The organism is Enterococcus cecorum DSM 20682 = ATCC 43198 (assembly GCF_000407565.1).
Lineage (GTDB): Bacteria > Bacillota > Bacilli > Lactobacillales > Enterococcaceae > Enterococcus_E > Enterococcus_E cecorum.
This window is the reverse complement of the sequence record NZ_ASWI01000003.1, coordinates 408,014-465,684: the sequence shown is the minus strand read 5'-3', so window position 1 is coordinate 465,684 and position 57,671 is coordinate 408,014. Positions and strand designations below refer to the sequence as shown.

57 protein-coding genes and 3 pseudogenes (2 of these 60 running past the window's edge) are annotated in these 57,671 nt (G+C 37.0%); 23 read left to right on the top strand and 37 right to left on the bottom strand.

Translation table 11 applies throughout. The annotated features are described in order from the left end of the window. Positions 1 to 476, bottom strand: the 5' portion of a protein-coding gene (locus tag I567_RS03025; RefSeq protein WP_016250772.1) for a metallophosphoesterase. Its footprint begins 307 nt before the window's first position; only the first 476 of its 783 coding nucleotides appear in the window; its start codon is at positions 474 to 476; the stop codon falls past the left edge of the window. 64 nt (positions 477 to 540) lie between these two features. Here I567_RS03025 and I567_RS12340 point away from each other — a divergent pair. The 5 genes from I567_RS12340 to I567_RS02995 all read left to right on the top strand — a co-directional run bounded on the left by I567_RS12340 (position 541) and on the right by I567_RS02995 (position 6,455). Beyond that, positions 541 to 1,961, top strand: a protein-coding gene (locus tag I567_RS12340; RefSeq protein WP_111736150.1) for an IS3 family transposase whose coding sequence is annotated in 2 segments (ribosomal slippage) — positions 541 to 1,108 and positions 1,108 to 1,961 — 1,422 coding nt in all. Because the reading frame shifts where the segments join, the coding sequence is not laid out codon by codon here. A gap of 499 nt (positions 1,962 to 2,460) precedes the next feature. Next, entirely contained in the window at positions 2,461 to 3,474 is a 1,014-nt protein-coding gene (locus tag I567_RS03010; RefSeq protein ID WP_016250770.1) for an NAD(P)/FAD-dependent oxidoreductase, read from the top strand. Beyond that, on the top strand, positions 3,475 to 4,536 hold the full coding sequence (locus I567_RS03005; RefSeq protein WP_016250769.1) for a FecCD family ABC transporter permease: 1,062 nt from the start codon (positions 3,475 to 3,477) through the stop codon (positions 4,534 to 4,536). It abuts the gene before it with no gap. 3 nt (positions 4,537 to 4,539) lie between these two features. Continuing rightward, positions 4,540 to 5,301, top strand: a complete 762-nt coding sequence (locus I567_RS03000; protein ID WP_016250768.1) for an ABC transporter ATP-binding protein — start codon at positions 4,540 to 4,542, stop codon at positions 5,299 to 5,301. A gap of 155 nt (positions 5,302 to 5,456) precedes the next feature. Beyond that, positions 5,457 to 6,455 (top strand): ABC transporter substrate-binding protein, encoded by a 999-nt coding sequence (locus I567_RS02995; protein WP_016250767.1) that lies wholly within the window; start codon positions 5,457 to 5,459, stop codon positions 6,453 to 6,455. A gap of 47 nt (positions 6,456 to 6,502) precedes the next feature. Here I567_RS02995 and I567_RS02990 read toward each other — a convergent pair whose 3' ends face one another. Further along, complete coding sequence (locus I567_RS02990) at positions 6,503 to 7,363, bottom strand: DMT family transporter (protein ID WP_016250766.1); 861 nt, start codon at positions 7,361 to 7,363, stop codon at positions 6,503 to 6,505. A 149-nt stretch (positions 7,364 to 7,512) separates the two neighbouring features. Between I567_RS02990 and I567_RS02985 the strand changes: the two genes are divergently transcribed. The 4 genes and pseudogenes from I567_RS02985 to I567_RS02975 all read left to right on the top strand — a co-directional run bounded on the left by I567_RS02985 (position 7,513) and on the right by I567_RS02975 (position 8,966). Then, positions 7,513 to 8,028, top strand: a complete 516-nt coding sequence (locus I567_RS02985) for a hypothetical protein (protein WP_016250765.1) — start codon at positions 7,513 to 7,515, stop codon at positions 8,026 to 8,028. A 44-nt stretch (positions 8,029 to 8,072) separates the two neighbouring features. Further along, entirely contained in the window at positions 8,073 to 8,243 is a 171-nt protein-coding gene (locus tag I567_RS13105) for a hypothetical protein (RefSeq protein ID WP_154647258.1), read from the top strand. 12 nt (positions 8,244 to 8,255) lie between these two features. Continuing rightward, positions 8,256 to 8,615 (top strand): DUF2200 domain-containing protein, encoded by a 360-nt coding sequence (locus tag I567_RS02980; RefSeq protein ID WP_016250764.1) that lies wholly within the window; start codon positions 8,256 to 8,258, stop codon positions 8,613 to 8,615. Between the two features lie 17 nt (positions 8,616 to 8,632). Beyond that, positions 8,633 to 8,966 (top strand): annotated as a pseudogene (locus tag I567_RS02975) (DUF1905 domain-containing protein). A 64-nt stretch (positions 8,967 to 9,030) separates the two neighbouring features. Here I567_RS02975 and I567_RS02970 read toward each other — a convergent pair. The 10 genes from I567_RS02970 to I567_RS02925 all read right to left on the bottom strand — a co-directional run bounded on the left by I567_RS02970 (position 9,031) and on the right by I567_RS02925 (position 18,879). Continuing rightward, a complete protein-coding gene (locus I567_RS02970) occupies positions 9,031 to 10,560 on the bottom strand; it encodes an ATP-binding cassette domain-containing protein (protein WP_016250762.1) in 1,530 nt (509 codons plus the stop codon). A 161-nt stretch (positions 10,561 to 10,721) separates the two neighbouring features. Continuing rightward, the gene (locus I567_RS02965; protein WP_248636717.1) at positions 10,722 to 12,296 is read right to left on the bottom strand and encodes an ATP-binding cassette domain-containing protein; all 1,575 of its coding nucleotides are present in this window, start codon (positions 12,294 to 12,296) and stop codon (positions 10,722 to 10,724) included. Positions 12,297 to 12,334: 38 nt separating this feature from the next. Beyond that, positions 12,335 to 13,537 (bottom strand): MFS transporter, encoded by a 1,203-nt coding sequence (locus I567_RS02960; protein ID WP_016250760.1) that lies wholly within the window; start codon positions 13,535 to 13,537, stop codon positions 12,335 to 12,337. A 209-nt stretch (positions 13,538 to 13,746) separates the two neighbouring features. Next, positions 13,747 to 13,998, bottom strand: a complete 252-nt coding sequence (locus tag I567_RS02955) for an IS1096 element passenger TnpR family protein (protein WP_018345298.1) — start codon at positions 13,996 to 13,998, stop codon at positions 13,747 to 13,749. A 12-nt stretch (positions 13,999 to 14,010) separates the two neighbouring features. Next, positions 14,011 to 14,508, bottom strand: a complete 498-nt coding sequence (locus tag I567_RS02950; RefSeq protein ID WP_016250758.1) for a hypothetical protein — start codon at positions 14,506 to 14,508, stop codon at positions 14,011 to 14,013. Continuing rightward, on the bottom strand, positions 14,477 to 14,911 hold the full coding sequence (locus I567_RS02945) for a hypothetical protein (RefSeq protein WP_016250757.1): 435 nt from the start codon (positions 14,909 to 14,911) through the stop codon (positions 14,477 to 14,479). Before I567_RS02945 ends, I567_RS02950 begins: the two co-directional genes overlap by 32 nt. A gap of 30 nt (positions 14,912 to 14,941) precedes the next feature. Further along, complete coding sequence (locus I567_RS02940; RefSeq protein WP_016250756.1) at positions 14,942 to 15,754, bottom strand: tRNA 2-thiocytidine biosynthesis TtcA family protein; 813 nt, start codon at positions 15,752 to 15,754, stop codon at positions 14,942 to 14,944. Positions 15,755 to 15,819: 65 nt separating this feature from the next. Continuing rightward, positions 15,820 to 16,137 (bottom strand): DeoR/GlpR family DNA-binding transcription regulator, encoded by a 318-nt coding sequence (locus I567_RS02935; protein WP_016250755.1) that lies wholly within the window; start codon positions 16,135 to 16,137, stop codon positions 15,820 to 15,822. A 231-nt stretch (positions 16,138 to 16,368) separates the two neighbouring features. Next, the gene (locus tag I567_RS02930) at positions 16,369 to 17,976 is read right to left on the bottom strand and encodes an ABC transporter permease (RefSeq protein ID WP_016250753.1); all 1,608 of its coding nucleotides are present in this window, start codon (positions 17,974 to 17,976) and stop codon (positions 16,369 to 16,371) included. Positions 17,977 to 17,988: 12 nt separating this feature from the next. Next, on the bottom strand, positions 17,989 to 18,879 hold the full coding sequence (locus I567_RS02925; protein WP_016250752.1) for an ABC transporter ATP-binding protein: 891 nt from the start codon (positions 18,877 to 18,879) through the stop codon (positions 17,989 to 17,991). A gap of 164 nt (positions 18,880 to 19,043) precedes the next feature. On the opposite strand from I567_RS02925, the gene I567_RS02920 reads away from it, so the two are divergent. Continuing rightward, positions 19,044 to 19,649 carry a TetR/AcrR family transcriptional regulator gene (locus I567_RS02920; RefSeq protein WP_016250751.1) on the top strand — a complete coding sequence of 202 codons (606 nt, stop codon included), beginning with the start codon at positions 19,044 to 19,046 and terminating at the stop codon, positions 19,647 to 19,649. A gap of 402 nt (positions 19,650 to 20,051) precedes the next feature. Further along, positions 20,052 to 20,639, top strand: coding sequence for a TetR/AcrR family transcriptional regulator (locus I567_RS02915; protein WP_016250750.1), 588 nt, complete (start codon positions 20,052 to 20,054; stop codon positions 20,637 to 20,639). Positions 20,640 to 20,760: 121 nt separating this feature from the next. Here the strand turns inward: I567_RS02915 and I567_RS02910 are convergent, their stop codons facing one another. The 9 genes and pseudogenes from I567_RS02910 to I567_RS02870 form a co-directional block, all read right to left on the bottom strand. Further along, complete coding sequence (locus I567_RS02910) at positions 20,761 to 21,396, bottom strand: YczE/YyaS/YitT family protein (RefSeq protein WP_016250749.1); 636 nt, start codon at positions 21,394 to 21,396, stop codon at positions 20,761 to 20,763. Between the two features lie 102 nt (positions 21,397 to 21,498). Then, positions 21,499 to 22,512: an adenosine deaminase gene (gene add, locus I567_RS02905; RefSeq protein WP_016250748.1), complete on the bottom strand. Its 1,014-nt coding sequence runs from the start codon at positions 22,510 to 22,512 to the stop codon at positions 21,499 to 21,501. A 116-nt stretch (positions 22,513 to 22,628) separates the two neighbouring features. Beyond that, positions 22,629 to 23,324 carry a Crp/Fnr family transcriptional regulator gene (locus tag I567_RS02900; protein WP_016250747.1) on the bottom strand — a complete coding sequence of 232 codons (696 nt, stop codon included), beginning with the start codon at positions 23,322 to 23,324 and terminating at the stop codon, positions 22,629 to 22,631. A gap of 13 nt (positions 23,325 to 23,337) precedes the next feature. Next, on the bottom strand, positions 23,338 to 24,795 hold the full coding sequence (locus tag I567_RS02895) for a PH domain-containing protein (RefSeq protein WP_016250746.1): 1,458 nt from the start codon (positions 24,793 to 24,795) through the stop codon (positions 23,338 to 23,340). Next, on the bottom strand, positions 24,788 to 25,276 hold the full coding sequence (locus tag I567_RS02890) for a PH domain-containing protein (protein WP_016250745.1): 489 nt from the start codon (positions 25,274 to 25,276) through the stop codon (positions 24,788 to 24,790). The genes I567_RS02895 and I567_RS02890 overlap by 8 nt, the downstream gene beginning before the upstream one ends. 177 nt (positions 25,277 to 25,453) lie before the next feature. Next, complete coding sequence (nagB, locus tag I567_RS02885) at positions 25,454 to 26,158, bottom strand: glucosamine-6-phosphate deaminase (protein ID WP_018345299.1); 705 nt, start codon at positions 26,156 to 26,158, stop codon at positions 25,454 to 25,456. A gap of 364 nt (positions 26,159 to 26,522) precedes the next feature. After that, positions 26,523 to 27,506: pseudogene (mtlA, locus tag I567_RS02880) on the bottom strand (mannitol-specific PTS transporter subunit IIC); the annotation flags it as partial. A 275-nt stretch (positions 27,507 to 27,781) separates the two neighbouring features. Beyond that, a complete protein-coding gene (locus I567_RS02875; protein ID WP_016250742.1) occupies positions 27,782 to 28,339 on the bottom strand; it encodes a chromate transporter in 558 nt (185 codons plus the stop codon). Next, positions 28,336 to 28,890, bottom strand: coding sequence for a chromate transporter (locus I567_RS02870; protein WP_016250741.1), 555 nt, complete (start codon positions 28,888 to 28,890; stop codon positions 28,336 to 28,338). Before I567_RS02870 ends, I567_RS02875 begins: the two co-directional genes overlap by 4 nt. Positions 28,891 to 29,713: 823 nt before the next feature. Here I567_RS02870 and I567_RS02865 point away from each other — a divergent pair. Continuing rightward, a complete protein-coding gene (locus I567_RS02865) occupies positions 29,714 to 30,436 on the top strand; it encodes a GntR family transcriptional regulator (protein WP_016250740.1) in 723 nt (240 codons plus the stop codon). Positions 30,437 to 30,836: 400 nt separating this feature from the next. Continuing rightward, the gene (locus I567_RS02860; RefSeq protein WP_016250739.1) at positions 30,837 to 31,664 is read left to right on the top strand and encodes a hypothetical protein; all 828 of its coding nucleotides are present in this window, start codon (positions 30,837 to 30,839) and stop codon (positions 31,662 to 31,664) included. Between the two features lie 69 nt (positions 31,665 to 31,733). Here I567_RS02860 and I567_RS02855 read toward each other — a convergent pair whose 3' ends face one another. Next, positions 31,734 to 32,639, bottom strand: coding sequence for a prenyltransferase (locus I567_RS02855; protein WP_016250738.1), 906 nt, complete (start codon positions 32,637 to 32,639; stop codon positions 31,734 to 31,736). Positions 32,640 to 32,734: 95 nt separating this feature from the next. On the opposite strand from I567_RS02855, the gene I567_RS02850 reads away from it, so the two are divergent. Continuing rightward, positions 32,735 to 33,709, top strand: a complete 975-nt coding sequence (locus I567_RS02850; protein ID WP_016250737.1) for a polyprenyl synthetase family protein — start codon at positions 32,735 to 32,737, stop codon at positions 33,707 to 33,709. Positions 33,710 to 33,729: 20 nt separating this feature from the next. Beyond that, entirely contained in the window at positions 33,730 to 34,698 is a 969-nt protein-coding gene (gene bsh, locus I567_RS02845) for a choloylglycine hydrolase (RefSeq protein WP_016250736.1), read from the top strand. A gap of 330 nt (positions 34,699 to 35,028) precedes the next feature. Here the strand turns inward: bsh and I567_RS02840 are convergent, their stop codons facing one another. From I567_RS02840 to I567_RS02825, 4 genes are read right to left on the bottom strand one after another with little or no spacing between them, the layout of a single operon-like run. Beyond that, the gene (locus tag I567_RS02840) at positions 35,029 to 36,255 is read right to left on the bottom strand and encodes an ABC transporter permease (protein ID WP_016250735.1); all 1,227 of its coding nucleotides are present in this window, start codon (positions 36,253 to 36,255) and stop codon (positions 35,029 to 35,031) included. After that, positions 36,252 to 36,935 carry an ABC transporter ATP-binding protein gene (locus I567_RS02835; protein WP_016250734.1) on the bottom strand — a complete coding sequence of 228 codons (684 nt, stop codon included), beginning with the start codon at positions 36,933 to 36,935 and terminating at the stop codon, positions 36,252 to 36,254. The genes I567_RS02840 and I567_RS02835 overlap by 4 nt, the downstream gene beginning before the upstream one ends. Then, a complete protein-coding gene (locus I567_RS02830) occupies positions 36,932 to 38,149 on the bottom strand; it encodes an efflux RND transporter periplasmic adaptor subunit (RefSeq protein ID WP_016250733.1) in 1,218 nt (405 codons plus the stop codon). Before I567_RS02830 ends, I567_RS02835 begins: the two co-directional genes overlap by 4 nt. A 15-nt stretch (positions 38,150 to 38,164) precedes the next feature. Continuing rightward, entirely contained in the window at positions 38,165 to 38,671 is a 507-nt protein-coding gene (locus I567_RS02825) for a hypothetical protein (protein ID WP_026209934.1), read from the bottom strand. A gap of 274 nt (positions 38,672 to 38,945) precedes the next feature. Between I567_RS02825 and I567_RS02820 the strand changes: the two genes are divergently transcribed. The 3 genes from I567_RS02820 to pgmB all read left to right on the top strand — a co-directional run bounded on the left by I567_RS02820 (position 38,946) and on the right by pgmB (position 44,057). After that, the gene (locus I567_RS02820; protein WP_016250731.1) at positions 38,946 to 40,178 is read left to right on the top strand and encodes a murein hydrolase activator EnvC family protein; all 1,233 of its coding nucleotides are present in this window, start codon (positions 38,946 to 38,948) and stop codon (positions 40,176 to 40,178) included. 531 nt (positions 40,179 to 40,709) lie between these two features. After that, positions 40,710 to 43,340, top strand: a complete 2,631-nt coding sequence (locus I567_RS02815; RefSeq protein WP_016250730.1) for a glycoside hydrolase family 65 protein — start codon at positions 40,710 to 40,712, stop codon at positions 43,338 to 43,340. A 66-nt stretch (positions 43,341 to 43,406) separates the two neighbouring features. Next, positions 43,407 to 44,057 carry a beta-phosphoglucomutase gene (pgmB, locus tag I567_RS02810; protein ID WP_026209935.1) on the top strand — a complete coding sequence of 217 codons (651 nt, stop codon included), beginning with the start codon at positions 43,407 to 43,409 and terminating at the stop codon, positions 44,055 to 44,057. A 291-nt stretch (positions 44,058 to 44,348) separates the two neighbouring features. Here pgmB and apf read toward each other — a convergent pair whose 3' ends face one another. From apf to treR, 4 genes are all read right to left on the bottom strand, one after another. Next, positions 44,349 to 44,951, bottom strand: coding sequence for an aggregation-promoting factor (gene apf, locus I567_RS02805; RefSeq protein WP_016250728.1), 603 nt, complete (start codon positions 44,949 to 44,951; stop codon positions 44,349 to 44,351). A gap of 310 nt (positions 44,952 to 45,261) precedes the next feature. Continuing rightward, a complete protein-coding gene (locus I567_RS02800) occupies positions 45,262 to 45,840 on the bottom strand; it encodes a hypothetical protein (protein ID WP_016250727.1) in 579 nt (192 codons plus the stop codon). A gap of 270 nt (positions 45,841 to 46,110) precedes the next feature. After that, positions 46,111 to 46,482, bottom strand: coding sequence for a hypothetical protein (locus I567_RS02795; protein ID WP_016250726.1), 372 nt, complete (start codon positions 46,480 to 46,482; stop codon positions 46,111 to 46,113). A 40-nt stretch (positions 46,483 to 46,522) separates the two neighbouring features. Continuing rightward, positions 46,523 to 47,245, bottom strand: coding sequence for a trehalose operon repressor (gene treR, locus I567_RS02790; RefSeq protein ID WP_016250725.1), 723 nt, complete (start codon positions 47,243 to 47,245; stop codon positions 46,523 to 46,525). A gap of 200 nt (positions 47,246 to 47,445) precedes the next feature. Between treR and I567_RS02785 the strand changes: the two genes are divergently transcribed. Next, a complete protein-coding gene (locus I567_RS02785; RefSeq protein WP_231491115.1) occupies positions 47,446 to 47,694 on the top strand; it encodes a hypothetical protein in 249 nt (82 codons plus the stop codon). Between the two features lie 50 nt (positions 47,695 to 47,744). On the opposite strand, the gene I567_RS02780 is transcribed toward I567_RS02785, so the two are convergent. Continuing rightward, positions 47,745 to 48,458, bottom strand: coding sequence for an HAD family hydrolase (locus I567_RS02780; protein ID WP_248636713.1), 714 nt, complete (start codon positions 48,456 to 48,458; stop codon positions 47,745 to 47,747). Positions 48,459 to 48,591: 133 nt separating this feature from the next. Between I567_RS02780 and I567_RS02775 the strand changes: the two genes are divergently transcribed. Then, positions 48,592 to 49,161 carry a GNAT family N-acetyltransferase gene (locus tag I567_RS02775; protein ID WP_016250722.1) on the top strand — a complete coding sequence of 190 codons (570 nt, stop codon included), beginning with the start codon at positions 48,592 to 48,594 and terminating at the stop codon, positions 49,159 to 49,161. Between the two features lie 44 nt (positions 49,162 to 49,205). Here the strand turns inward: I567_RS02775 and I567_RS02770 are convergent, their stop codons facing one another. Continuing rightward, positions 49,206 to 49,541, bottom strand: coding sequence for a nucleotide pyrophosphohydrolase (locus tag I567_RS02770; protein WP_016250721.1), 336 nt, complete (start codon positions 49,539 to 49,541; stop codon positions 49,206 to 49,208). Positions 49,542 to 49,630: 89 nt separating this feature from the next. On the opposite strand from I567_RS02770, the gene I567_RS02765 reads away from it, so the two are divergent. Continuing rightward, complete coding sequence (locus I567_RS02765) at positions 49,631 to 50,257, top strand: YczE/YyaS/YitT family protein (RefSeq protein WP_016250720.1); 627 nt, start codon at positions 49,631 to 49,633, stop codon at positions 50,255 to 50,257. 15 nt (positions 50,258 to 50,272) lie between these two features. Here the strand turns inward: I567_RS02765 and I567_RS02760 are convergent, their stop codons facing one another. Next, positions 50,273 to 50,884: a hypothetical protein gene (locus I567_RS02760; RefSeq protein WP_016250719.1), complete on the bottom strand. Its 612-nt coding sequence runs from the start codon at positions 50,882 to 50,884 to the stop codon at positions 50,273 to 50,275. 322 nt (positions 50,885 to 51,206) lie between these two features. On the opposite strand from I567_RS02760, the gene I567_RS02755 reads away from it, so the two are divergent. Next, positions 51,207 to 51,752 carry a biotin transporter BioY gene (locus I567_RS02755; protein WP_016250718.1) on the top strand — a complete coding sequence of 182 codons (546 nt, stop codon included), beginning with the start codon at positions 51,207 to 51,209 and terminating at the stop codon, positions 51,750 to 51,752. Between the two features lie 287 nt (positions 51,753 to 52,039). Here the strand turns inward: I567_RS02755 and I567_RS02750 are convergent. The 3 genes and pseudogenes from I567_RS02750 to I567_RS02740 all read right to left on the bottom strand — a co-directional run bounded on the left by I567_RS02750 (position 52,040) and on the right by I567_RS02740 (position 55,936). Then, a pseudogene (locus tag I567_RS02750) lies at positions 52,040 to 52,743 on the bottom strand (family 1 glycosylhydrolase). A gap of 293 nt (positions 52,744 to 53,036) precedes the next feature. Continuing rightward, positions 53,037 to 54,047, bottom strand: a complete 1,011-nt coding sequence (locus I567_RS02745; protein WP_016250715.1) for a glycosyltransferase family 2 protein — start codon at positions 54,045 to 54,047, stop codon at positions 53,037 to 53,039. A gap of 134 nt (positions 54,048 to 54,181) precedes the next feature. Then, positions 54,182 to 55,936, bottom strand: coding sequence for a 1-deoxy-D-xylulose-5-phosphate synthase (locus I567_RS02740; protein ID WP_016250714.1), 1,755 nt, complete (start codon positions 55,934 to 55,936; stop codon positions 54,182 to 54,184). Positions 55,937 to 56,093: 157 nt separating this feature from the next. Between I567_RS02740 and I567_RS02735 the strand changes: the two genes are divergently transcribed. Next, positions 56,094 to 56,627 carry a GNAT family N-acetyltransferase gene (locus I567_RS02735; protein ID WP_016250713.1) on the top strand — a complete coding sequence of 178 codons (534 nt, stop codon included), beginning with the start codon at positions 56,094 to 56,096 and terminating at the stop codon, positions 56,625 to 56,627. A 346-nt stretch (positions 56,628 to 56,973) separates the two neighbouring features. Here I567_RS02735 and rpoC read toward each other — a convergent pair whose 3' ends face one another. Then, positions 56,974 to 57,671: the final stretch of a DNA-directed RNA polymerase subunit beta' gene (gene rpoC, locus I567_RS02730; RefSeq protein WP_016250712.1), read on the bottom strand. The gene runs 2,959 nt beyond the window's last position; 698 of the gene's 3,657 nt are visible here — the last part of the coding sequence; the start codon falls outside the window, past its right edge; its stop codon occupies positions 56,974 to 56,976.

Sequence of the window (57,671 nt, the reverse complement as noted above, 5' to 3'; positions counted from 1 at the left end):
TAACCCACATGTGTCTGATATTCGTACAATTTTGTTTTATGTTCTTCCTCTGTCATCGTCTCAAAGTTCCAATCCTCTACCTCAAAATCTTGATTAAAACCTGCATGACTCACAAGATAATCATCTAACTGAAAAGCAACCTGCAACCCTAAACCATAAAGTCGCTGTTTGATTGCTAGGATTAATTCAGGATCTTCTGAAGTATAGTGGTTGCGTCGATCAATCATATAAGGCGCATCGTGATTGCCTACCAAATTGATAACTTCAATTCCTTTTTTCAGATGTTCTTCCTTAAAGTCTTTTAATAAGTCCAAAGCTGATAAAAATAATGTTGAATTGTTCTTTTGACCATAAGCATCAACATAATCACCAGTAAAAATCACGCGTTCAATCTTTTCTTGCGCCACCACTTTTGCTACCTTAGGCAAAATCAGCGCCTGTTGTAAATGTAAATCACCAACAAATAAAGTTTTCATCACATACTGTACCGACCCCCAAAAGTTAGACCATAAAATCTAACAATTGGAGGTCGGTATTTTTATGTCCAAATATTCTTTTGAGTTTAAAAAGCAAGTTGTAAATGCTTATCTTAATGGCGAAGGTGGTTATACTTATCTTGCAAATAAGTTCGGCATTCCATCTGTTAATAAAGTTAAACTATGGGTGGATAATTACAATGCATTTGGCGATGAAGGATTAAAACGTTCTAGAAAAAAAGATTTTTATTCTTTTGAAAAGAAGCTTTCTATAGTAGAGTTATATTTATCAAGTGAAATCTCATATCAAGATTTAGCTCTGCAAGAAGGAATTACTAATCCAAGTATGATCGCAAATTGGGTGAGTCGCTTTCGTGCAGCTGGTCCTGATGCCCTAAGACCACGCAAGAAGGGACGAAAGAAAACATTGAATACAACTAATGGCAATACACAAAACAAACCAGTTGAAGAATCTTCTGTTGATACAAGTGCAGAACATGTAAAAGAGCTAGAAGAGGAACTTCTTAAATTGAGAATTGAGAATGCCTTTTTAAAAGAACTGAGGAGGCTGCGTTTAGAGGACGAGGAAAAAATGAGAGAACGGCACTCGTCATCAACAGTCTCCGACGAGAATTCAAACTAAAAGACCTTCTCTCTTATACAGGCATGCCTAAAGCAACATATATGTATTGGCAAAAACGATTTGATAGAGAAAATCCTGACAAAGAACTTGAAGAAAAAATCCAAGAAATCCGTAAGAATAATAAGGATTACGGATATCGTAGAATACATGGAGAGCTTCATAATCAGGGATATCTCATCAACAAAAAGAAGGTTCAGCGAATAGTTCAAAAACTTGGCTTGCAGGTGACATCCTACACACGCAAAAGTAGGAAATATAGTTCCTATAGGGGCAGGACTGGTACCATTGCACCCAACAGAATTCGCAGACGCTTTAATACGCACATACCCCATCAAAAAATCACAACGGATACGACTGAATTTAAGTATTATGAAGTTGATGTCAAAGGACATATGACAATGCATAAGCTGTATTTAGATCCATTTATGGATATGTGTAATGGAGAAATACTAAGTTACGGTATCGATAAGAAACCTTCAGCAAAGAATGTAATGAATGCCTTGGATAAAGCCATTGAAATCACTTCAGACTGCCCTTATAGACGAACATTCCATTCTGACCAGGGTTGGGCATACCAGATGAAGGCATACTCTCACAGGCTAAAAGAAGAACGAATATTTCAAAGCATGTCTCGAAAGGGCAACTGTCTAGATAATTCCGTAATGGAGAATTTCTTCGGTCTGCTTAAGCAAGAGATATACTATGGCGTTAATTACTATAGCTATGAGGAATTAAAAATGGAAATAGAACGATTTATAAAGTATTATAATGAACAACGAATAAAAGAAAAGTTAGGATGGATGAGTCCTGTTCAATATAGGCTCCATCTTTTAGCTGCATAATGAAAACGAGACGACCGGAGTCGTCTCGTAAAAAAGTCTAACTTTTGGGGGTCACCTCAACCTCATACCACTTCCTTTTTTTATCTTTAATTTTTTGCTACTTGCATCTAATCCGGCCTGTCTAGGGAAATCTTAACACATAGCGGATTTCCCTGCCATTCCAGACAACCTTAGCTGCTTGGAGCTGGTCGACCCGGCTCACATCTTTGATCTACGGCGTTCAGCAGCTAGACATTGTGAAATTCGCCCTCCCACTTGTGAAAATCTCCTTTCATCCGATTTTCTCAGTGGGAGGTAAGCACTGCAATTTCTTCTAGGCTTTCCAAGCTACTTCACGACCTCTTCTTTAATTTAGAATGATTCTTATTTGTTGGCAACTGGTTTACAAATAAAATAGATTTTTTTATAATAATCTCAATTAAATGAGAATGATTATCAATTGCAAAAATATTCACAAATAAACAATATAAACCTACCTTATTCGAAAGGAAAAGATATAATGCAACCTACCTATGATTGTGTGATTATCGGTGGTGGTCCAGCTGGTCTCTACGCTAGTTTTTATGCTGGTTTGCGTGATATGAAAATTGCCTTAGTTGAAGCTTTAGATCATCTAGGTGGCAAGTTAAGCTTCTACCCTGAAAAAATGGTTTGGGATGTAGGTGCACTCCCTCCAAGCAAAGGCAAACAAATTCAAAAACACTTAATCGAGCAAGCCAGAACTTTCCAGCCCGATATCTACTTAAATACAAAAATTAACAAAATCGAGAAAGTTGAGGATACTTTCCTTTTACATAGCAATCAAGCTACTCCCCTGAAAGCAAAAACCGTTTTACTGGCGATTGGCGGAGGAATCTATACGCCAAAGAAATTAACCGTCTCACTAACAAAAGCCGTCCAGGACAAAATCTTTTATCATTTTCCAGATCCAAATCTAATCAAAGGAAAAGAATTATTAGTTTCTGGTGGAGGCAATAGTGCGGTGGATTACGCGATTGAAGCCCATGAATTTGGTGCCAAAGTTAAAGTATCCTATCGTGGAGAAAAACTTAAAGGGCATGAAAGTCAAGTACGCAAGCTGTCTGAACTAGGCATTCCCGTTTACTATTGCGATACAATTGAAGAAATTCGTGAGCTGGGGCAAAAACTCCAAGTAAAATGCGCCGTTCACACCCTTTCTGCGGATTATTTACTGATTCAACACGGTTATGAACACGATGGCAGTCTTTTTGAAAGCTGTTCTTTTGATTTGAAACGACATAACGAGTATGCACTGGACTGCCAACAACCAAGCATCACCAGTGAAAAGGGCATTTTTGCGACAGGCGATATCCAATATTATCCTAGCAAAGTGAATCTACTCGCCGGTGCTTTTAATGACAGCGTACATGCAGTTAATCAAATCAAACAATATCTCGATGAATCAGCCGCCAGTTTTGAAATGGTTTCTTCCCATAATGAGAAATTCCATACTCGTAATCAAGCACTTTTTGCCAACAAGGAGGCGATATAGATGAAAAAAACTACCCATCGCTTCGTTTTTGGGGCACTTGGGATTGTTTTTCTAGCTCTGATTATCTTATCTGTTGGCTTTGCACTCACCCAGGGACAAGCCGATATCAGAGTCAGTGAGGTCTATCAAATCTTATTATATAAGCTTTCCAACGGGCATCTAGGAAATGTCGAACAACTTTCATTGGCCGATCAAAATATTATTTGGTTTGTCCGAGCACCTAGAACACTCTTAGCTATCTTTGTAGGGATGGGACTCGCAATTAGTGGCGCGGTGATGCAAGCTGTCGTCCAAAATCCATTGGCCGATCCCTATATTTTAGGTATTTCTTCTGGTTCATCACTAGGCGCTACCTTTGCGATTTTGGTTGGTTTTGGTGGTGGGGCGTTGGTCTTTCAATTTGGCTTAGCATTTGGGGCCTTTATCGGAGCTATTTTCGCCAGCATCTTTGTCTTACTCTTGGCAAGTGTCGGTTCAAAAATGACTTCCACAAAACTCGTACTCTCAGGGATGATTATTAGTTCCTTATGTAGTGCTTTGTCAAATCTCATCATCTATCTCGCTAATAACGCGGAAGGCATGAAGACCGTTACCTTTTGGACCATGGGTAGTTTAGCCAGTGCAAGTTGGCAAAAATTACCTTTAGTCAGTCTCATTGTCTGTGGCTTAGCGCTCTTTTTTATCTTACAAGCACGAATCTTAAATGCAATGTTACTTGGCGATGAAGTTGCGACCACATTAGGAATTAAGCTAAGTTTTTATCGTAAAGTCTACATGATTTTAGCGGCACTTTTAACCAGTATTATTGTCGCGAACTCAGGAATGATTGGCTTTGTAGGTCTGATTATTCCACATATTGTCCGTGGAATTACCGGTTCAGATCATCGCCTATTAATGCCATTATCCGCTTTATCTGGCAGTCTGTTTATGATTTGGGCAGATGTTTTAGCCCGTTCTATCTTAAAGGGTGTCGAATTACCCATCGGCATCATCACCGCCATGATTGGTTCGCCGATTTTCATTTACATTATTTTGAAGAAACAATACAACTTTGGAGGGTAGCTTATGAAATTATCCATTGAACACTTGAATTTAAGCATGAAACAACGCACCCTCTTAGATGATATTTCTTTAAAGACTAAAGACGGTCAATTTGTCGGGTTAATCGGAGCGAATGGTAGTGGAAAATCAACCTTACTGAAAACCATCTATAAAACACTCAAACCAGACAGCGGCGAAATCTACTTAGATGAACTCAATATATTGCATAGTTCTGAAAAAAAGGTTGCCCAAAATTTAAGTGTGGTGAGCCAATTCAACGAACTTAGTTTTGATTTAACCGTTAAGCAAATGGTTATGCTTGGACGTACTCCCCATAAGCGACTTTTAGAACAAGAAAATAAACAAGATTTACAAATTGTAGAGCACGCTTTAAAAACGACCAATTTGTTAGACTATCAAGATCGTAGTTTTCTTTCGCTATCAGGCGGTGAAAAACAGCGGGTGATTCTTGCTAGAGCCATCGCACAAGACCCGCATTTCATGATTTTAGACGAACCTTGTAACCACTTGGATATTCGTTATCAGTTGGAAATCATGGAAATTGTCAAAAATCTAGGCATTGGAATTTTAGCTGCTTTACACAGTTTGGAAGATGCCTGCCGTTATTGCGATGAACTCTACGTCTTAAAACAAGGATACGTTCTTTCAAACGGGAAGCCCAAAGAAATCTTGACCGAAGACTTAATTGAGGAAGTTTATGGTGTCAAATGCAAAATCTATCAAAACCCAATCACCCAACAATTAGGATTCTATTATTATAAATAAGGTTGTGAGGCAGCTCAGTAAGACATGAAGAAATTCGTGTGCTTACCTTCCGATGAGAAAATCGGATGAAAGAAGATTTTCTCATTCGGGAGGGCGAATTTCACAATGTCTAGCTGCCGAACACCGTCAATAAGGTCATATGGAAGGAGAAAAACATGAAAAAATTAACCTTACTTGCGCTAACTACAGCGACATTTTTACTAGCTGCTTGCGGCAATACTCAATCAAAACAAGAAACAAAATCTGAAGCGCATTATCCACTTACTATTGAAAATGTCACCAAAGCAGAAGGTAGCAGCAAATGGACCAAAAAAGAAGAAACCTATCAAGCGAAACCTAAAAAAGTCTTGGCCAATACCCGTCCAGCTGCCGAACTTTTACTACATCTTGGACTCAAAGATAATATTGCCGGCGTTGGTGCCACTTTTGGGGTAGCCGATGAAAGTGTCGCCAAAGAATTTAAAGAACTCAAAGACCTAGGAAACAGCTATATCAGCAAAGAAACCGCGCTAAGTGTTGATCCAGATTTAGTCTATGGGCGTGGTGGGCTATTTGATAACCAAGACTGGGGTGTCGGTACGGTCGATTCACTAAATGAAATGGGTATTCCAACTTATGTCTTAGAATCATCTATCACCGGTGCAACTTTTGATTCTATTTATTCAGATATCGAAAATCTTGGTAAAATCTTTAATGTAGAAGACAAAGCCAAATCTTTCAGCAAAGAAATTAAAGCCCGTCAAGCAAAACTAGAAGCTAAAGTAAAAGACCAAAAAACGCAGACCTTTGCTTACCTACACATGTCTGATCCTAGTCAAGTGGTCGTTTATGCTGCTCATGACGAAGCGTTCTTTAACGATATGTTTAAAATGATTAAGATGGATAATGTGTTTAAAGACCAAAAAGGCGATGTAAGTGAAGAAACCTTAATTCAAACCGATCCAGATGTCTTAATTGTCGGTGACTGGTCAAGTATTCCAGGAAGTATCAGTGGTCAAGAAGTCATCGATGCCCTATTAAAAAATCCTAAGCTACAAAGTATGAAGGCAATTAAAAACAAACAAATCTATGCGGTAGATTATAACTATCTATTCGGTTATGGTTACCAATCCTTAACTGGTTTAGAACAACTAGTAGATCAAATGCAAAAATAATCTCTATACAAATACGGCGCAGAATTCAAATATCTGCGCCGTATTTTTTATAATTCATTCCATAGTGTGAAACCTAAAATCAAAGCTCCTCCAACAAATTGTAAAAGTGTTAATGGTTCACCAAGGATAAAGACAGAGATGCAAACGGCCACTAAAGGATCAATATAGCTTAGTATCGCTGCTTTTTGTCCAGGAAGCTCTTTTAACGCTGAAAAGTAAAAACAATAGGTCACTCCCGTATGTACTAAACCAACAATTAAAAGGCAAATCCATCCTATTGTAGTTAACTGGCCTAGTGAAAACCCACTCGTAAAGCCAACATAAGGGATTAAAATCAAAATTGCCGATAAAAATTGTAAGAAGGTTCGCTGGATACCGCCTACATTTTTGATAAACTTATTAAGCAATATAACTGTCGCGTAAAAGCAAGCAGCACCTAATCCAAAAAGAATCCCTACAATATTGGACTTCCCTTGACTAAAATCACCTATTCCTGTTATCAACACAATTCCTAATGTCGACATGATAAAACAAAGCCAATTTTTCGCCGTCATCTTTTCTTTAAACAATAATGGGCAGGCAAGCGTAACCAATACCGGTGCAAAGTAATAACTTAAAGTCGCTATCGAAACCGTAGTATACTTATACGCTTCAAAAAGTAAAATCCAGTTAAAACCCATCGCCACCCCAGATAAAAGTAGGATTGGCAACTCTTTTTTGAACTGTTTCACCTGGATTTTTTGCTTAGTAACGAATAAAAAGCCGCCAATTAACACCGCTGCTAAAACAGCTCGATAAAACGCCAAGGCCTCTGAAGATAGCTGAATATTACGGACAAATAACCCTAATGTTCCAAAAATCGCCATTGAAAAGACCAACAACGCACGTGCATCCTTTTGATTTTTCATCCAATCACTCCTCAAATAGATAACCAACAAAACTTATTTCTTATATTCTAATGTAAAAAATTTTTAAAAGTCAAGACACCTAAGTATTTTTCATGCATTATAAGATAAAACTTGATAATATAAAAGAAAATGACCTTTGGAGGAAATCGATGGAATTAACACTAAAAATTCAAGAAAGCACAGCCCAAATTCAAACCCCCAATCAGCAATTGACTATCCAATTTTTACCCATTTTTGAAGCTGTACAAGCAGATGTGGTTCAACTGTATACCGATAAAAAAGGTAAGTGGCACTTGATGACCGAAGCACTACCAGAAGAAATGCACCGTTGCCTAGCTATCCAACTTCAAGAGGGAGAAATGGAGATTTTTAGACGAGTCATTGCCAATGAATTTTTCAAAGGCGAATATGCCATTCCAGCGCATTATCAAAAAGAATACCAGCCAATCGTGGAACAAATCACAGCTATTTTACGACCTTTTGCGATTCAATTTGATGCCAAACCAAAACGCCCTGGTCAAAAAGCCCAACATCGTTTTAAAAAAGAGTTCGCAACAATTCCTTTTTATGTTGATGATTTCAATAGTAAAGCCACAGTCTACTGGCAAAAGCGCAATGAATTTCGTATTTTAGCGGGTGCGACTTTAATGCCTGAAGCGCATTAAATAAAGATGGTTCACTTGGCTTTGGTGCGCGATTCGCTTTAACCTTGCGTCAAGAACAAGCGGATAAAATCAAGGATAATGTCACAACTGAAGATATTATCTTAAAAAGCGTCAATGAGGTCGGACATTTTCTATACTTTGCCGGAACAAACAGCTGGCTAGTCTTAAAAGATGAAAATGGCAAGACAATTGATGAATATAGCGTAGTCAAATAGGAGGAATTATAAATGGCTACAAATATGGAACGTGTCTATAAGATGAATTTTGCCAGTGTCTATCCTCTACTTGTTCAAAAAGCTGAGCGCAAAAACCGCACCCAGGCAGAGGTCGATGAAATTATTTGTTGGTTAACAGGCTACACACCAGAACAACTTGCGCAACAATTAGAAAATAAAGTCGATTATCAAACTTTCTTTCAAGAAGCCCCACAAATCAATCCTAACGCAAAACTTATTAAGGGCGTCAGCTGTGGCTATCGTGTAGAAGATATCGAAAACCCATTGATGCAACAAATTCGATATTTAGATAAATTAATTGATGAACTCGCAAAAGGCAAAAAAATGGAAAAAATTCTGCGTCAAGATTAGCTTGAAAAGATGTGATAATGGATTCAATACAAGATTTCACAAATTATACTCACTTTTCTCCACAAGAAGCCGCTTATCAATTTACCAGTGTGATTGAAGCGTCTGAAGTGGGCAAAGGGGGCGCTTATGTCCGCGTGCCCGTCAATATTAAAGAATACTTCGGCAAAGGTCGCTTAAAGGTCAGAGTCTATTTTGAAACGGTCTATTATGAAGGTAGCATTGTCAATATGGGGGGTAAAAAATCCGGATGGCAGTGTCTGTTATATTCTCGGCGTCCGCAAAGATATTCGTGAAGAACTTCAAAAAGATGTTGGTGATACCCTGACTATTTCCTTCCAACCTGTATTTTAAATTTTCAAAGCACAAAAAATCCCGGCTAGACCTACATGAATCTAGCTGGGATATTTATTTATTGTTAACTTAATTGAATTACTTGATCATAACGTTCTAAATCTGTCTTGGAATAATGATGCCGAACTTCAACGATTGTTTGTGGAAGTGCAAAAAGTAATTCATCAATTTTTGCCATCGTCTGCGCATCTAAATTAGCCTTCACTTCATCAGCTAAAATCATATTTTTTTCATGATACAACATACGCGCAATTTCCATTCTTTGTCGCTCACCACCAGATAGTGTTGGCAGTTGATCATATTCCTTATTTAATTGTACTTTTTGTAAAAGTTGATGCACACTTTCCACTTTAAAATCAGCAGATAAAGCAATATTTTCAGCCATCGTTAACTCACTAAAGCAATAATTATCTTGTAATACATAGCCGATGAGTTGTTTTCTTTGTGCTGGTGATAGTTCTTGACCTGCAAAAAGAATTTTACCTGAAGTCGGCTTTAAATCCCCAAACAGCAAATCTAGCAAAGTCGTTTTTCCTACACCACTTTCACCAATAATCACTACTTTTTCGCCTTGACGAATCTCACATGAAAAATGCTTTAAGATTGGCTTGTGTTCATAGGAAAAAGAAACATCTTCAAAAGTAATTGGAAATAATGTATCCACGGTCTTCTTTTCACTTGGACTAACTTCTTCTAGAATGGGCGCATACTTTTCACGCAGTCCCTTGCTTCCCTGTAACGTATTTAAAAAATAAGCTAATTCTTGAAACTGATAGCCAATATTATAACTGACAAGATAAATGGCTACAAATTGTGCTGGAGAGAGTTGTTGATAATAACACATCACCCCACCAATAATAATAGGGATTAACGAACAAAAAGTGTCCAACCCATTGATAACAAAACTGTTTAGTGAGCGTTTCTTTTCAAACTTTAAATTTTCTTCGGTACTTGTTGATAATTTAGCCGTTAATCTCGTTTCAAAAAAAGTTTGTACGCCATAATTCCGAATGACTCGAATACCTTTTAGCACATCCGTTAACGATTGGAGATAGCGTTGGTTCGCCTGCATCTTCGCTTGTGATAAATCATCAAGTTGTTTTCCACCAAACCTAGCAAAAATTGCCGGAATTGCATAGAAGAAAACAAAAACTAAGCCTAGATAAAAATTGGTAACTAGTGCATAGATAATGGAGATACTGGTAAATCCTAGAGAAGCCATAACAATCACTAGTGGTTCGACATAGGTTTCTTCTAATTGTGGAACATCTTTTTCGATATCCGCCAAAAATGCATCATTCTCTATTTGTTGACCATACAAAAAATGTTGGGTGATCTTTTGTTTTAAATGATAGGAAAATTCAGCTATCAATTTGGCGAAGTAGTAACGTTTCCCAGTAAGTCCGATTAATATCAGCAAATTGCCAATCACCCCAAAAACAAGGGCTTGCCACAATAGATGTAGTTGACGTTGTTGAAAGAGCTCAACAATTCGACTCACTAACCACGGATTTACCACCGCTTCTAACCAAGTAAGTGCAATGAATATAAAATAGACAACAAAAACTTTTCTTGAAATTAATTTTTTTATCATACAAATAACCTCTCTTTATTAAAAAATTTGAGTGTTAAATGTATTGTTCATTGCTTTCACCACCTTTAGAAATGTAGTCAGTAAAACCACATTCCTTAATAAAAGGCTATTCTTTTCATGGATTCTTGTCAATAGAATTTTCTGAATTTTCTCATTTTCATTCAATTTTTCTCGTCTACAATTATTTTGATATTCTGACGCTCTACTTGCCATATTTGTTGAAACTGTTCTAAATAATTCACTCGCTTATCATGCGTAATCATTAAGATAGTCAGGTCTTTTTGTTGTAATAATAAATTTGTATATTTTTCGGACATTTCTTGACTTAGTGCCGCAAAAGGTTCATCCAAAAGCAGCAAACCTTTATTGGCATGTAACGCACGTAATAGCGCAATCATTTGTTTTTCTCCACCACTCATTGTTTCTGGAGATAAGTAGCTATTTTCATCAAAGTCTGAAGGAAGATAGGCCAATAGCTCCTTTTTTAGCGGATAACTGCCAAACAAGGTTAAATTATTGGCTACAGTATCTTCAAACACTACGGATTCTTGCCCCATATATTCAACAAAATCATCTATTTCACCTTCCTGAACCTTGCCTTGATTCCAAATAATCGCAGCAGATGACTCTCGTTGATAAATGTATTGCAATAATGTGGATTTACCACTAGCATTTGGACCAACTAATGCAATCTTTTCTCCTGCCAGTAGTTTTAAATTTAAATGTTGGAATAACTGCTTACCTTCTGGCGTTTGTAAATTTAAATCACAAATTTCTAGGCTTTCAAATGGATATTTTGTCTGATTTCTAATGCTCATTTCTTCTGCTTGCAACCAATTTTCCATTTCCTGACGTGCTTTTTTGGAAGCGTGTAAGGCATTCACATCCGTTAGAATATATCGAATGGGATAGACAAAGTTGGTAACATAAGAAAAAGTGGCCACCGCTGCACCTACAGATAATTCTTTACGATATAAAATCACTGCCACCATCACAAAGGCCAAAAAATTGACAATAAACATTGCTAAACCACTCATTACATTTGCAAAGGTCTTAAAACGTCCGTAATCATATAAACTACTTTGGTTGCTTTCTGCATAATAATCATGACGCTTAGTTAAATTCAAAAAAGTAAACGGTGTAAATAGCGACTTGCCTTTTAAAAATGTACTCAATTGTTTGACATATTGTTCATAGGCTTCTAATTGATTTTTTCGTAAAGTTGATAATTTTTCTGCCGTATATTTCGGCAATACCGAGGCAAATAATGAAGCCAATAGAACCACTACTGCAATTTTCCAATCGACAAATAGAATTAAAGCACCTGTGTAGAAAATAATTTCAATCATAGCTCGCAACATGTCGATGAATGGACTTAAGTATTCTTCATCTAGCACTTCAATATTATTAGTAAAAATAGCTAGATAGCCTGATTGACTATGACTTTGATAGTTTCGATTAGACTGCGATAGAATTTTACGAAAAATCCTAGTTTGCATGATTCGCCGAAATTCTGCAGATATCTTCCATTCTAAAGATTGATACTTATCTTGAAAAAAAGAATTTGCCAAAATAAGACTGAAATAACCAATACACAAAAAGATAACTAATTTTAACGTGAGATGGCTCACGTGATTAAACAAAAGCATATTCATGTAAGGCAAACATACATTAGTTAATGTCCATAATGTTGAAAAAATGAACTGTAACCCTATAAGCTTACGTAAATCATACATTACTGATTTCATCCTAAACATTCCTATCTAAATTCATTTCAACGCTTTTTTGTCACCTGATTTCGAATCCACAACCAGATACCAACAAAAATGGTAGCTACATTGATAACAATACCTAATACCGTGATATTATCATATACGGTAGGAACTAATAAGAAAATAATACCAAAAGCGGTATACAAACTAGAAATCACTGAAAAAACCAAAGCCATTTTCGAATGATCATATGCTTCGTAAACCATCTTTTCAAATATATTACCAGAAATACCAATAACAAAGAAGGCAACGAATAGGCAGACTAATTTCAGTAATGGTTGGGGTACAATGAAAATCAGTAATAGCGCCAGTCCAGAAATCATATAGTCCACGCTGAAGAAATGATAAGGATTCATTTTGATTTTAGGAGCTGCCATGGCGCCTAATAAATCGGCTGCACGTCTGGTAGCAATGACAATCCCTAGATAAGTCAACGGGATCTTTTCTGCTAACAAGTACAGTGGCGCTAGCGTGAGTAAAAGATCGGTGCCTCCACTCAAGATAGCTTCTGTGCAAATAATGAAGGAAGCTCGTTTTTCACTAAAGAATTCCTGTAAAGATTGTTTGGTACGAATGCGCTGCTCTTCTGATTTCTCATCAGCCTTGTTTTCATTAGCAAAATAGGCATCCTTAATCTTCAATCGGAACATAAAGTAAATCGCCCCAATAAAGAATGGGATACTTAAATCCATCAGCAATAAATACGATAAAAAGGTTAGTAATACCGAAGCAATAAAGTTACTGATAATATCAATCACATTACTTGCGACATATTGAATATCAATTGAAGCGTTAATCAATTCATCATTATTATCTAAAGTAGCTGGTATGACTTTCATCTGAATCGTATTTAACAAACTGGTAGTCAAACTAAATAGAAAATTCAAACCATACATCAAGTAAATCGATCCGTTAAAATAAAGGGTTGCAATAATCAATAACATGATAAATAACTGTGCTGTTTGAAAAGTCAGCAACCAAGCCCTATCTTTTTTCAATTGATGTAGGTAGGTTCCGTATAAAAAAGCAAACAAATTCGGCAACATTCCAACTAACGTAAATAAGGACAAATTTACAGCATCAATGTGATAGACGGCCACTAATCCTAAAGATAGTGCTACTAGATAAAAACTATCAGCAATATTTCTTACAGAGCGACCTAAAATCAGGTGCTTAAAATTAGCTGTGTAATGACTAAATTTCAATTATCTTTCCCTCCTAAAAAAAAACGAATGATAATTAAAATATACCAAAAAAATGATAAAGTAAATATCACAATATCATTTTATTCTCATTTTAAATCTGGACACCATAAAAAGAAGGTCCCAAAATATCCATTTCAGGAACCCTCTCTTTTTCAATATTCCGGATATTGTTCAATGTAGCCTGTTTCTTTTAGCACTTTAGTTGGCCACTAATCTTGTTCATCTTTAATTTCTTCCATCTTTTGAACCTTAAAAACAAATCGCCAATAAGCATCAAAATCATAAATGGCTTCAAACACTTCATTTTCTTCCAATACCAAGGAATCCAAGGTCGTTTCAGAACCCAATTCAGAAAACACATCCATATATTCCTCGCTTCGTTCATAAGATAAACCATCCACTTCAAAGCGATAAAGGTGTGTAAAATCAAATTTCATCGAATCTAAAAAGGTCACTAACAAATCTTCTAATGATTAATTTCCTACCATTTGAATGATTCGATATACTTGGCGCCCAAAACCTTTAGGATAGATTTTAAAGATATAGTTATACATGTCATAGTCTTCATTCGATAAATCATCTATCATCGCCATAAGTATATCATCCACATCGTCATCACTCATTGCATCCAAAGCTTGACTTAGTTCCTCTTCATCCATAGCATCTATAATCTCTAGGATATTCTCTTTATCACTAGATGCTAAATAACTCTCTATATTTTCGGCTAAGGCTTCACTAATCTCTGGTTCCAAACGAGCAAGAGCTAAATCCATCATACGGAGGGCTTGTTGCGACAAAATTCCAGCATCCATTTTTTGAATTAAGCGTTGCGTCACAATTGGCAACTCATCAAAATCATGAATCGCGCTTGAAATTTGTTGTTCACGTACAGCTTGATAGATTTTCGTCAAATAATTGATATAAAGCGCTAATTCTATATCACTTGCTACAAGATTGAAAAAAGGTAGCATAATCACCAACTTCTGCAAATTCCAAGGATTCACGAAAGTCCGTTTCATTCAATATCAATTCATAAAGCCTTTCATCATCTTCTTTTAATAAAAAACGGAACTGAAGCAGGTCTTCCATCGCTTCTTGTAATTCATCGGCATTTTCATAATACGGAAAAGTCTCTACAAAGTCATCCTCTTGTACTTCCGGTGTATCTTTCAAATAATCGAGTAATTGGGCCACTTTATTCGCTCTTTGCGGGATTGTTTCTTCTCCTGTCAGGTTGAAATCAAAAAAGTCCAGCCCAGACGAAAGTGTTTCAAGATCTATCAGCTGATTTTCGTAACGATTAAAACTATAATTTAGAAAATACTCCCCAGAAATTTGTGCCTTATCTTCTATGGTTAATTTTGAAATATCCATCTCTTTTCCTCCAATATTCATGTTTTTTTATTAGTGGCACTGGCAGTGGGGGTCACTTTCACTCTCAGTAACGTTTACATTTTTATTTGGAGCATCCACTAGCTTTGGTGTCCAAAAGTTTTCGTAAGTGCCCGTTTCCATCCCTTTTAAGAATTTTTGACGTACTTCTGGATAAGTCTCACTTAAACGACTGACCAATTGCTTCATCTCTTCTCGTTTGGTCTTTTTATCGGCAGGACACGGGTTAAAAATCACCGGTAGCCCTTCACGTTGCACAAAATGCTTAATGGCAGTTTCTTCTACATATAACATTGGACGGATAATCGAAACCTCGCTGCGTGTGAGATAAGTTATCGGTTCAAAACTACGAAATTCACCGTGGAATAACCAATTCATCATAAAAGTTTCAATCGCATCATCTAAGTGGTGACCAAGTGCAACCTTGCTACAGCCGCGCTCTTTAGCCGTTTGATAAAGAATTCCGCGGCGCAAATTCGCACATAAAGAGCATGGATTCTTCTCTTGTCTGATATCAAATACAATCTTGGCAATATCAGTCGGTACAATATCTAATTCGTACCCTAAAGAGGCACAAAATTCCTTAAGCGGGGTTAAATCCATATCCATCCCCATATCTAAAACCATTGGATGAATATCAAAATCAAAGCCTAGACGCTGCTGTTTTTTAATCGTATCTAGCAAATAAAGTAGTGTCGTACTATCTTTTCCTCCAGATAAGCCAATCGCAACTTTTTCTCCTGGTTCAATCATTTTGTAATTTAATATTGCTTTTCGAATTGGATTATAATAACGTTGATTGTCTTTTTTATGTGTTGTTCCCATATTGATTCCTTTCCAACCTATTCATTCTTTGATGCTAATCGATATCTAGTCATTTTGCGTGTTCCTTAAACCACTAGCAAGGACTGCGCTACCATTTGTCGTAAAAATCGCTTTGTAGTAGAATCGGCCAAACCTAATAGTTCTCTTGCTTCTCTATTCGTAATTTCTCCGTGTACATTGATATAGTCGATAATTTTGGCGATTCTTTCTTGTTCTATCGTTAATCTATCATTTTTCGAATAAGCCTGATGATTTTTTATCGGCTTTTTATCTCCATCTTCTAGCATATCATAAGCGTCATGAACAGTACTCATCTTATTACGGTAAAAGCAAACGACAAAACCTGTTTTCTTCTTTTGAAACTCATAGCGAACACCTGACATCTTATAGTTTTGCACCAATAGATTGAATCGCTTCTTTGATTTCTGAAGTCGACTTTTTAAATTCCAATGTTTCGGTTGCCATTCCTAAATTCATCAAACCCCTCCTTATCAATCATTTTGAAACCATTATAGCATAATCTAAAATCAGATTGTGACCTTTTTCTCAATGAACATCAAGCAAATTTGGCACAAAAAACCACCTTAGCTTTTACACTAAGATGGCGTTTTTTTCTATACTTTGATTTCTTTGTGCATAAATAGCCACCAGCCAATCAACATCGCCACTATGCCAGCAACGCTTAAGCCAACGAATGGTACCGTAGCAAATTTTTCCATTGGCATCTTGGCTAATGGATCAAATAGCGACGTATGCACCAACCATTTTGGCAAATCTAACAAGGCTGCAAAATAGGTTATACAAAAACTATAGCCTAATAAGCCATAGACGAGCCAACCAAAAATGGCAGGTAAACTTAAACTCAACAACATCAAACCAACAAATAGACACACTAAAGGCCATTGATTCATCGCCGCTTTTAAGCAGGTCCATACAAAATCATAATTCTCTTCCTTCATCGAACTTACCGCAGCTATCCCTAGACTCGCCCCATTCAGTGCAATAGCCAGTAGACCAAACACCAACGATAAAAATAAAGTAGATAAGTAGATTTTGCCGCGACTTACTCGATGCACCACGAGATAGCCTAAGCGCGATTTGCCTTCTTCCGTATGCACTTTACGCACCACGACTAAAGGCATCACTAATCCAATGGCCGTCATAACAACCATAACTAAAGAAGTGAAAGAATCAATTAAACTAGAAGCATCATTGGTAAACATTTGGCTGATTAATTCATTGCTGCTCACAAAAGTATCAATATCCCCGTAAATCGAACCATACATTAAAGCGATCATCACGTCCGCTATTAACCAAGCAATGATTGTTCCTTTATTCAGATAAAAGATAAATCCTAAAGGTGTCGTTAAATAGCCTTTTGCTTGTGTTTTTCCTTTGCGCGCCGCTAACAGACTGGCTCCTAAATCACGCTGACTCTCTAGTTTCATACCTACGAGGAATAAAACCAAAGTGAGTACGAGTAACGCTGAGGTGTAGTTCAAATTATTACGAAGGAAAGGTTGACCTAAATAAGTCCAAGCAAGCGGATTGATTTTAGAAAAATCGAGATTGCTGACATCGGTACTAGCCCTTAATAAATAAAGCAAACCGACAAGACTAAAGAAAATGCCGCGTGCCTGTGAACTGGTCGGAAAGATTTGGGCACAGACATAAGCGAGACTTGCACCCAATAAGCTTGCCAAACCGATAGAACTAGCAAAATACACACTGCCAGCAACATCTACTGTTTGAACATGATAAGAGACTAAAAGCCCACTAATCAGTACGACCATTAAAATCGTATGCATTAAGACCAGTAAAATAGCCGCCATACTATAAGCCCTAGCACCAATTCTAAGAGATTTCAGAATTTCTAGCTGACCATTTTCTTCTGTCTTTCTTGTCTGCTCAATCATAAAGCTACCAGCAATCATCATGGTGACGACAGCGATAAAAAGTGTCATTTCATGTCCATACATTACCCCAACTGTATAATTGTTCGCTACATCAACCGGTAATGGCCCGAAAATTGCCGTCATAGCAGGGTTTTGCATCGTAACAAATAAACCTACTTTCCCTTGGTCTTCTGCAATTTTTTCAAAAGCAGGGACATACCCACTAGCAAAAGCCGTTAATCCAAGCAACCAAAGTGAAAGCCACAACCATTTTTGGCGCAATTGAAAACGTAATAAGGCAAAGGTTTGGGTAAATTTATTATCCACTGAACTCCCTCCTTACTTTTCCACTTGATAATGACGCATGAATAATTCTTCTAGTGTTGGTGGTAAGATTTCTAACTTCTGCACCTGATAGCGACTTAATTCTTTTAGCAAATCATCTAAGGCCTGATAATCAATCGAAAAGGTCGCTTGATTTTGAGCAGTTTGCGTCCAATCATGAATGAAGCTTAAATTTGCTAACGCTGCGATATTTTCTTTTAAGGCTAAATGGACCGTACTGCGTGTTAAATGGCGTAATTGCTCTAATGTACCGCTTTCCACGACACGTCCCTCTTGAATAATGACGACACGATCTGCCAAACGTTCCACTTCACTCAAGATATGCGAGGATAGCAAGACGGCCTTTCGCTCTGCTTTGAGGCGTGCCACTTCATCTTGAAAGACGCTCTCCATTAAAGGATCTAAACCGCTCGTTGGTTCATCTAAAATGTAAAGCTCACAATCTACCGCCAAAGCCGCAATTAAGGCGACTTTTTGCCGGTTTCCTTTTGAATAACTCTTGACCTTTTTGGATAAGTCTAGCTGAAATTTTTGGACAAGCTCCTCTTTTTTTGCTTGATTTCCTTTACCATGTAATTTCATCAATAAGTCAATCGTCTGCCCGCCTGTTAAGTTCTCCCATAAAGCTAAATCTCCTGGAACATAAGCGATGGATTCGTGAATAGCTAAAGAATCTTGCCAGGCATTCTTACCAAATAACGTGACTGTACCACCAGATTTTTTCAATAATCCCAACATAATCCGAATGGTCGTGGACTTTCCTGCGCAATTTGGTCCGATAAAACCGACAACCTCTCCTGGATAAACTTCAAAACTGACTTCTTTTAATGCGACCGTTTTCCCAAAATTTTTGGATAATTGGGCAATTTTTACAATAGGTTCCATTTCAAACACCTCCTTTTTTGAACTAAAAATATAATTTCAGTTCAATAATAAACATCTAGCATTGACTTGTCAATATGATTTGAACTTATTTCGTTAATACAGTTCACAAATTCTAGTTTTTTAGCTATAATTGAATAGAGAAAATGACGGAAAGGATAATCGTAATGAATGGATTTGAAAGGCGTAGTGCCAAAAAAAGAGAACAAATTTTACAAACAGCTTTAGAAATTATGAATCATCCAAATGGCATTAATAATCTAACCGTTCAAAAAATTGTGGAAGCCACTGCCATTTCTAAAGCCACCATTTTTAAGTATTTTGAAACCAAGGAAAACCTCATCCAAGAAACTTTTTTCTACTATTTAAATCAAATGAAGCAAAAAAGTGAAGTCATCCTCGCTAAAAACAAAAGCTTCAATGAAACTTTTATGGCATTAACCCAACTAAAAGTCGATACGATTGCTCAAACCGAACAACAATTTTACCTAGATTTAATGCGCTATTATACCCAAACAAACGACCAAAAACTGGCTCAAAAAATGAATGATTATACGCAAGAATCTTTTGGAGTAATGAAGAAATTATTGCAACAAGGACGCAAAGAAGGTGCGATTGACGAAAAATACAGTGATGAATTTTTACTACTTTATACGCAGGCAATGGTTAATGGTTTCTCCCATCCAGAAATCTATCAGGAAGCCTTGCCGTTTACTGAAGATTGGACAGAAGTATTATTAAAAGGCATCGCACCTACTCCAAAGACTGAATAAAATAAATGGATGCTATATTAAAAAACATTAAAAAATATCAATAATTTTCAAATTATACACAGTGAAATGTGTACTTTCAATATTTAGATTTCATTCTACTATTATGGACTGAAATAAGATAATTATTTTTTCGTGTCAAAAAAATAATTATCTTATTCTTTCGCTTTTATTATTTAAGGTTTATTTTTATAAAATATTATATTATCAAACATCCATCCCCCAAAAATTTAGGTAGTTATTTGTAACCAATTCCAAAATAATCAACTTGTTCATTTTTAGGGGATAAAAATACTATAATTCAATTTTTTTATTCATTTAAATAACCAATTTATTTATGTTTTCGCTTTACAAATTATTATGTTTTGAGTTAAAATATAGAAAAGAGCATAAGGGGTGAATGTTATGCGTCGTAAAGTTTATACGAAAGATCAGATATTGAAAGCGGCACATGAAGTTGTTTTAGAGAGTGGTTTTGAAAAGTTTACTGCCCGTAACGTAGCCAAGAAGATGGGCATTTCTACGCAGCCAATCTATCTTGAGTTTAAGAACATGGAAGACTTAAAGCGTACACTGTTACAAAAAATTGAAACAGATTTAACCCGTAAATTTATGAGTCAACCAATCACAGGTGATTTGATTGTAGATGCTCCTGTTCACTATGTTGAGTTCGCCTTGAAAAAACCTAAATTATTCAAAGCCTTATTTGTTGATCCAAAAGGCGGCGGACCTATCATGTATGAATATTCCGTAGAGTTCTATAAGGAATTATCTAAGCAAAGTCGTCGTTTTAGCAAATTACCTAAAGAAGACTTCGAATTATTACATTTAGAAGCATGGATTGTGGTTAACGGCTTAATTACTATGTTATTAGCTGGTATCATCACATTAACTCGTGAAGAATTAATCGAATTAGTTCAACAATTAATTGAAGATATTTCTGAAGGTAAGAAATTCAAATTTGATGTTACTGAATACATCAACAAAGCTTAATATGATTGTTACATAAATCTAGCTCGTTTTTATGGGCTAGATTTTTTTATGTCAAAATACGCAAAAAGTCTTGATAGCTATCGATGCAGATAATCATCAAGACTTCTTTTTGACTTATCTATTATTTAACTTGAGAAATCAAACTATCTTGGGCTTTTTGCTCTAATCTCTCAAAGAATATCAACACACGCTCCATAATGAAACCAGTAGTGATGACACAAATAATCGTGCCGATGCCAAAGCTTTGACTACCTAAGAGTAATCCGATGACAACCATTAAAGCATCTAAGCTAATCCGCACATAACGCAATGGGAATTTTGTAGCCTTCACAATCATCATGGTCAAACACTCTATCGCAGCCGAACCGAGATTACCAGCAACATAAATTCCTACACCTAATCCATAAACGACAATTCCTAAAATCATCGTTAAATACGTATGACTAGTTAAAAATTCATTGGCTGTTAAAATGGGCGTCAAAGCATTTACGGTTAAGCCTACCCCAAAGGCATTCGCAAAACTACCAAGTCCAACTTGTTGGCGATCAAAAAATAGGGCAAAAGCTAAAATAATTAAATTAAAAGTTAATGTTAAGTAGCCAAATTTCCACGGAATAAAATTCATTATACCAAATAGGGCAACACTTAAGGTATCCACCCCTAATTGGCTCGTAATCATTAACGTAATTCCTAAAGCGACAAGTAATGTTCCTACAATAATCTTTACTAACTGAGAAACTTGAATATTTTTCAACATCAGGGCTTGCTCCTTTCCAACATCTTTCAATTATAGTATATTCAACTCGAATTGTATAGAAAAGGTCAATTGTCCTGATTTGAAAAGGATTACATTTGGTATTTAATTATTTTCGTGCATCAATTCCTGATATTTTTGCTTTAATTCACGGCAAATTCGTTCTTTTGTCGTTGGATGAGCGAAACTCGCCTGAATCGCATCTATATTTGTTTTTTGCATCATAGACAAATCAAAACCAAAATATTGATTTAATAAAGCATACTCATTTATTAAACTTGTATTCGAAACGGTGCGATTATCAGTATTGACGCAAAATTTCACTTTTTTCTCCACAAAGAGCGGATAAGGATAATTTTCGAGGGTATCGACTGCACTAGTCTGCAGATTACTCGTTGGACAAATCTCTAATAAAGTGCCTTTTTGGACACACAAATCTAAAGCTTTTAAGTCATCTTTAATCGCTACACCATGGCCAATTCGAGTCGCTCCAAGATGAATCGCTTCAACCACGTGATGGGCACACCCACATTCACCAGCATGTAAGGTAATTTGCAATTGCTTATTCTTAGCCAAAGCGACAACTTCTCCACGCTCGCCTAAATCATCTCGCTCATCACCTGCATAATCAAAGCCAACCACACGCGCTTGTTGCATCGAACAGACCTTTTCTACAAGATCAAGATTGCGTTCATTGCTATGATGACGCATGGCTGAAATAATCAAATTCACTTCCACCTCATAATCTTGCATGCCTTGCTCAATCCCCAGACATACAGCATCGAGAATTTGAGACACACTTAAGCCTTGATGGGTATGTAAAAGTGGTGCAAAACGTATTTCTAGATAACGAACATTCTCTCTACTCACTTGCTCAACTAAATCGTAGGCGGCCATTGTTAAGTTTTCTTCGCTTTGTAGTAATGGCAATACCGCATCAAAACTATCTAAATATGCCTGTAAGTTTTGACATTTTTTAGGCGCATGAACCTTAGCTAAATTTTCCAGGGGATAGCCATCTTTTTTCGCCATTTTCTCTAAACAAGCCATCGAAATCGAACCATCTAAATGACAATGTAACTCTACTTTTGGAACACGTTGTAATAATGCTTTTTCCATCAAAATCACTCTTTAAAAAATGTATATTGTTAGAGATTATAGCAAAAATATTCGGTTTTAAAAGTTAGATTAGTAAATTCTAATCAAAAAAGATGAGCCCGAAAACTCATCTTTTCTCAATCAATTTCAATTTTAGTTAAGAGTTGCATATATTGTTGATTGGACAAATAAATTTTCTTCTTATCAACCGTGATTTCTGCGCCTTGCTTTAAAGTTTGGATACTTCGGCCGACTGTACGCTCACTCAAACCTAACTGCTTCGCGATTTCCTGATAAGATACCGGAATCAATAGCCGCTCTTTGCTACGGTGATGCTTTTCATAGAAGCTAGCCAAAAAGAAGCGCACCCGATCAATCGCTTTGGAATAATAAAAGAGTCCATCATTGCCAGAACGAGCGTAAAAATCTTGAGCCAACCATGCTAAACACTTACGTAAAAGGGGCAAATCATTTTGTAAGATACGATAGACCGTACTAGCAGGCAGACGCAACACTTGCAATTCTGTTTTTGCCACCACTGTCGCAATATGATGCTTTTTATGGGCCAGTACTTCCAATAACCCCACGACACCATTTTCAGCATTTAACTGGAAATAACTGTATTCTTGCCCATTGATATACTCTCTTAGCCCTACCGCTTCTCCTGATAATACAAAGTAAATATATTCTGGAAAACTACCTCGCAAACACACTGTCGATTTAGGTGCAAAAGTCAAAACAGTCCCCTGTTGATTTAAACTTTCCGGTAGCACACCCACATTAAACGTCATTTCTGTACGATATTGATGCCATAATTTTTCTAATTCATCCATTTGATCACCTAAGCTAAGCGTTTTTTCGATAAAAATGTATCATCTGTTCAATATCATCAAGCGGTAAATAATTCAATTCCGTATGAAAATCATCATCGCCTGCTTTCACATTCAACTTACAATGGCCTAATTGTTTAGGATACAGCCAACGAGAAGTCCGCATTTCTAAGCTTTGAATATTTTTTCGTGGCAAAATCGTTTGGACACGCTCCAACAAACGAACATCGCGAAAAACAATAAAGTGCTCATTCATCCCGTACGCTTGGGATTTACTTTGGTAATAGGCATACCCTAATGAAAGTGTGGCTAACAAGACAATCGCTAAAGCTAACTGCCAAATCGCAAAATGGAAGAAGAAATACGCCCCAATCGGAATTGCGATGACAAAAAATTTAAAACGGCTAAAATACCATAACCGCAATTGCTGCATTTCTTTTAAGGCCACCTGAAAATCAAAATCGGGTAAAAAATGTGTCAAATAACCCTCCACTTCACTAACCTTTGTTACGGGAATTAGTATCGGATGGGTAGTTAAGGATTCTTTTTCACCTTCTTGTTTTTCTTGACCACCTGCAATCAGTAAGTCCACACTGACCAACCCTAAAAATAGGCGAAAAATATTTTGCTTGATACGCACACCTTGAATTTTGCTCATTGGAATCACTTGCGACTTTTGTTCAATCAATCCATATTCAATTCGCAAAGCCCCAGTACTTTCCTGAAAAATTTGGAAATCGGCATATTTAAGCACCGTTTTTAAAATCATATAGATGGCACAAAGCAGATAAGCGATGCAAAAGAAGCCCACCGCCGCAAGAATAATCATATGGCTAAAATTACCTAATAAGCGATCTTGCAAACTATCTGGGATAAATTCCAAAGCACCCAACATCAAGAAAACTGGCGCTAACAAGGTCAATTCGGTTAAAGCAAATATCAGCAAATCCTTAGAAGATAGTGCAAAGTCTGCTTGTTGCACTTTTTCTTTAGGTTTCAGCAGCGTTTCATTACGGCGTCTTGCTTGCAATTCATCATATAAGGCATACGGCACCATTGGCAAATCAACTTCTGCTTCTTTTCCGGAGTGTGCAGCTGTTTCGACCATCAAACGAATCAATCCAAACGGCACCATATAAAACCATTGATTTTTCTTGATTGTTTGCATTCGTTCATAAGGAACAATGATTTCTTGTTTGACAAAAATACCTTTGCGAAAAATCAAGGCATCCTCTGTCAGTTCATACGTTTGCGTTAAGTAACAAGCTATATGATAACCTACAGCTAAAGCAAAAATCCCTAAAGAAGCTAATGAGACATATAGCCAAAAATGAGGATTAGATAAGTAATCACGATCCTTACCCAAAAAACTACTTAATACAAACAGGAGAACAATTTGCCAAATCAATTTGACTAAAGAACGAATAGGCGCAAAAAGTAAATACAGTTTTGAATAATGATTTTTCTTAGACATCTTCTTTCGCCTGCCTTACCATCTCGATAATTTGCGCGCGAAGTTGTTGGGCTTCATCGACATCCAAACCTAAAATTTTATGCTTCGTCGCTGCAGTATGAATCACCAACTCCATCAAGTTTTCATGACGTAAGAAGGGACCTTGCTCCGTTTCAATATGTTGGATACGATTTAAAGGTACATAAGTCGTCGAACGGAAAATAAACCCTTCCTGAAAAGCTAAATCTTCACTCGCCAATTCATAACGATGAAAAGTATAACGATAAGGAATTAAGACCAAATCTACAATTGATTTTACGATAACCACTGTCAAATACACCAACAAACCATAAAATAACCATTGATTATGCCAAATAAAATGATAGATTAAAAATGCAACACCACCTAGCAAAAGAGCGACGATTGTTTCTACTAACCAAGTCCACAACCAAACCTTCTTGATTCTTTCTGGCATTTTATGCGCCAATAACGGATAGTTCATCTTTTTCATCTCCTTTTTTTATAAATCGAAACCGCTTTATCTCATTTTAACATTTTCAATTATAAAAAAACAAGGGTAAGACAAAGTAAATCCGTATTATTCATTCAATGATGAGATTAAAACAAAAAAGCCAAAAAAAATGGGAAGAACTCCACTTTTTCGGCTTCAATCATTTTTTTAATTTAATTTACTTGCAGCCTCTTTGTCCACAATCACCGTTACATTTGGATGGTTTTGTAAGACACTTGCTGGTACATCGGGTGTTACTGGTCCTTCTACCATTTTTTTGATGGCATCAGCTTTCTTCTCACCAAAAGCTAAAAGAACAATTTGCTTACTTTGCATAATGGATTTAATTCCCATAGATAGCGCTTGCGTTGGTACTTCTTCACGGCTTGCAAAATAGCGCTGGTTGGCTGAAATCGTTGATGGCGTTAAGTCTACCACATGAGTTGTCACATCAAAACTCGTACCTGGTTCATTAAAGCCGATATGGCCATTTTCACCAATTCCTAAAACTTGAAAATCAATTGGATGAGTCGCAATCACTTCATCATAGCGCGCACATTCAGCCACTAAATCTTCAGCTAATCCATTTGGTACGAAGGTTTCTTTAAAAGGTTTGTGATTAAATAAGTGATCATTCATATAGTAACGATAACTTTGCTCATTTTCGCCACCTAAGCCCACATATTCATCTAAATTGACTGAAACGCAATCCGAAAAGTCTAAATCACTTTTGACCATTTCTTGATACAAGGTTTCTGGTGTACCCCCTGTTGCTAGACCAAAAGTTTTCTTTCCTTGTGCTAGACAATCTTTTAATAATTCAAAGGCTTTTTGTCCACCTTCATTTGCATTGGTTACTTTTACTACTTTCATCTTTCTCACTCTTTCCTCTTCTTATTGGTACATACCAATTTTAACACCAAGCCCCATATTTGTCTAGACCAATTGTACAAAAAATCATTTTATTTGCGTTTTATCACAACGTATGTCAAATTCAATTTAATGACATGTTAGAAAGCAAGGTATTTTACATGAAGATTACCACTAGAAAAATATTACTGGACAAATCGTGACTCATCAAATCCGTTCCATCGACTATCAACATCGAAATTTACAAGCAGTTGAAACCTGTGACATTCTCACTTGGACAGATGTATTAAGTATTATTCAAAACTTCATTTGACAAAAAACCGCCTGAAAATCTTTCAAGCGGTTCGTTACATTTTTATTTACTTGCTGTTGCGACGGCTACCCCAGCAATGACTGGAAGATATCCACCTTTTGGAGTCATTCCTAAAACAGCAATGATTGAACCAGGTGAAGCAGCAGCACGTAAACCAGCACCTAATAATTGGAAAGTAAATGTACCTGATACCACACCAGCTATAACAGCTAAGAATAATAATGGTTTCATCATGACATATGGGAAGTAAATTTCATGAATACCACCTAAGAATTGAATGATAATCGCACCTGGCGCAGATGATTTGGCATAACCTTTACCAAAAATCATGAAGGCTAATAACACACCTAAACCAGGACCAGGATTGGTTTCTAATAAGAATAGAATAGATTTACCAGTTTGTAAGGATTGTTCCGTACCAAGTGGTGTTAAAATACCGTGGTTAATGGCATTGTTTAAGAATAAAATTTTCGCAGGATCAATGAAGATATTTGCTAATGGTAATAAATGTGCATTAATAATCGCATCTACACCGCTAGCCATCGCATTGGTCAATGATTGAACGACTGGACCAATTCCTAGATATCCTAGAATCGAAAGTACAAATCCAATCAAACCAGCTGAAAAGTTGTTGACTAACATTTCAAATCCAGCAGCAATTTTATCTTGGAAAGCATCATCAAATTTCTTGATACACCAGCCACCTAAAGGACCCATCACCATCGCCCCAATAAACATTGGTACTGAAGATCCGACTAAGACACCCATTGTTGCAATTGCCCCAACAACTGCACCACGTTGGCCATGAACAGTATGTCCACCAGTATAACCGATTAATAATGGCAATAAATAAGTAATCATTGGTGAAACTAAATTGTTTAATTCTTTATTTGGCCACCAGCCAGTTGGAATAAACAGAGCAGTAATTACACCCCAAGCAATAAAGGCCCCAATATTTGGCATGACCATTCCTGAAAGAAAACTACCGAAACGTTGCACTCTTGCTTTTAAACTCTTTTGCTGCACGTTTGCTTCCATTTTTAACTTCCTCCTCTTAATCTGTGTGGGATGGTTCTGCACACCCCACAAAAGTTCTTGTAATTGTTTACATTTTTATCTTAATCCAATAAATTACCGCTTTCAAAAACATCTAAATACATGTTTGACACAAAGAAGTGTGCCAATGTTTGTGACATCAGTTCCAGAGATGGCACAAAATAAAAAAATGCCAGCCTTATACTAGACTAGCATTCATCTTTATGTATTTACACTAATATAATTATTATTTCACAAAATTTTTATTCATATAGTAATCAATTAAGTAACATTTGATAAAAAATGTTTAATCCCCCTATGACAACCATTACTAAGATTGGCCGGCTCTTTAGCTTTCTTAATAAAAGAAGTGCTACAATAAATAGAACAATTTTGGAGCTATCCAGTGAAAACCAGTTGTCCATATGATTCCCGTAAAAACTATTACGCAAAATTTCTAATCCTGAAACCAAAATCAAGGCAATCACAGCGGGTCTTAAAGTTTGCAAAACATTTTGGACAATCGTTAAATTTTGATAACGCATATAATAGTAGGCAATGATACTTACAATGATACAAGAGGGCGTTACACATCCTAGCGTTGCCACAATCGCCCCGGTAATTCCAGCACTTTTAACGCCCACAAAAGTCGCCGCATTAATCGCGATTGGACCAGGTGTCATTTGTGATAAAGTAATTAAATGATTTAGTTCGGTCGTCTGAAGCCAATGATGGGCATAAACTTCTTGCTGAATCAAAGGTAAAGCTGCATATCCACCACCAAAACTGAATAGGCCTACTTTTACAAAACTCCACCATAACTGTAAATAAATCATCGACTCACCCCACGCCATGTTTGAATGATACCATAAGCCAAGCAAGCTAAAATCAAATAAACCGAACTAACATGGAATAAAAGACTCGCACCAAACACCATTAAAAAGATCAAAATCGCAGTTCCTTGTTTTTTCCTAATAATAGGTAGTAACATATCCAAAACGACTTGTAAAATTAAAGCACCCACAGCTACTTGCATGCCAGAAAGTAAATATTGAACCCAAACAATTTTGATAAATACATTGTAAAGGTAGGCTAAAATCGTGATAATTCCTAGCGGCGGTAAAACAGTAGCTACTACCGTTACCAATACCCCAATTACTCCGGCTAGCTTGTAACCTACCAAGATTGCCCCATTAATTGCCATAGCTCCCGGCGCACTTTGAGCAATCGCCACAAAATCAAGCATCTCATTTTCAGTTAACCAACCATATTTTTGAACAAATCTTTGCTTCATTAGCATGACGATGACATACCCACCACCAAAGGTAAAAGCACTCAAAGTAAATGTAGCCCAAAATAGTCTTTTTAAGCTGAATTCCTTATCCATGAATCAATTTCCTACTTTCTATAAACTATACCTATTATAATCTATTTTCTCCTCTTGTGAATACAGGATTCATTTTGTCCTGTATGTAAACTTTTTTCTAGCATGCCAACAAAATAGGATGTTTTATTTTATTTCTTATTATTTTTATTTAGATTAATTATAAATATAATCTAGTTTCATTCTTGTGGAAAAATGCACATACTGAACAAAATCATTTAATGAAAAATCAAAAAATCTTGAAAGCCGTAAAAAACGTTAATATTACAAGATTCTTATAAACTATTTTACTCAAAATGGACCTATTTTTATTTTTCTTTGACGATTATTTTATTCATTATCATATGCATAAAAAGAACCCCTTATATGTTCACTTTTTCGATTTAAAATGAAATAAAGTCAAAAAATCTATCATTCGCATTTATGAAAACCAACGTAATTTGGTTATTTAAAATTCAAAAAACATAAAAAACCCCAATATAAATGTTTATTTATAAGGATTTTCTAACAACAAAAGGTATAATTTCTAAATGTAACAGTTATTATTAAGAAAAACAAAATTCATTTTAAAATAACCGCCCTTTTTAAACATTACTTATGTTATTATTAATTAAACGTTAGCATACCAAATGCATAACAATTGCTTTTTGTTTGGAAAAAGTATATTGTATACATGTAAAGAGAAATGGCGTAATTGAGAACGTTATCTACATTTGTCATAGTATATTAAAATATTTACAACTTATTTTTGTTATCTATCTTAATCAATAGAAGTTTACAAAGTTTACTTATTTGGTATACATCACGAGGAAAGGACGTGCGGATTATGACAAAAACTGGTGGATATAGAAAAATTGCAAATGATATTATGTATAAAATTCAACGCGGAACTTTCAAACCTGGTGAAAAATTACCAAAACAAACAGAATTGGCTGATTTTTATGATACTAGCCGTGTAACCGTTCAGAAAGCTTTAAACGTCTTAACACTTGAAGGATATATCGCTTCTAAAAAAGGTGTTGGTACTTTCGTTAAAACTTTAGACGAAACAAATTCAAATCTAGATTCAAACTCAAACGAATGCCTAGGTTTATCACAAAAAGTCAATGCCAATCAAACGGTAACTAGTAAAGTTATTTCTTTCCACGTTCGTAATCCAGAAGATGAAGAATGTGAAAAACTAGCTATCCGACCTATCGACAGTGTATATGATATCATTCGTGTACGTTATCTTGATGGTCAACCATTCAGAATTGAATATACGGTCATTCCAGTTGCTGCACTACCAGAATTGAACACTGCAGTCCTTGAGAAATCTTTATATCAATATATTGAAAATGAAACTGGTTTTGAAATTGGTTCAGCCATCCGCAAGATTAAAGCAGATATGTCTGACAGATATGATCAAAAATATCTTGATTGCCAATTATTTGATCCAGTCCTAGAAATCGAACAAGTTGTAACATTTAGCGATAGTCGTCCATTTGAACTATCTGAAATTCGTTACCGTTACGATAAAGGTTGCTTCATCGCGATTCATTCTATCTAATCTAAAACATCTATACAAAATCAAAAAACTCGAAAGTTTATTCTTTCGAGTTTTTTTGTTTGTTAATTTCCCCCTTTACAGCTTTACATTTGATAATCATACCCAAACCATTTTTATCCATATGTAAACTTGTCAACCCCTATATGTCAACGTATATGTAAACCTAATCATAACATCACAAAACTCGTTTTTATCGACTTCTAGTTATCTATTCATCTACACAAATGTTGATTTATAGCGTTTTTTGTAGTGTTATTATTGAGAAAAATGCTTGATTTTTTTTATTGAAATAACCGATACTATAGGGAAAGAAATGATATGTAAACTTTACATGTTTACATAGTTAGTTTACATTATTGGGGATACTCGTAAATAAGTAAGAGTATAGAGGGAGATATTTATGAAAAAATTATCAAAGAAATTCGTTCAATTATCTGTTGTTGGTACATTATTAGTTGCAGGCGGTCTATTTGTAGCACCACAAGTCCAAAATTTAGCAGCTCAAGCAAGTGAACCTACTAAACTAGTTGCCTTTGATCAACAGGCAAATGCTTTAGGTGAAACGATTAATGATGTTCGTGAATCAAAGACCGTTACAAAGACATTAGCCAAAGCGCAAGAAACTGCTACTAAGAAACAAAAAGAGGCACAACAAAAAGCTAGTCAAAAAGTTGCCGAAACCAAAGTCCAAGTACAAAACACTGCAACAGAACAAACGTCAAATGATAATCAAAATGCTGCAACTACACAAACAAATGAAGTAACTGAAACAACTTCTATAAATAATACACCAAACACCAATCAAGCCGCTGTTCCTCAACAAAGTGCGCCGGTTCAACAAAGTACACCTGCTCAAACAACACCTGCCCCTCAAGTTGATACAAGTGGTTTTAACTTTAATGGTCACCACTATCCAATCGCTTGGTTCTCTGGTTCAGGTTATGTCCCAGCAGATGGTAATATCTATCGTTGGAGTGAAATGCCAAACCACTACTTAATCGAACGTGCTGGTATGGCAGGTGGTACAATTCGAGAATTAGGTGTAGGTTCAAAAATTACCATTGATGGTCAAACTTACACAGTCTTTAAAGTATTATCTGGTGTTGCTAACGATGAAAATGCATTTAACTTACTTACTTCTCAAGGTGCAGCGATAACTTTCCAAAGCTGTGATGCTACTTATGGTGCAAACGGTTTAGCAAACTTAACAATCTGGTTTGCAGCCTAAGCATAAAACCAAATTCTATCTAAAAAAGTCGCAATTACTCTCAACGTAACCGCGACTTTTTTTACTATATTATTGTAATAAAATCCCTAAAGCAAAACTCAGTACATGAACAAATGAACCTACTGCTAAAATTTTTACCGCACAAATAAACGTTTGACTCTTCACTTGAACGGCGAGTAATTTTTGTGTTTCCTGCCAAACAAAAGGTAGACTTACTAAACTTAATAAAGTCATCACAGGCGCTAAATGTAAAGCAACTGTCGCAACAATAGACAAATAAGCTAAGCGATTCATGTTTACAAAAACTTTCAATGCGTGCTGTTTCCCAAGATAATGAACAATGGTGTAACGATTATTTTTCTCGTCTTCTTCTAAATCGCAAATATTATTGGCCAGCATTAAATTAGCAATCCATAATGTATTTGGTAATGAAATCAGAAAAATCGAGCCAATGGTGCTAAAATTCCAAACGAACTGATCATAAGCATTTAAATAAACACAAATGAGTGAAATCATAAAGCCCATCGTAAAGCCAGAGAAAAATTCGCCTAAAGGTAAACTTGATAATGGACGCGGACCTGATGAATAAAATATGCCGACCAAATAGCAATACACCCCCATCACCAACAACGGCCAACCAACAATCATTGACAAACCTATTCCCATCAAAGCCGAAACAATAATTAAGCTCATCATGATACGAAAGACTAACTTCAATGACAGATTTTCTCTACCTATAATATTTGTTTTGTGCTTATAATCATGAACATCGGTGGCGTGGTGATAGTCATTATAATTATCCAAAATATCCACCGCCATATTAAATAAAAACATCGCCACAAAATAAATAAATACCAAACCAATATGCAATGTATGATAATGATAATAACTGTATGCGAGTCCTATAAAAAACGGTAAGACACTTGCAGTTTTCGCTTTAAATTCTACAAGCTCCAAAAACACTTTTAAAGACACATTTTCACTTCCTTTAATTTTTTAAGCTTTGATATTTCCTATTCTAAGCAATTTAAGGTACAATAAAGTTATAAATTAATTTGCGAGGAATTATCATGATAAGTTACTGGAATAATTATCCCACGATTCAAAATAAACTCCAAGCTGTTTGCTCATATTTGGAAGAAAATGTAGCAATCAATAACGAAATCATTTCAAAAACACTAGTAGATTTTGCTCGCTCTGGTGGCAAGTTGTTGCGCCCAGCACTTTGTCTACTATTTGCCGAACTAAATCCCAACCACGATGAGGAAAAAATGACAAAAATCGCCGCTTCTTTAGAGATGCTACATATGGCGACTTTAATTCATGATGACATTATCGATGACTCACCTTTGCGTCGTGGCGCGATTACGGTCCAAGCACAATTCGGCAAAGACATCGCGGTATATGCAGGTGATGTACTCTTTACCAAGTTTTTCGAAACACTTATTAGCGTGATGAATGGATCTGAATACTTAGCTTATAACGCCAGAACAATGAGACGCATACTCATGGGCGAGCTCAATCAAATGACCATCCGCTTTAATATTGATGAAAAATTTACGGATTATCTTCGCAGCATCAACGGAAAAACGGCTGAATTATTCTACTTAGCTTGTAAAGAAGGTGCCTATTTCAGCGGCTGTTCTCCACAGGTGGTGCGCTTAGCTAGTCGTATTGGCAGAAATATCGGTTTAGCCTTCCAAATCTATGATGATATTTTAGATTATACCGCAGATAAAGCGACTTTGAAAAAACCGATTTTGGAAGACTTAGGCCAAGGAATTTATACCTTACCCTTGATTTTAGTAAAAGATCAATACCCAGAAATTTTCGTGCCATATTTGAATAAGAAAAATCAAATCACCCTGGCAGAAATTGAAGAAGTAGCCAAACTCGTGGTGCAATATGGTGGCGTCGAACAAGCCAAAGTCATCGCTCAAAAAATTACAAAAAAAGCACTAGAAGATATCAAAAAATTACCTGATGGCATCGCAAAAGATAACATCCATCAATTAACAATGGATTTATTAAATAGACAATATTAATCATAAAGAAGATTTTGTAAATGTGTACTGGATTACGTTATATGAATGATAGTTTTTACTTTGGTCGCAATCTCGATTTGGATTATACTTTTGGACAGTCAATTATGATTACCCCTAAGAACTACGAAATCAAATTCAAACACGAAAAAAGCATTACCAATCATTATGCCTTTATCGGAGTCGCTGTAGTCGTTGAGGATTATCCGCTTTATGCCGATGCGATCAATGAGGCTGGGCTAGGAATCGCTAATCTAAACTTCCCCCATTTTGCCGAATATGCCACGGAAGTTCAAGAAGGCCAATTAAATTTAGCACCTTATGAATTGATGCTTTACGCCCTAGCAAATTGCCAATCCGTCGCCGAAGTAAAAACGGCTTTTCACAATTTAAATGTCATTGATATTCCATTTAATGTACAAATGCCAAACACAACCTTACACTGGTTCGTTGCGGATAAAAAACAAGCTGCTGTGATTGAAGTGATTCAAGGAAAAGTCAAAATTACCGACAATCCAGCCAATGTCTTAACCAATAGTCCAAGTATTGATTATCATTTGATGAATCTAGCCCACTATGCTAACCTGAGTGACAAGCAACCTACCAACCAACCTTTTGATATGCCTCCATTTGGCGAAGGGTTTGGCACAATTGGTTTACCTGGCGATTGGTCCCCGGCTTCTCGTTTCGTCAAAGCTGCATTTGTAAATGAACATTCTATCAGCGAAAAAGATGAAATTAGCAATGTCACTCAATTTTTCCATATTTTAGATTCGGTGGCTTTTGTTGAGGGTGTAACCACTTCACCAAGAGGAACCCATGACTTAACGATGTATGCTTCTTGTGGACATCCTGAAAGTGGCAATTATTACTATAAAACCTACCGCAATAATCAAATCAATTGCGTGTCGATGTCAAAAGTCGATTTGCAAAGTCACACCCTTTTTAATTATCCGATGATTGATACCCAACAAATTCATCAGGTTAATTAACTTAAATGCACGATTTTACACGAATGAACGCTTAGCTGAATGAAAGGTGCGTGGCCAAAATGAAACATGGTTTAAAGTATTTTTTCTGGAAAGTTTGGTTTAGCGGTATCGGTAGTCGAATGTGGCTAGCTTATCTCTTAATAACAATCATTCACGATTATTATAAAACCAAAGATTCATGAATTCCCTTTATCGGTGCTGTATTCATGCTTCTTTTCATTCTTATCAAAACTGCCATTTGGTACCTAAGAGGCGCAAAAATAGACGAAGAAAATTAACCGCACTAAAATAGACGCACTATTTGAAGTAGTGCGTCTATTTTTTTATTCATTAACGTAAGATATCAATTAAATCTTTTTTAGCAGCTTCTCTTGCTGGCATGACTGAGAAAATTAAACCAATCAACGTAGACACGCCGACTGCCACGACAATTGTAAACAAATCAACCGTAACATGTATCTTCATCAAAGAGCCAATGCCATAAGCTAAAATCATTCCGATAAAGTAACCAATTACGCCACCAGTAAACGTCAATAACACTCCTTCAATTAAAAACTGAATCATAATGGAGCGTTGGGTTGCGCCTAATGCTCGACGAATACCGATTTCTTTGGTCCGTTCAGAAACTGAAATATACATCATATTCATCACACCAACACCGGCGATAAACAATGAAATACCCGCCACGGCAGTAATAAAGTAAGTAATCGTACTTAACACTTTCCCGATACCCTTACTTAAAATCGCCGTATCAAACGAACGATAACTACCTTGTTGACGCATACTACCTGATTTTTTCAGTTTATCAAGTACTTTATTGGTCACTTCATCTGGTCGTGTGCCCTTTTTCATCGTGACGAGAATACTGTAGCTTGCGTCATCACCCTTAATCAAGTAATATTCATACGCTTTTTTAGGAATTTGAACTTGATAACTGCTCATCTCACCAAACATACTGGCCATTTGCGCTTCTTCATCACTCATTTCTGTACCACCATATACACCGACTATGGCGTAATTTTGTCCAGAAATCAAAACGCCGCGATTCAAGGCATTTTCAGGAGTGCCATACAAATCCTTCGCTAACTCTTCATTGACCACAGCGACTCGACTGCGATTCAAATTATCCGCTTTAGACAGATTGCGCCCCGCAAGGACATCACTGTTAGTTTGTTTCACCAATTTGGCTTCAATGGATTGATTTTTATTTTTTATCAATGCACTAAAACTTGTACTATTGGTTTCTTGCTTTTCAAATTCGGCACTCTCAACACCTGAAACTTGACGAACAAGCTCTAAATCACTACTTTGAAAGGCGGGTCTATTCGTTTCATAAAAAGACTCGTCATTTGGGTTGAATAAGATTTGAGCTTGAATCTTTCCATTATCGCTCTTGGTTAGACTTTCAATGGTTTGACGCTCATAGCTACGACCTATCGCCAAAATTGCAATCACCGCACTAACTCCGATAATAATCCCAATCATCGTTAAAATACTGCGTTTGCGATTATTATTAATTGCTTTAAAGGCCGAACGAAAATTCACATAAAAGTTCATGATTTCACCGCCTCATCTGCAATAATTGCCCCATCGCGAATTTTAATTAAACGATGGCAATAAGGGACAACTTCTGGATCATGGGTAACCAAAATAATGGTCGCATCGTCTTTTGCATTTAATTCCGCAAATAATTCCATAATTTCCGTGGAGGTATGTGTATCGAGTGCGCCAGTTGGTTCATCGGCAATAATAAATTTTGGATTATTTATGATAGATCTAGCAATAGCGACACGTTGTTGTTGTCCACCGGATAATTGTTTAGGATACTTATCTTCCTTACCTTCCAAGCCAACTCGTTTCAAAGCTGCCATGACCTTTTCTCTTGTTTGGGAAAAATTATAGCCCCCATAAAGTAAAGGCAATTCCACATTTTCATAGACCGTATTATTTTCAATCAAACTAAAATTCTGAAAGACAAAGCCCACTGTTTGATTGCGCACTTTTGATAGTCGGTCATCATTCGTCCCAACTAAAGATTCCCCTTCAAATAGGTACGTTCCTTCAAATTTTCGGTCAATAAAGCCCAATAAATTAATCAATGTTGATTTTCCTGAACCAGACGGACCCATGACAGCGACCATTTCACCTTGTTCAATATGCAAGTTCACATCTTTTAGGACATGCAAGGATTCTTCATCATTTTTATAGTATTTGTTGATATGAATTAAATCTATCATTCAAACACCGCCACTTCCTGATTATCCTTTAATTTTTTATCGGGATTCAAAATATATTTATCACCCATCGCTAAGCCTTTTTCAACTAAGTAATTAGCACCTTGGTCTTTCACCGTCACTTCAGTTAGATGTGCTTTTCCATCCTTATAGGTATACACATATTGCTTACCATCGCGCGCAACCACGACTTCTTTTGGCACAGTTATTTGATTAAAATGAATGGCCACTTGCACACTAAAACCATTATGAATTTCTTCAGCTGTTTCTACCGTAAAGGCATAACTTGAAGTGGAACTACTACTATTACTACTACCACCTGAGACCGCTGCACTCAAGGATGGTGTGGCACTTGCTGATTCAGGTAAAGTCGAAATATTGATAATCGTTCCTGCAATTTTGCGTTCATCATTAGCTGGCATGACTTCTACTTTTTGGCCTTGTTTGATTTTATTGTAATCATATTCTGTCACACTAGCTTGAACTACGGTACCTGGCGAAACTAAAGTCGCATATGGCACATTCGCTTGGATTTTACCATTTTGATCTACATAGACAATGCCATCAAACGGCGCCGTCACCTTAGTATTCACTTTCTCTTTTAACTGGGCAATGGCTTTTTGCGCATCACTATATTCTAGATTTGCACTATCGACACCTTGTTTAGCTTGCTCTACTGCGTCTCCTGCGGCATCATAAGCTTCTTTAATTTGAGCCATTTGTGCAACTACTTCTGCTGCTGATGGATCATTGGCTGCTTGCAAGGCTTGTACCGATTTATTCAATTGATTGTATTGATCAGCCAATTGATTTTTCTTATTAACCGCGCTATTATAACCACTTTGCGCATTAGATACAGCCAAGTTTAATTTATTTAAAGCTTGTTCTTGCTGACTTACTTGTTCTTCAATGGTTTGATTTTTGTATGTTGCTAACACATCTCCGGCTTTCACTTGTTGATTATTTTGGACATGAATCGTTTCAATCGTTCCTAATGTAGGATCTAAAGTAAAAGTCCGACTTTCTTTTGGTTGCGCAACACCGTTAAATAATAGCGGTGCTGACTTTTCTATTTTGACAACTTGATAATCGCCTTTTTGTTCCTCTTTTTTCGAACCATTCAAAGTAGCCCAAACAACTCCGACAATAGCTACCACACACACAATCGCAAAAACCAATGTCAGGCGGAGTTGTGTCTTACGTTTTAATCTTTTCACTCAAATTCCCTCACTTTATGCTTTTTCTTCAATTTTTTCGATGGCAAAGATATGCACTAAACACATAATTTGCGGAATATATAACAATAATGGTGCAACCATGCTAACAACTGTAACGACCACACCGATTGATCCTAGCTGACTCGTTAATTCATTTGCACTTGATGCACCCTTTAAAAATGTACCAATCACTAAATTCAAGACAAAATAACCTAAACTCGCAAAATAGATTAGCTTGCTTGATACTTTATCTTGGCTCAATTGACGAGAAGCAATAAAATATAAAACCACAAATAATACCGTCATCACGACACCAAAGATAATCGCAACTTTGTATGAGGTACTACTCACTTGATTGTATAATTCCATCCCTTTTTTTCCTAAGACTTCAAAATTTTCGCGTTTGGGAAATAGACTACTAGGCAAGGTCACTAAACTAACAACTGCACCAATAGCTGTCAATACTAAAGCCACCATATTCCATGTCCGTATTTTTTTGATTCTGTTTGCTACTTCATTCATTTCATACACCCCTAATCTAATAAAAATGACAATCATATTTCTGATTGTTTCAATGGCAATCAACAGTTATATTATACTATACCCCTAGTAGAAACTGTAGGAAAATCAGAATACCACACGAAAAATCAGTCTCTGGTTGTAGGTTTAAGACAAGTAGATGAAGATTATTTATTTCAGCTAAAATACGATTCATTTTGTAACATAGACTTAATTTGCTTTTACCGTCCAATTATTTTATAGTTGATTTAGCAATTATCAGATTGGAGTTTATTATATGAACAAAAAGCTACTATTAAGTGGTTTACTAATCTTAAACTTTTTCGTGACTCCTCTAGCTTTAGCAGAGACCATCGATGAAAATATTCAAAACCAAACGAAAAAAATCGAAAACTTGCAGGCTGATCAAAAGAAATTAGCCCAAGAAGTCGAACAATTAAATAAAAATATCAATAGGTATCAAACAAAATATGATGAAACTTTAGCACAAAAGAATGAGGCTGAAGTCAAAGTCAATGAACTTACGAAAAAATCAGTTGAGTTACAAGAAAAGATCGAAAAACGTAGCGAAAAGATTCGAGACTTGGCACGCAGTACGCAATTAAATCAAAAGAGCGACACCATGCTTTCTGCTTTATTAGAAGCAAAGTCTGTTGGCGATTTGGTCAATAAATCATTTGCCATCTTTACTTTTGTGCAAGCCAATCAAAATCTATTAGCCCAACAAGAAGCGGATCAAAGAGAGTTACAAAAGACTAAAGAACAAGCAGAACAAAATTTACAAACAATTAATGATAGTATTGCTGATTTACAAAAGACCAATGAACAATTAGTCAACGCCAAACTTGATTTAAATGTGAAGCAAAATGAATTAAATGCCTCTTTAGCAAGTGAACAAGCGAAGAAAGATGAATTTATCAAACAAAAAGAAGCGGCCGAAAAAGCTAGACAAGAAGCAGCCGAAAAATTAAAAGCTGAACAAGAAGCAGCTGCCCGTGCCCAACAAGAAGCCGCGCAACATGCTGCCCAACAAACAACTACACAAACAAGTGCACCGACAAGTAATCAAAGTAACGCTTCAGCCAGTGTGGTTCAAAGTGTACCGGCTTCAAGTAGTGGTTGGAATGCGCCACTAGCATCTTTAAATGTTTCTAGTGGATTTGGTTCTCGTCAAGATCCAACTGGTTTTTCTGGTACCCAACACGACGGGATTGACTTGACTGGAAGCTATGGCACCCCGGTCTTTGCTTCTAGAAGTGGGAGTATCGCAAGCAGTGGGTATGATCCTTCTGCAGGAAACTATATCATCATCAATCATGGCGATGGTTATTACTCTTACTATCTGCACTTAAGCAGTATCGTTGTCGGTGGTGGTTCTGTCAGTGCGGGCCAAACAATTGGGCTCATGGGAACAACTGGTAATTCTACTGGTGTGCATCTCCATTTTGGTATTGCAACAACTCCAAACTGGCGTGGTTTCGTGAACCCTGCCCCATATATTGGCTTATAAAATAGAAACTGCAAATGTCACTCGGATATTTGCAGTTTTTTTAGGTAACTCAATAACCTTATCCATCCTAAACAATGGGCTGTTGATGCTGGTGTTGGATATCTCAGTTACAAAACGAAAAATGGCAGTATCCTCATTTCTTCTAAAATCGCTAATCCTTTTGTACCTGATATTACGTTTCAAAAAAACGCCTGGCAACAAGCAGCCAAGGAATAGTTACACTAAATCTATAGAAAAACCTTCATTTAGACTCGATTGTCACTTCAAGCATACCGATATTTTCGGATGCTTTTTTATTTTGTCTTTTACGTTTAACTTGTATAGCCTACTTTACATTAAATTTATACGTATTTTATTTAGCGAGCATACTTTCATCATTTGTAATATAAGCAAAGGTAACGGTTTCTAAAATTGATAAACTTTGAAGATTTTTACTTGTCTATCCAAGCAAAATCATTTATAATCATCTTGTATATACAGGAAGAAAAGTAGTTGAATCTACAAAAAGCACAATAAGCAGGAGGACCCTTTATGAAACTCGTAGCAATCTTAATGGATGGCCACAAAGCAACAATTACTCTACCAGACAACCAAGTCCACACCATTGATAACTTGGCAGAAAATCTAGATGCGTTAAAAACAATTTTAGATGCTGCTGACTTTGAAGGTGGTTATGTGACTGGTTGTGACGAATACTTAGTCCCTACTAACTTTGGAATCATGCCTGTCGCTCAATGGATTAGTGAAACTTACAATGTACCTTTTGTCTTTAGCGATGCAGAAAACTTTGAAGCAAAAGCAAAAGACAATCTTTTCCAACTTGCCTACTATGGATTCACACCAGGTAAAGATGAATACTCCATCGAATCATTATTAACAGTGGGTAATGGTTTTATGGGCTTACGTGGTACAACCCCTGAGATGGAAATTTCTGATGACACTTACCCAGCTACTTATTTAGCCAGTCTATATGATGCAGCTACTTCAAAGGTTAGCGGTCATGATGTGGTCAATGAAGATTTCGTAAATGCGCCAAATGCACAAAAAATGTATCTTATCATTGACGGACAAAAGGTAGCAATCACCAAAGAAAACGTTACTTATTTCAAACGTCAACTAAACTTAAAAACTGGATTATTTACAGCTAAAGCCATTTTATCTGTCGGTGACAAACAAATCGCATGCACAACTGAAAAAATTGCGAGCATGGAAAATGTCCATGAATACTATGTACGTTTTAGCTTTACGCCATTAAACTTTAGCGGTGAAGTCACTTTTGTTAGCGAAATCGATGGTAGCGTCTATAACTATAACGTAGCAAGATACCGTAGCTTAAACCGCGAACACTTAGATGTCGTCAATACACAAGCAAAAGCAAACAATGCTGTCTTAGTGGCTAAAACCAAACAATCACAAATCACCATTACACAAGCAGCACAATTAACCAGTGAAGAAGATTTAACAAACTTAGTCAATGAAACAACGGAACAAAAAGTCTTCCAAAAACTAGTGATTGCCGCTAACGAAGGACAAACTTATACCTTCACTAAAGCCGTGGCTGTCTATCAAAATCGTCCAGAAGAAGCAATCACAACTATTGATTTAGACGTATTAAGCTTTGATACTTTTGAAGAAGCTTACGAAAAATCTGCTCAAGCTTGGCAAAAACTATGGGACAAAGCCGCAATTACCATTCATGGCGATTATATGTCTCAACGCATGCTTAATCTTCATACTTTCCATATCTTGGCTTCAGCTAGTCCAAATGGAAATAAGGGATTAGATGCTTCTGTGACTGCTCGCGGGTTACACGGTGAAGCATATCGTGGTCATATTTTCTGGGATGAATTATTCATTTTACCATTTTATATCGTCCACTTTCCTGAAACAGCACGCGAACTATTAATGTATCGTTATCGTCGTCTTGCTGCTGCGAAAAAAGATGCCCAAAAAGAAGGTTATCAAGGTGCGATGTTCCCTTGGCAAGCAGGGCTATATGGCGATGAACAATCACAATTTTTACACTTGAACCCAATCAGCGGCGAATGGAAAGAAGACCACAGCCGTCGCCAACGTCATGTATCATTGGCCATCGCTTATAACGTATGGCAATATTTCAACAATACGCAAGACTTAGACTTTATGGAAAAATATGGTCTAGAATTAATGTTAGAAATCGTCCACTTCTGGGAAAGTATCTCTGTTTGGGATGAAAGCTTAAATCGTTACTCCATTGAAGGTGTGATGGGACCAGATGAATTCCACGAATCTTATCCAAATGCTGAAAAAGGCGGCTTGAAGAACAACGCTTACACTAATATGATGGTTGTTTGGTTATTCGAACAAATCGCTAGCCTTCAAAAACAATTACCAGCTGAAATTTTTGCAAATGTTCAAGCAAAAACAGGGGTAAACGATGAATTAATTGCACATATGGGAGAAATCCGTCATCAACTAGCTCTTGAAATTGATCAAAACGGTATCATCGCTCAATACCAAGATTACTTCAAACTAGAAGAAATTGATTGGGATCATTACCGTGAAAAATACGGCAACATTTACCGTATGGACCGCATCTTAAACGCTGAAGGCAAATCCGCTGATAGCTATAAAGTTGCAAAACAAGCGGATAGTTTGATGATTTACTATAACTTCTCTAAAGAAACGGTTGATAACATTCTGAAAGATTTGAACTACCAAGTGCCTGAAGATTATGTGAAACGTAACTTAGACTACTACTTAGCACGTACTTCACACGGTTCTACTCTATCACGTATCGTTCATGCGCAATTAGGTGCAATGATTGGTGAAAATGACCTTGCTTGGAAACTTTACCAAGAAGCGCTAAATTCTGATTACCGCGATATCCAAGGAGGAACCACTGCTGAGGGAATCCACGCTGGGGTAATGGCTGCGACTTTATTCATCCCATTGACAACTTTTGCTGGTATGGATATCCGTCTAAGCGAATTACACTTCAATCCAAACTTACCAGCACAATGGGATGATATCGCCTTTAACATCACTATCCGCGGTATCGACTATCAAGTATTGGTAACAAAGAAAGAAATTACACTGACTGCCAATAAAGACAGTCAATGCTATGTAGGTTCTCAACTAGTGAAATTACCTAAAGGCCAAGCTGTTACTGTGAACTACTAACCATTTACTCAGGTAGGTTGCTACTTACCTGAGTCTACTTTAATAAATATAGAAAACGAGGGATAAATCATGAAAGGTTTTGTATTTGATTTAGATGGCGTCATTACCGATACTGCCAAATACCACTACGAAGCATGGAAGGCACTTGCTGATAAATTAGGCATTGAAATCGACTTAAAATTCAATGAACAATTAAAAGGAATTAGCCGCATGGATTCACTTGAACGTATCCTAGCTCACGGCAACCAACAAGATAAATATACACAAGAACAAAAAGAAGCTTTAGCCGCTGAAAAGAATGAAGCGTATGTCCAATTATTACAAAACTTAACCCCAGCGGACCTATTACCTGGTGTCAAAGCATTTTTATTAGAAGCGAAAGAAAAAAATATGCCATGTGCGATTGCCTCAGCTTCTAAAAATGCTCCATTCATCTTAGAAAAATTAGGAGTCATTGATTTATTTGACGCGATTGTCGATCCTGCTACTTTAACTAAAGGCAAACCAGATCCAGAAATCTTCGTCAAAGCCGCAGAAAGCATCGGCATCAAACCAGAAGAAGCCATTGGATTTGAAGATGCACAAGCTGGCATCGCGGGTATTAAAGCTTGTGGTATGTATGCAATCGGCATTCTAGCTGGCGAACCATTAGACCAAGCAGACCGCACCGTGCATACTTTAGATGAATTAAACATGGATGAATTAATCGCGTTATAATACGAACAAAAGAGAACTGTTCCATTGCGAGCAGTTCTTTTTTTGTTTAAATCAGCTATTTTAGGTCTTATACTTAGGAGTACGCTCGAATTTATTTGATAATTTTTGTTGATTTTTAGCAAATAGAATGAATTGCTTGGTGCAGATGTAGACCAAGCAAAACGAAAAAAATAAGGTATATGTCAATTATGATTTATGACGCGTCTTAGGATAATGAACGTTCATCGGCACGCAAAAAAAGAGGCCTTTCCTATCATTTTAGGAAAAACCTCTTTTTTATTTATTCAAATTTTAATACCAACCATGTGTTAACCAGAATTGTTGCGCATTTTCCCATGAACCATAACGATTTGCGACATAGTTATCCGCCACACGCTCTTGGTTTTCAGGTGAATAATCGCCATTTAAGTAACTAGAATCTAATTGATAACGACCATAGTAGCGACCATTTTGCGCTGTATAGCTACCACCTGATTCTTTTTGGGCAATCCATTCTTTGGCACTTGAACTCGTACCTGTATAAGTAGTCGTGCTTTGTGCTTGCGTATTTGTAGTATTTGTTGATGCAGCAGGTGCAGTTGTTTGACTTGTGGTATTAGTTGTCACATTTGCAGCCTCTACTTCACCTAGCAAGATTTCATTTACCTTATCTTGCACTTTTTGTGGATCATAATCTTGTGCTTTTAAGTACTCCACACGCGCTTGACCAGTTGGAATCTTTGTCTTGCCATCTTCTTCAAAACCATTGATGACTAATAAAGCTTTTTTCGTAATGGCTTCATCGGATGTCGTATCTTTCTTTTCATCCGCATTTGCATTGAATGGTGTACTAAAGAATAGCAAGCCTGCTAAAACTGTTGTAAGTGAAATTAATTTTAAGTTTTTTTGAATCATCTCATCTGTCCTTTCACAATATCCTCTGATTTCGCTATTCAACTCATTTGCCGAATAAGCTTTGATTCACGAATACTATGATAGTACAAATTTTGATTTCATAGGTTAAGTAAATATGTTGTCCTCGCTAAGTTTTCATGATAAGCATTACTTGAAATTATCTTTGGTTACATCTATTTAAAGGATTTTACAAATTGTAACAATCTGTGTCTAAAAAAACACTTATTAGCTGAACGAAAACTCATTTAACTTAATAGATGCTCTGCAACAAAAAACCTTCCTACCGCTATGAGTAAGAAGGCATGCACGTCTATCTACTGACCCTTAAATTTGAAAAAAGACGTCTTACTGTTTGTGACTCACTCAACCAAGAAACAAGCAAGCAAGATAATATTTTGTCAATGATACCATCTGAAAAGGCTCCAGTATAAGCTGAGAAGTAGCGACTAAGACCACCTACTCGCATGGTAAAAACCAAGGCATCGGTTAATGTTCTCGTCGTACCATTAAATCCATCGTACAATACTAAACGCACGGCAGCACTGACGAAAGATCCAAAAAAGGCAATGAAAATCCCCGTTAATATCGCTTGTTTATAACCAAAACCTCTTCTGGATGCAAGGTGTGCAACCAAAGCAATGGTCAAACTAACCAAGCCAAAAGGTAAGGCTAGCGGTCTATGAATCACAGCTAAGACAACATTCGTCCCAAGCCCTGTTAACAAACCATAACGCAATGGAAAATTCACCGCAACAAAAATCGTGCCAATCGCATCTAAAAAAAGCAATGGCACATGCGTATAAGTCACCACTGAGCCTAAAACGACATTTACGCCAATGGCCAACGCACAAAAAACCAGCACTTGTAATTGACTCTTTTCCTTATTCACTTTTTATTTCCTCACATAAAATTTTAGATAAGCTCTCCCCAAAACGAATTTACCTGTCATTATTTTAGCACAACTATGTTATATTGGAAATATATTTGCTTTAAATTTGAACAATTTGCAGGCATTGTCTTATCAATATTTTCAGGAATAATTAAACCATTGAATGCGAATACAAATTTCGTACACGAACGTTATATAATATTTGTTTTTATAGCATTTTTCCATACAAAAACACCAATCCAAAAAGTTCAGATTGGTGCAAGTAACAAGCTAAAATAACGCCGGCAACATCATCAAGAAAATGGCAAGCATGAGACCAAACCAAATATATTTACCTAGGCGATGATAAGGATTAATTGTAAAGCCAATACCGATTGCTTTCGGTACAAAAAGAGGCGCGTCCTTATCAAAAATCCCTTGATAGTAGTATCTGGCTAACTTATAGGCCATCACTAAAATCACTTCGGTAAGTAACATCAAAGTGACCGTTACCATTTTTCCTAACCAAATGGGTGCATCAGCTGGTAGGATGGGTAATAATACCGCAATACCAATAAGCACGACTAATAGTCCCATCATCCAATACATGTAGGTTTTGACCTTCGCATCTTTCACATTTTGTTTCATCTTTTGTTCTGCCATCTTCATCCCTTCATTTCTTTCAAAACAGAACAGCAATTACCTATTTTTGAGTCTTAGTTCGACGCGCAAAGTCCACAAAACGGAACTTGTCTAAACGGTGAATCGATTCGGTATACTCAAAACAACGCATATCATACAGATAAACCAAACTCCGAACCGCGACCACATGGCGATCATCTAGTGTTAAATTTAATAAATCGCGAATTTCTTTGGAGGCTGTATCTACTGTAATTTCCTTTTGCGCATAGGAAATCTCCAAGCCTAAATCTTCTTCAAAATAACGATAAATTGATTCAGCCACACGCTCTTTAGGTAGGCTTGGAATAATCGAAGCATCTAGATAATCAATATCAATAATGGAAGGGTCGCCATTGATTAAGCGGCGACGAACCAATTTCCACACCTCAGCAGCAACGGGCCAACCTGTCTTTTCACTTAAATCAGGAGAAACCGCAATTTTTTTAATTGAAATGACCTCGGTTTGACTCTCCATATTGAATTTATCTTGTAGTTCTTTAAAGCTCGTCAAGCCTGAAATTGGAAAATCAAAGCGGTGTAAGTCTAAAACAATCGAGCCTTTTCCTTGCTTTTTCTGGATATAGCCCGCATTACGCAAGAGACTCAATGCCTTTCGTACCGTTTCCCGAGAGACATGATATTTTTCCATCATTTGACTTTCGCTAGGCAATAAAGTATTTGCTGGATAAACGCCATTTAAAATTTTTTGTTCTAAATCGGCAAAAATCTCTTTAAATTTATTCATTCTAATCCCTCAAAATTAATCTTTTTAAAAGTAATTTCTAATACTTATTATAATAAGGTAAATAACTGGTGTAAATAGACAAGTCTTGAAATTAAGTGGCTTTTAGGAAATTTTGTGTTAATGTAAATAAAAAGTTTCCCAACAAATGCTGGCGTACTTGAAGTTTACTTTTGAACAATCTGAAAACCTACTATGGAAGGATGATGAACATGCGGATTCTCGTCTATAAAGATGGCGAACTAGATGGAATCGCCTATAAAGCAACCAACGAATATGTAAAAGCAAAAGAACATTCTTTTTTTGAACGTCTCACTAATATCCCTGTGAACTACCTGATTATCGAAAAGTTCATTCTATTTCGTGAATGCATTACCTCGTTAGACCAAATGAAATACGATGGTCGCGCATGTGGGGATACGTATCGCTTTATTCTTGAACATGATAAATAAACAAAACAGTGTCTAACCAATCCTCATGTAGAAATGGCGGACACTGTTTTTTATATCCCTAATTTTTGTTGTAAAGCCGTTAATAGTTCCGCTAAATGACTAACTTCTTGATACTTAAAAGTTGCATGATTAGCTGGCTTTTGGCGCTGGCGATGATTGAACCAATACACTGGCCAGTTCACCTGATTCGCCCCGACAACATCATTTTCAAACGAATCTCCGACATAGATAGCTCGATCCAACTGATGCACTTTTTGGTAATATTCAAAAATTTCGCGTTGAGGTTTCATTAAATCAACTTCTCCTGAGATTAACCAATACTTTTCAGGAATATACTGATCCAACTGAAGACTATGGAGTTTTTTTCGTTGTAAATCACCTGGTCCATTCGTAATCACCCCTAAAAAGATGCCTTGTTCTTGACACTTTTTAAAAAATGCCGCATAGCCCTCCAGCAGCGTTAAGTGCCCTTGATAATATGCATAAGTATCCTGAAACGCCATCGCCAAATCTTCCGTTACCTCATAACCAAAAGCTTTGGCCGCCTCGATAATACGAATTTTGCGTACCTCATTGATATCAATTTGTCCTAACTGCTGCTTTTCAAACAAAGCATCACTGATTGCCCGGCTTTTTAAATAAAATTGGTTCACCGAAACCGTAGCAGCCATCTGTGGTAGATGCTTTTGATAGGCCTGATTAAACGGCTGCATTGGGTCATATAAAGTATCATCTAAATCAAAAATGATGGCTCGCACCTTCATCCCTCCTCTTAAAAATATTTTAACATTTATTACAGTTAAATGAAAATGCAGCAAATACTTAGCCTCTAACTTGCCTTTAAAAATGACTTGTTATATGGTAGGGATAAATGTAATGAAAAAATAGGAGAAATTTATGATTCGCAAACTAACAAGAGAAGAGATTATTGATACGTATAACCAACACTTAGTCACTGATTTTCCAGAAGATGAAGTCAAGCCTTTAGCGATTATTTTGGATTTTTATGACCACCATCGCTATGAATGCTACGGACTATTTCAAGAAGATAAAATGCTTGCTTATGCCTATTTTGCGGACTTTAAGGCTGAAAATATCGACGCCTACTTGCTAGATTACTATGCTGTCGTTAAAACTGCGCGTAACCAAGGAATTGGCAGTCAATTACTCAATGAACTATTGCCAACTTTAGAAAAGCATCGTTGTATTTTAATTGAAATCGAATCACTCAATACCGCTAATAACCAAGAAGAAGCAACTCTGCGTAAACGTCGACGCGATTTCTATCTACGTAACCAAGTACAGCTTTCCCAAGTAGTGGCCCAAGCTTTTGACGTAGAATACCAAATTATGTACTATGCTAAAGAAGTATTAGAGGATACCTTTATTCATCAACAAGTCCAATTGGTATATCAAGAATTATTCGCATCCTTTACACCACGTCCATTTGAAGTCTATCCATTATAGTCAAAAGTCCTGAATCGCAGTATACACAACGGTTCAGGACTTTTTTAGAGTTCAGTATATTTTTTATTTGAGCCCCGTGCCGTTTCGACGGGATACTTCTGGGCATTTTTAGCTAATTTTTCTTCAATGATTTGCCCCACATCAAACTGCAAATTATCCGCCATCATTAGAGAATAGATTAAGACATCTGCTAGCTCTTCTTTTAAGCGTTCTTGCTTGGTTTGGACAACCTTCGTACTATCTTGCCATTGGAAGAGCTCGAGTAATTCATTCGCCTCCAATGAAATCGAAATCGCTAAGTCTTTTTCATTATGATATTGCCGCCAATCACGCGCATCACGAAACTGATTGACTTTTGCAACTAATTCTTCTATTTCCATCAAATCACCTCGTCTTTTAGTCTACGCACATCGCTTTCAAATAATACAAATTTTGTTATAATGATAAAAAACAGAAAGGAAGTTAGACCATGAAAGCTGTCATAAAAAGTTCTCTCATTCTACCAGCTGTCTTTGTTTGTGGCTTAGGGGTTGCGCTTTTTGTCCGTGCGAATTTAGGCGCAGATCCAGTCACCATGCTCGAAATCGCCTTAGCTCAAATCACAGGTCTAAGTCTAGGACAGACAGCTTTATATTTTGAGGGATTCATCTTCCTACTTTTTTTCTTTCTCAATCGAAAACTGATTCATGTCGGTTCATTTCTTTTTTCTTTTGGTATCGGACCAGCCATTGATTTGTCAGAAAAGTGGATAAACCATTTTTTAGGGACACCACAAGGGTTATTCTGGCAAATCTTTTATCTCATCAGTGGAACGCTATTGATTTGTTGGTCATTGGCTTTTTACATTCCGCTCAATTACGGCTACCAAACTTCCGATATTTTGACTTTATCTGTTAGCGAGTGGTTCCATTTAAGCTATGGATGGTCGCTCACACTCGTTTACGGGACTTTATTTATTCTGGCACTTTTAATAGGTGGACCTTTAGGCATCGGTACTGTCATCGCCACATTTTCCTATGGGCCAATCATTGAATGGATGATGAACACACTCTCTTTCAATGCCGCCACCCTTTATCAAAAGCGAACGAAAAACTAAAACTCGCAGTCTCAGTTATTCTGCAGGCACAAAATTTCCTTGACCTTGCGCATAAAGCACACCATCATGAATCGTGCCATTATCAACGGCGATATCATAAGCCATGTAAGGACTGCCATCGACAAAGCCAATCACATGCCAATACGTCTTGCCATCGCTACCGACTAACACTTGATGCGTATCCTCAATATCAAAATGCATATTGCTAGGTGAAAGTCCCGTCCGATCATAGTAACTTTGCGCCACGGCAATTGCTTCTTGGGCAGTAAATTTTGGCGTAGCACTAGGCGTTGGCGTACTTGGCGTTGCTTGACTATTTTGGTTGGAAGCATTTTGGCCTTGATTGACAGTCGTTGTGCTCGAAGTCGTAGTCGTTTGATTATTAGTAGGCGTATCTACGGTTGACTGAGGTTGTGCTTCTTTGACAACAGCTGGCGTAGTCTCACTCGTTTTCGTCGTCTTTGGCTTTTGATTCTTTTTGACTTTACTAACATGCGTGGATGTCGGCGTTGTTTGCTCTACCTTTTTTTCAGGAGAGGTCATCACAAATAGACCAATTACCGGCACAAGAATAATTAAAGCAATTAGCACACTCACAAATCCGATAAACCGTTTATTTTTCTTCATTGTAACACCACTTCTCTGTCTTTTTTCCTATTATACCAAAAAGAAACAGGCAAGCAAACGTATCCCAAACATTAAATTTGTGAAAACTTTATTCAAACAGTCGTCCGATCTGTACTTCAAACACCAAATATAAATAACCGACACACTTCACAACTCAAAAACTTTAAGCGTAATCATTTATTGATAATATAATAAATAACTACTATATACAACAAACACAAATAACTTATGTCACAAGCGTAACTGTTGTAGTTTATTTATACTCTGTGCTATACTCAAAAACGATTAAACAACAAAATCATACAATTTAGGAGTGAATCAAATGAAAAGTCCAAATCGCACTTTTTATCTAGCTTTTTCTGCTATTTTATTAGCCTTATTAATTATCTGCGCTCAAATCGTCTTGCCATTACCGATGATTCCTTTAACCTTGCAACCCTTAGGCGTGGGTATGATTGGTACCTTATTACCTTTACCTTGGGCCGGGGCAACCATTTTAGCTTACTTAGCCTTAGGAGCACTAGGTTTACCAGTATTCGCTGGGGCTCATGGTGGGATCGCTGCCTTCTTAACGCCAAGTGGTGGCTACCTTCCATCCTTTTTCGTTTACGCTGTACTAGCCGCTCTTTTCTTGCGTAATCGTCAAAAAACTTGGATCAATATCTTTGTAGCCAACGTCTGTGCCGCGATGATTTATTTAGTGCTTGGTTCATTATGGCTATGCTTACCATTCATTGCTGGCATGAGCGTCAAAGCTGCCTTAATTGCCGGGACCTTACCGTTTGCTTTACCAGTTATTGGCGAAATTGCCGTTTATACCACCATTGCTACGGCTTTACACAAAGTCATGGCTAGACGTTTACGATAAACATACAAATGCCGATGAGAAGCAATTCCCATCGGCATTTTTAAAAAGTAGTAAAGAAATAACCGTCTCGCATGAAGCTCGCCTTGCGCTCAAAAGTTCAACAAACCTCTGCTTGAGATTGTTTCTTATGCATTTATTATAACTTATTGCGTGTTTTTTCACAAGCGTTTTCACCTTATCAAGTGGACATACTCGCTAAAAAGACTATCAAATAGAAGTTTTAAAGGCAATAAAAAGATACGCAGCCCTCAAAATCCAGCAACTCCGTATCTTTTATCACAAACTCTTTATACTTCTGATCCATTGGTCGCAATCACACGTTGATACCATGGATAAGAATCTTTCTTAAAGCGTTCAAGTGTACCATTTCCTTCATTATCACGATTAACATAAATAAAACCATAACGTTTCTTCATTTTTCCTGTCGTAAAGGATACACAATCAATGCAGCCCCATGGGGTATAGCCCATCAATTCTACACCGTCAATTTCAATGGCTTTTCCATTTCTTTAATATGACTCGCTAAATACGCAATACGATAATCATCATGAATTGTATTATCTTCATTTTTCACATCAATGGCACCAAAGCCGTTTTCCACAATGAATAATGGTTTTTCATAGCGTTCATAAAAAGCATTCAAAGCATAGCGTAAACCTTCTGGATCAATCGCCCAGCCCCAGTCAGACTCTTTGATATATGGATTTTTCACTGAATAGCTACTTCCGTCGTTAAACACTTGACTTGCATCGCCTTGTTTGGTGCTATCAACCGTATTTGACATATAGTATGAAAAGCTGATATAATCCACTGTTCCTTTTGCTAAATCCGCAACATCTTCATCTGTAATTGGAATTTGGAATCCTTTACGTTCGAAGCTTTCCGTAAAAGTAATCTGCTGGGTCGCTAAATCTACTGACTGTCGATATTGCTTTTTCCGATATTGATCGATAAAACTTGTCTTCACTACACGTAACAACCAAAATTTCATCTGATCAGGGGCATGCGTTTGACAAAGAATCTTATAATAGGCCTCACTAACTAACTGTTCTGCTTTTCTTTCATCTTTCGTTAGTGATAGCGCATACAAATACAAAGAAGGCGAAAACGCAAGATAACTTTCTTCAACTATTTTTCGATCCATCGTCATCGCCCTCCTTTCACTTAAGAGACGTTTGATAGTCAAAAACATTACAAGATTTTATGTATTTATTTTAACAAAATCTCAAAGACGATACTATGGCAGAAAAAGACACCTGCCTAGCTCAGACAGATGCCCCTTTGTTAATTAAAACCATATAATTTATGCACCAAACGATAAAAACCTATCACTATGATGCGGCCAGACTTACCTGGTAAATGCACACCAAAACCAAAGAAGCCACGGCGCAACTTGCGATAAAGCTTCACATCTTGCTTGCGGATATATTGCCATAATTCGCGTTTCTTGGCCAAACTTTCCTGACTGCCTTCTTTAATCAATAACACCGACGAAATCATCGTAATAATCTCAGCATACTTAAACATATAGGCTTGCAAATTCTTATCAGTCGTTGGATGTTGCGCAAAAAAAGCAATCATCCGGCGATTAATATACAGTTGTTGGTCAATACGCTTGATCATCACTTGCTCATTGACAGACTGATCCTCGCGCCCAATATAATAGCGATAAAAATCAACATCTAAATAATACATTTTCTTCACAGCGGGTAGTGGCTCAAAAACATACAAATTATCCACATAAAAAGTATGCTTAGGTAAAACTAAATGCTGCGATAACAATAATTGCCGACGATAAATCACCGAATGCATCAATAAATACTTACCCACTGGAAAACGCTTGGTCGCCTCCCAGCTAAATACTTGATTCGTTGGTAAAAAGGACGTATATTCGATGACTTTCTTACGTTTGGCCCCTTGTTTTTCATAAACGTAATTACTAATCAATAAATCAATCGGCTCAGTGAAACTAGCTAAACAGTCTAAAATCTTTTCATAAGCATCTGGATCCACCCAGTCATCGCTATCCACGACTTTCACATACTCACCTTTCGCATGCTTGATGCCCGTATTGACTGCCTCACCATGCCCACCATTTTCTTGATGAATCGCTCGTACAATCTCTGGGTATTGCGCTTGATAGTCATCCGCAATCTTGCCGGTGTTATCTTTTGACCCATCATTGACGATTAAAATTTCAACCCGACTGCCCCCAATAAGCAAAGATTCCACACAACGCTTTAAATAATCCTGGGAATTATAACTAGGGACGATAATACTCAATACTTTTTTCATTTTCAAATCTTTCCATTAAATTATCTAACTTTTGTTGCTAAACTTATGATAAAGAAAATACCAACGTTTTGCAAGGAAATTCCTTTAAACCACAAAAAAGAAGGGCAGCTCATCCACCCTTCCTTTGTCATCGATTATTTGACCACTGCTAAAATATTTTTCACAATATTTTCCACCGTGATACCATTTTCAGCTAATAATTCACTGGCTACATAACGGTCATGGAAAGCTTTATCTAAACCGTAATTTTGCACCTTCACATCGGTATTGCCTAAAAAGCTTGCGATTGTTTGACCATAGCCGCCATCCGTAATGCCATCTTCTAACGTCACCACTAGTTGATGATTATTGGCTAATTCCGTTAATAATTTTTCATCCACACCAGAGATAAATTTAGGATTAATCAAGGTTGCTTGGATATTTTCCTTAGCTAGTGCGGCGATGACTTCTTCCGCTAAACCAAAGAAATTACCGACACCCATTACAGCGACCTTGCTTCCTGCTTGGACGACTTCATTTTGATAAAGTTGATTGTAATCCGTCGTATCTGCTTTTCCTGTGCTGCGTAATGGCCCCACTGGCACACGAATGGCTATTGGATGATGGGTTTGTTCCAAGGACCAGTCTAGCATTGCCAAATATTCTTCTTGATTCGTTGGTGCAAGATAAACTAGGTTTGGAATATGACTTAAAAATGGAATATCAAAAATCCCTAGGTGGCTTTCATCATTCATACCATTCACCGAAGCACTGTACACCAAAATCGTGCCCGGTAAATCATTTAAGGCTAAGTCATGGGATATTTGGTCATAGCTTCTTTGCATAAAGGTTGAATATACAGCCCAGACTGGTTTAGTGCCATTTTTAGCCAATCCTGCCGTCATGGTTGCTGCTTGTTGTTCGGCAATACCGACATCAATAAATTGTTTGCCTAATTGTTTGCGTTGTTCAGGATTAAATAGCATCATCGGAGTACCTGCATTCACTGCGACCACTGTTTTATCCTTTTGCATTTTATCCCACAAAAATTCTGTGGTGAGATTGCTGTAAGTTTTCGCCCCAGTGCCACGTTTGACATATTCACCGGTTTCAAGACTAAATGGACCACCTGCATGGAATTTTTCACGATTTTCTTCTGCGAACTTGAAGCCCTTTCCCTTCACCGTATGCACATGTAACAACACAGGGTGATCCACATCTTTGACCGATTCAAACAAGTCGATTAAAGCATCTAAATCATTGCCTTCGTCTAAATAATGATATTCAAAGCCCAGTGATTGAAAGAAATTATCTTTCGCTTGACCATTTGATTCGCGCAAAGCTTTTAAATTACGATATAGCCCACCGAAGTTATCCGCAATTGATTGGTCATTATCGTTTACAATCACGATGATATTGCTGTTTTGTTCGGCGATATTATTCAATCCTTCAAAGGCTAATCCACCAGACAATGAACCATCGCCAATTAACGCCACAACATTGTAATTTTCTTGCTTTAAATCACGGGCCACCGCAATCCCATTAGCTAAAGCCAGCGAAGTCGAAGTATGCCCCACGGTGAATAAGTCATGTTCGCTTTCTTTCGGGTTGGTATAGCCAGACACATCATCAAAATGCGCAGGATCTAAAAAGGCTTGGGCACGACCCGTTAACATCTTGTGGATATAAGTTTGGTGTGAAATATCAAAAACCAACTTATCCACCGGTGAATTGAACACACGATGTAAAGCCACAGTCATTTCGACCACGCCTAAATTTGGCCCATTGTGACCGCCGTGTTGACTAATTTTGTTCAATAAAGCAGTGCGCGCTTCATCGACTAAAGTATGTAGTTGCGCCCGATTTAATTGTTTTAAATCTTTGGCATCAGTAATTTTTTCAAGAATCATGTTTCATCAATCCTTTTATGTATTATTGTACAAAAACTATCATACACCTTAAACCTAACTTTAAGGCAAGCGAAAAAAGGATTTTTTACTAAATTCCGCTGTATCTTGTCATCCATATGCTAGAATGAAAGAAAAATAAAGTGAAAGAAGGATAATCATGGACATTCGATTGATTGAGGAAACCCATGCGCAAGATATTAACCTAGAAAATGAGCCGTTTTTACTGCGCGGTAAGATGAAGATTCGCTATGATGAAACAGGACGGCACCACGAGGAAATATACTTTTCTCCTGAACAAATCACTGAAATGACCTTTCCCGATGAAAACTATCAGTATGAGGAAATGAAAAAGGATACTATCTTTCTCGGCGCTTACGAAGAGCAAACCTGTGTCGGCTTGGCTATCCTAACACCAGGATTTGGTCCTTGCTGCTATGTATCTGATTTAAAAGTAAAGCAAGCCTTACGTGGCAAAGGAATCGGCAAACAGCTTATCCAGGCAGCCTATCAATATGCGATAGGTGCAGGTTATAAAGGCTTAACGGTCATCGCACAAGATAATAATCTAGATGCCTGCCGCTTTTATCTTGCTTGTGGCTTTGAAATTGGCGGACTTGACACCAAAACCTATAAGCATACCAAACAAGCCGGAAAAGCGGATATTACCTTTTATAAATTTATTACCGAGTAACCATTCATTTCTCAAATCAAAAAAGTCTATCCCACATTTAAATACGAGGTGGATAGACTTTTTGTTTTAACTTAGACTTTCTAGCAACCAGACGATTCCTTCTACAATGACATGCAACACCACTTCAACCGACCCAGCAATAAAATGGTTTTTGAAATTTGAGTCCATGCAAACCACATCCTTTAGATTCCCCGACTCACATCCTGAATTCTTTTGCTAGTTTCATTTTAACCGTTTACTTACTATATTTCCTGAGGCTTACGACTGAATCTTCTAAGTTGATGACCTTTTTCAGGATACACAAAAAGCCCAGGAATTGCTCCTGAGCCTTTTGTTCTATGATTGATTATAGTAAATCGTTATTGTTTAAAGCATCTTCGGCAGCTAGTTGTGCTTCTACATCAGAAATGCTATACACGTTTTCGCTCGTTAAAGTTGCTTCTTTTGGTTCCATATTGCGGTAACGAGCCATACCAGTACCTGCAGGAATAATCTTACCGATGATAACATTTTCCTTCAATCCTAGCAATGGATCTTTCTTACCGCGGATAGCAGCATCTGTTAACACACGAGTTGTTTCTTGGAAGGAAGCAGCAGATAAGAAGCTGTTTGTTTCCAAGGATGCTTTCGTAATACCTAGCAATACTGGACGAGAAGTTGCTGGCACACCACCGTTTACGATTGTTTCGTAGTTTTGGTCTTTAAAGTCAGCAATATCCATTAAAGTACCTGGTAAGATGTTTGTGTCACCTGGATCCATTACACGGACTTTACGTAACATTTGACGAACCATTACTTCGATATGTTTATCCCCGATTTCTACCCCTTGCATACGGTATACACGTTGTACTTCGCGCAATAGGTAAGTTTCAACAGATAATACATCGCGAACTTGAAGTAATTGTTTAGGATCAATTGAACCTTCTGTTAATGGTTGACCACGGTGTACGATGTCGCCTTGAGCCACTTTCATACGCGCAGTAAATGGAACAGTATAAGTACGAGTATCGGTTTTACCTTTAATTGTAACTTCTTTAGTACGAG

Bases quoted from the DNA above. Each gene is read 5' to 3' on its own strand.
- I567_RS03010 (WP_016250770.1), top strand. From the start codon at position 2,461: ATGCAACCTACCTATGATTGTGTGATTATCGGTGGTGGTCCAGCTGGT.
- I567_RS03005 (WP_016250769.1), top strand. From the start codon at position 3,475: ATGAAAAAAACTACCCATCGCTTCGTTTTTGGGGCACTTGGGATTGTT.
- I567_RS03000 (WP_016250768.1), top strand. From the start codon at position 4,540: ATGAAATTATCCATTGAACACTTGAATTTAAGCATGAAACAACGCACC.
- I567_RS02995 (WP_016250767.1), top strand. From the start codon at position 5,457: ATGAAAAAATTAACCTTACTTGCGCTAACTACAGCGACATTTTTACTA.
- I567_RS02990 (WP_016250766.1), bottom strand. From the start codon at position 7,363: ATGAAAAATCAAAAGGATGCACGTGCGTTGTTGGTCTTTTCAATGGCG.
- I567_RS02985 (WP_016250765.1), top strand. From the start codon at position 7,513: ATGGAATTAACACTAAAAATTCAAGAAAGCACAGCCCAAATTCAAACC.
- I567_RS02980 (WP_016250764.1), top strand. From the start codon at position 8,256: ATGGCTACAAATATGGAACGTGTCTATAAGATGAATTTTGCCAGTGTC.
- I567_RS02970 (WP_016250762.1), bottom strand. From the start codon at position 10,560: ATGATAAAAAAATTAATTTCAAGAAAAGTTTTTGTTGTCTATTTTATA.
- I567_RS02965 (WP_248636717.1), bottom strand. From the start codon at position 12,296: ATGTATGATTTACGTAAGCTTATAGGGTTACAGTTCATTTTTTCAACA.
- I567_RS02950 (WP_016250758.1), bottom strand. From the start codon at position 14,508: ATGCTACCTTTTTTCAATCTTGTAGCAAGTGATATAGAATTAGCGCTT.
- I567_RS02945 (WP_016250757.1), bottom strand. From the start codon at position 14,911: ATGGATATTTCAAAATTAACCATAGAAGATAAGGCACAAATTTCTGGG.
- I567_RS02940 (WP_016250756.1), bottom strand. From the start codon at position 15,754: ATGGGAACAACACATAAAAAAGACAATCAACGTTATTATAATCCAATT.
- I567_RS02935 (WP_016250755.1), bottom strand. From the start codon at position 16,137: ATGTCAGGTGTTCGCTATGAGTTTCAAAAGAAGAAAACAGGTTTTGTC.
- I567_RS02925 (WP_016250752.1), bottom strand. From the start codon at position 18,879: ATGGAACCTATTGTAAAAATTGCCCAATTATCCAAAAATTTTGGGAAA.
- I567_RS02920 (WP_016250751.1), top strand. From the start codon at position 19,044: ATGAATGGATTTGAAAGGCGTAGTGCCAAAAAAAGAGAACAAATTTTA.
- I567_RS02915 (WP_016250750.1), top strand. From the start codon at position 20,052: ATGCGTCGTAAAGTTTATACGAAAGATCAGATATTGAAAGCGGCACAT.
- I567_RS02910 (WP_016250749.1), bottom strand. From the start codon at position 21,396: ATGTTGAAAAATATTCAAGTTTCTCAGTTAGTAAAGATTATTGTAGGA.
- add (WP_016250748.1), bottom strand. From the start codon at position 22,512: ATGGAAAAAGCATTATTACAACGTGTTCCAAAAGTAGAGTTACATTGT.
- I567_RS02900 (WP_016250747.1), bottom strand. From the start codon at position 23,324: ATGGATGAATTAGAAAAATTATGGCATCAATATCGTACAGAAATGACG.
- I567_RS02895 (WP_016250746.1), bottom strand. From the start codon at position 24,795: ATGTCTAAGAAAAATCATTATTCAAAACTGTATTTACTTTTTGCGCCT.
- I567_RS02890 (WP_016250745.1), bottom strand. From the start codon at position 25,276: ATGAACTATCCGTTATTGGCGCATAAAATGCCAGAAAGAATCAAGAAG.
- nagB (WP_018345299.1), bottom strand. From the start codon at position 26,158: ATGAAAGTAGTAAAAGTAACCAATGCAAATGAAGGTGGACAAAAAGCC.
- I567_RS02875 (WP_016250742.1), bottom strand. From the start codon at position 28,339: ATGATTTATTTACAGTTATGGTGGAGTTTTGTAAAAGTAGGCCTATTC.
- I567_RS02870 (WP_016250741.1), bottom strand. From the start codon at position 28,890: ATGGATAAGGAATTCAGCTTAAAAAGACTATTTTGGGCTACATTTACT.
- I567_RS02865 (WP_016250740.1), top strand. From the start codon at position 29,714: ATGACAAAAACTGGTGGATATAGAAAAATTGCAAATGATATTATGTAT.
- I567_RS02860 (WP_016250739.1), top strand. From the start codon at position 30,837: ATGAAAAAATTATCAAAGAAATTCGTTCAATTATCTGTTGTTGGTACA.
- I567_RS02850 (WP_016250737.1), top strand. From the start codon at position 32,735: ATGATAAGTTACTGGAATAATTATCCCACGATTCAAAATAAACTCCAA.
- bsh (WP_016250736.1), top strand. From the start codon at position 33,730: ATGTGTACTGGATTACGTTATATGAATGATAGTTTTTACTTTGGTCGC.
- I567_RS02840 (WP_016250735.1), bottom strand. From the start codon at position 36,255: ATGAACTTTTATGTGAATTTTCGTTCGGCCTTTAAAGCAATTAATAAT.
- I567_RS02835 (WP_016250734.1), bottom strand. From the start codon at position 36,935: ATGATAGATTTAATTCATATCAACAAATACTATAAAAATGATGAAGAA.
- I567_RS02825 (WP_026209934.1), bottom strand. From the start codon at position 38,671: ATGAATGAAGTAGCAAACAGAATCAAAAAAATACGGACATGGAATATG.
- I567_RS02820 (WP_016250731.1), top strand. From the start codon at position 38,946: ATGAACAAAAAGCTACTATTAAGTGGTTTACTAATCTTAAACTTTTTC.
- I567_RS02815 (WP_016250730.1), top strand. From the start codon at position 40,710: ATGAAACTCGTAGCAATCTTAATGGATGGCCACAAAGCAACAATTACT.
- apf (WP_016250728.1), bottom strand. From the start codon at position 44,951: ATGATTCAAAAAAACTTAAAATTAATTTCACTTACAACAGTTTTAGCA.
- I567_RS02795 (WP_016250726.1), bottom strand. From the start codon at position 46,482: ATGGCAGAACAAAAGATGAAACAAAATGTGAAAGATGCGAAGGTCAAA.
- treR (WP_016250725.1), bottom strand. From the start codon at position 47,245: ATGAATAAATTTAAAGAGATTTTTGCCGATTTAGAACAAAAAATTTTA.
- I567_RS02785 (WP_231491115.1), top strand. From the start codon at position 47,446: ATGATGAACATGCGGATTCTCGTCTATAAAGATGGCGAACTAGATGGA.
- I567_RS02780 (WP_248636713.1), bottom strand. From the start codon at position 48,458: ATGAAGGTGCGAGCCATCATTTTTGATTTAGATGATACTTTATATGAC.
- I567_RS02775 (WP_016250722.1), top strand. From the start codon at position 48,592: ATGATTCGCAAACTAACAAGAGAAGAGATTATTGATACGTATAACCAA.
- I567_RS02770 (WP_016250721.1), bottom strand. From the start codon at position 49,541: ATGGAAATAGAAGAATTAGTTGCAAAAGTCAATCAGTTTCGTGATGCG.
- I567_RS02765 (WP_016250720.1), top strand. From the start codon at position 49,631: ATGAAAGCTGTCATAAAAAGTTCTCTCATTCTACCAGCTGTCTTTGTT.
- I567_RS02760 (WP_016250719.1), bottom strand. From the start codon at position 50,884: ATGAAGAAAAATAAACGGTTTATCGGATTTGTGAGTGTGCTAATTGCT.
- I567_RS02755 (WP_016250718.1), top strand. From the start codon at position 51,207: ATGAAAAGTCCAAATCGCACTTTTTATCTAGCTTTTTCTGCTATTTTA.
- I567_RS02745 (WP_016250715.1), bottom strand. From the start codon at position 54,047: ATGAAAAAAGTATTGAGTATTATCGTCCCTAGTTATAATTCCCAGGAT.
- I567_RS02740 (WP_016250714.1), bottom strand. From the start codon at position 55,936: ATGATTCTTGAAAAAATTACTGATGCCAAAGATTTAAAACAATTAAAT.
- I567_RS02735 (WP_016250713.1), top strand. From the start codon at position 56,094: ATGGACATTCGATTGATTGAGGAAACCCATGCGCAAGATATTAACCTA.